Annotated in this window: 53 protein-coding genes (1 of these 53 only partly in view); 20 read left to right on the top strand and 33 right to left on the bottom strand. The window is 70.6% G+C overall.

The window, feature by feature from the left end; all coding sequences use genetic code 11:
• On the bottom strand, window positions 1-298 hold the start of the coding sequence (locus tag ACTMMA_RS08135) for a class II 3-deoxy-7-phosphoheptulonate synthase (RefSeq protein ID WP_441189619.1). 1067 nt of this gene lie to the left of the window's left edge; only the first 298 of its 1365 coding nucleotides appear in the window; it begins with the start codon at window positions 296-298; its stop codon lies beyond the left edge, outside the window.
• A 43-nt stretch (window positions 299-341) separates the two neighbouring features.
• Window positions 342-1301, bottom strand: coding sequence for a 1-acyl-sn-glycerol-3-phosphate acyltransferase (locus ACTMMA_RS08130; protein WP_441189618.1), 960 nt, complete (start codon window positions 1299-1301; stop codon window positions 342-344).
• 42 nt (window positions 1302-1343) lie between these two features.
• On the opposite strand from ACTMMA_RS08130, the gene ACTMMA_RS08125 reads away from it, so the two are divergent.
• Together ACTMMA_RS08125 and ACTMMA_RS08120 are read left to right on the top strand one after the other, a co-directional pair.
• The gene (locus tag ACTMMA_RS08125) at window positions 1344-2132 is read left to right on the top strand and encodes an alpha/beta hydrolase (RefSeq protein ID WP_441189617.1); all 789 of its coding nucleotides are present in this window, start codon (window positions 1344-1346) and stop codon (window positions 2130-2132) included.
• Window positions 2125-2544, top strand: a complete 420-nt coding sequence (locus tag ACTMMA_RS08120; RefSeq protein ID WP_441189616.1) for a hypothetical protein — start codon at window positions 2125-2127, stop codon at window positions 2542-2544. Before ACTMMA_RS08125 ends, ACTMMA_RS08120 begins: the two co-directional genes overlap by 8 nt.
• A gap of 198 nt (window positions 2545-2742) precedes the next feature.
• Here the strand turns inward: ACTMMA_RS08120 and ACTMMA_RS08115 are convergent, their stop codons facing one another.
• Window positions 2743-3453, bottom strand: coding sequence for an endonuclease/exonuclease/phosphatase family protein (locus ACTMMA_RS08115; protein ID WP_441189615.1), 711 nt, complete (start codon window positions 3451-3453; stop codon window positions 2743-2745).
• A 14-nt stretch (window positions 3454-3467) separates the two neighbouring features.
• Window positions 3468-4487: an ROK family protein gene (locus tag ACTMMA_RS08110; protein ID WP_441189614.1), complete on the bottom strand. Its 1020-nt coding sequence runs from the start codon at window positions 4485-4487 to the stop codon at window positions 3468-3470.
• A gap of 127 nt (window positions 4488-4614) precedes the next feature.
• Here ACTMMA_RS08110 and ACTMMA_RS08105 point away from each other — a divergent pair, with 127 nt between their 5' ends.
• Window positions 4615-6417, top strand: coding sequence for an AMP-dependent synthetase/ligase (locus ACTMMA_RS08105; RefSeq protein WP_441189613.1), 1803 nt, complete (start codon window positions 4615-4617; stop codon window positions 6415-6417).
• Between the two features lie 32 nt (window positions 6418-6449).
• Here the strand turns inward: ACTMMA_RS08105 and ACTMMA_RS08100 are convergent, their stop codons facing one another.
• Window positions 6450-6773, bottom strand: a complete 324-nt coding sequence (locus ACTMMA_RS08100) for a hypothetical protein (protein WP_441189612.1) — start codon at window positions 6771-6773, stop codon at window positions 6450-6452.
• Window positions 6774-6954: 181 nt separating this feature from the next.
• On the opposite strand from ACTMMA_RS08100, the gene ACTMMA_RS08095 reads away from it, so the two are divergent.
• Window positions 6955-8745 (top strand): DEDD exonuclease domain-containing protein, encoded by a 1791-nt coding sequence (locus ACTMMA_RS08095; RefSeq protein ID WP_441189611.1) that lies wholly within the window; start codon window positions 6955-6957, stop codon window positions 8743-8745.
• 109 nt (window positions 8746-8854) lie between these two features.
• Here ACTMMA_RS08095 and ACTMMA_RS08090 read toward each other — a convergent pair whose 3' ends face one another.
• From ACTMMA_RS08090 to ctaE, 6 genes are all read right to left on the bottom strand, one after another.
• Window positions 8855-9136, bottom strand: a complete 282-nt coding sequence (locus tag ACTMMA_RS08090) for an Lrp/AsnC family transcriptional regulator (RefSeq protein ID WP_441189610.1) — start codon at window positions 9134-9136, stop codon at window positions 8855-8857.
• Between the two features lie 48 nt (window positions 9137-9184).
• On the bottom strand, window positions 9185-9526 hold the full coding sequence (locus ACTMMA_RS08085) for a metallopeptidase family protein (RefSeq protein WP_441189668.1): 342 nt from the start codon (window positions 9524-9526) through the stop codon (window positions 9185-9187).
• Window positions 9527-9599: 73 nt separating this feature from the next.
• Window positions 9600-11408 carry a cytochrome bc1 complex cytochrome b subunit gene (qcrB, locus tag ACTMMA_RS08080; protein WP_441189609.1) on the bottom strand — a complete coding sequence of 603 codons (1809 nt, stop codon included), beginning with the start codon at window positions 11406-11408 and terminating at the stop codon, window positions 9600-9602.
• Complete coding sequence (gene qcrA / locus ACTMMA_RS08075; protein WP_441189608.1) at window positions 11405-12487, bottom strand: cytochrome bc1 complex Rieske iron-sulfur subunit; 1083 nt, start codon at window positions 12485-12487, stop codon at window positions 11405-11407. The genes qcrB and qcrA overlap by 4 nt, the downstream gene beginning before the upstream one ends.
• 1 nt (window position 12488) lies before the next feature.
• Complete coding sequence (gene qcrC, locus ACTMMA_RS08070) at window positions 12489-13292, bottom strand: cytochrome bc1 complex diheme cytochrome c subunit (RefSeq protein ID WP_441189607.1); 804 nt, start codon at window positions 13290-13292, stop codon at window positions 12489-12491.
• 68 nt (window positions 13293-13360) lie between these two features.
• Window positions 13361-13996 carry an aa3-type cytochrome oxidase subunit III gene (ctaE, locus tag ACTMMA_RS08065; RefSeq protein ID WP_441189606.1) on the bottom strand — a complete coding sequence of 212 codons (636 nt, stop codon included), beginning with the start codon at window positions 13994-13996 and terminating at the stop codon, window positions 13361-13363.
• A 141-nt stretch (window positions 13997-14137) separates the two neighbouring features.
• Here ctaE and ACTMMA_RS08060 point away from each other — a divergent pair, with 141 nt between their 5' ends.
• Both ACTMMA_RS08060 and trpD read left to right on the top strand, forming a co-directional pair.
• Window positions 14138-14605, top strand: coding sequence for a hypothetical protein (locus ACTMMA_RS08060; protein ID WP_441189605.1), 468 nt, complete (start codon window positions 14138-14140; stop codon window positions 14603-14605).
• Window positions 14602-15696 (top strand): anthranilate phosphoribosyltransferase, encoded by a 1095-nt coding sequence (trpD, locus tag ACTMMA_RS08055; protein WP_441189604.1) that lies wholly within the window; start codon window positions 14602-14604, stop codon window positions 15694-15696. The genes ACTMMA_RS08060 and trpD overlap by 4 nt, the downstream gene beginning before the upstream one ends.
• Window positions 15697-16205: 509 nt before the next feature.
• On the opposite strand, the gene ACTMMA_RS08050 is transcribed toward trpD, so the two are convergent.
• From ACTMMA_RS08050 to trpS, 7 genes are all read right to left on the bottom strand, one after another.
• A complete protein-coding gene (locus ACTMMA_RS08050) occupies window positions 16206-16607 on the bottom strand; it encodes a cytochrome c oxidase subunit 4 (RefSeq protein ID WP_441189603.1) in 402 nt (133 codons plus the stop codon).
• Between the two features lie 3 nt (window positions 16608-16610).
• Window positions 16611-18380, bottom strand: coding sequence for an aa3-type cytochrome oxidase subunit I (ctaD, locus tag ACTMMA_RS08045; RefSeq protein WP_441189601.1), 1770 nt, complete (start codon window positions 18378-18380; stop codon window positions 16611-16613).
• 14 nt (window positions 18381-18394) lie between these two features.
• Complete coding sequence (ctaC, locus tag ACTMMA_RS08040; protein ID WP_441189600.1) at window positions 18395-19282, bottom strand: aa3-type cytochrome oxidase subunit II; 888 nt, start codon at window positions 19280-19282, stop codon at window positions 18395-18397.
• Between the two features lie 119 nt (window positions 19283-19401).
• The gene (gene aat / locus ACTMMA_RS08035; RefSeq protein WP_441189599.1) at window positions 19402-20073 is read right to left on the bottom strand and encodes a leucyl/phenylalanyl-tRNA--protein transferase; all 672 of its coding nucleotides are present in this window, start codon (window positions 20071-20073) and stop codon (window positions 19402-19404) included.
• Window positions 20057-20407 carry a HesB/IscA family protein gene (locus ACTMMA_RS08030; RefSeq protein ID WP_441189598.1) on the bottom strand — a complete coding sequence of 117 codons (351 nt, stop codon included), beginning with the start codon at window positions 20405-20407 and terminating at the stop codon, window positions 20057-20059. Before ACTMMA_RS08030 ends, aat begins: the two co-directional genes overlap by 17 nt.
• A 90-nt stretch (window positions 20408-20497) precedes the next feature.
• Window positions 20498-21586: a glycerate kinase gene (locus ACTMMA_RS08025; protein WP_441189597.1), complete on the bottom strand. Its 1089-nt coding sequence runs from the start codon at window positions 21584-21586 to the stop codon at window positions 20498-20500.
• Window positions 21587-21588: 2 nt separating this feature from the next.
• Window positions 21589-22719, bottom strand: a complete 1131-nt coding sequence (trpS, locus tag ACTMMA_RS08020) for a tryptophan--tRNA ligase (protein ID WP_441189596.1) — start codon at window positions 22717-22719, stop codon at window positions 21589-21591.
• Between the two features lie 210 nt (window positions 22720-22929).
• Here trpS and ACTMMA_RS08015 point away from each other — a divergent pair, with 210 nt between their 5' ends.
• The gene (locus ACTMMA_RS08015) at window positions 22930-23748 is read left to right on the top strand and encodes a hypothetical protein (protein ID WP_441189595.1); all 819 of its coding nucleotides are present in this window, start codon (window positions 22930-22932) and stop codon (window positions 23746-23748) included.
• A 68-nt stretch (window positions 23749-23816) separates the two neighbouring features.
• Here the strand turns inward: ACTMMA_RS08015 and ACTMMA_RS08010 are convergent, their stop codons facing one another.
• Window positions 23817-24764, bottom strand: coding sequence for a glutathione S-transferase family protein (locus tag ACTMMA_RS08010; RefSeq protein ID WP_441189594.1), 948 nt, complete (start codon window positions 24762-24764; stop codon window positions 23817-23819).
• Between the two features lies 1 nt (window position 24765).
• Window positions 24766-26133: a dipeptidase gene (locus ACTMMA_RS08005; protein WP_441189593.1), complete on the bottom strand. Its 1368-nt coding sequence runs from the start codon at window positions 26131-26133 to the stop codon at window positions 24766-24768.
• Between the two features lie 50 nt (window positions 26134-26183).
• On the opposite strand from ACTMMA_RS08005, the gene ACTMMA_RS08000 reads away from it, so the two are divergent.
• The gene (locus tag ACTMMA_RS08000) at window positions 26184-26789 is read left to right on the top strand and encodes a DUF3043 domain-containing protein (protein WP_441189592.1); all 606 of its coding nucleotides are present in this window, start codon (window positions 26184-26186) and stop codon (window positions 26787-26789) included.
• A 73-nt stretch (window positions 26790-26862) separates the two neighbouring features.
• Here ACTMMA_RS08000 and ACTMMA_RS07995 read toward each other — a convergent pair whose 3' ends face one another.
• Window positions 26863-27078 (bottom strand): hypothetical protein, encoded by a 216-nt coding sequence (locus ACTMMA_RS07995; RefSeq protein WP_441189591.1) that lies wholly within the window; start codon window positions 27076-27078, stop codon window positions 26863-26865.
• A 138-nt stretch (window positions 27079-27216) separates the two neighbouring features.
• Here ACTMMA_RS07995 and ACTMMA_RS07990 point away from each other — a divergent pair, with 138 nt between their 5' ends.
• Complete coding sequence (locus tag ACTMMA_RS07990; protein ID WP_441189590.1) at window positions 27217-27798, top strand: DUF937 domain-containing protein; 582 nt, start codon at window positions 27217-27219, stop codon at window positions 27796-27798.
• A gap of 155 nt (window positions 27799-27953) precedes the next feature.
• Complete coding sequence (locus ACTMMA_RS07985) at window positions 27954-28475, top strand: P-loop NTPase family protein (RefSeq protein WP_441189589.1); 522 nt, start codon at window positions 27954-27956, stop codon at window positions 28473-28475.
• On the opposite strand, the gene gcvT is transcribed toward ACTMMA_RS07985, so the two are convergent.
• Window positions 28472-29575 (bottom strand): glycine cleavage system aminomethyltransferase GcvT, encoded by a 1104-nt coding sequence (gene gcvT, locus ACTMMA_RS07980; RefSeq protein ID WP_441189588.1) that lies wholly within the window; start codon window positions 29573-29575, stop codon window positions 28472-28474. The genes ACTMMA_RS07985 and gcvT overlap by 4 nt on opposite strands.
• A 121-nt stretch (window positions 29576-29696) precedes the next feature.
• On the opposite strand from gcvT, the gene ACTMMA_RS07975 reads away from it, so the two are divergent.
• Window positions 29697-31208 carry a leucyl aminopeptidase gene (locus tag ACTMMA_RS07975; protein ID WP_441189587.1) on the top strand — a complete coding sequence of 504 codons (1512 nt, stop codon included), beginning with the start codon at window positions 29697-29699 and terminating at the stop codon, window positions 31206-31208.
• A 103-nt stretch (window positions 31209-31311) separates the two neighbouring features.
• Here ACTMMA_RS07975 and ACTMMA_RS07970 read toward each other — a convergent pair whose 3' ends face one another.
• A complete protein-coding gene (locus tag ACTMMA_RS07970) occupies window positions 31312-31488 on the bottom strand; it encodes a DUF5302 domain-containing protein (RefSeq protein WP_441189586.1) in 177 nt (58 codons plus the stop codon).
• Between the two features lie 130 nt (window positions 31489-31618).
• On the opposite strand from ACTMMA_RS07970, the gene lpdA reads away from it, so the two are divergent.
• The 3 genes from lpdA to ACTMMA_RS07955 all read left to right on the top strand — a co-directional run bounded on the left by lpdA (window position 31619) and on the right by ACTMMA_RS07955 (window position 36073).
• On the top strand, window positions 31619-32998 hold the full coding sequence (gene lpdA, locus ACTMMA_RS07965) for a dihydrolipoyl dehydrogenase (protein WP_441189585.1): 1380 nt from the start codon (window positions 31619-31621) through the stop codon (window positions 32996-32998).
• Between the two features lie 61 nt (window positions 32999-33059).
• A complete protein-coding gene (sucB, locus tag ACTMMA_RS07960; protein WP_441189584.1) occupies window positions 33060-35132 on the top strand; it encodes a 2-oxoglutarate dehydrogenase, E2 component, dihydrolipoamide succinyltransferase in 2073 nt (690 codons plus the stop codon).
• Between the two features lie 5 nt (window positions 35133-35137).
• Window positions 35138-36073 carry a TIGR01777 family oxidoreductase gene (locus ACTMMA_RS07955; protein ID WP_441189583.1) on the top strand — a complete coding sequence of 312 codons (936 nt, stop codon included), beginning with the start codon at window positions 35138-35140 and terminating at the stop codon, window positions 36071-36073.
• A 57-nt stretch (window positions 36074-36130) separates the two neighbouring features.
• On the opposite strand, the gene ACTMMA_RS07950 is transcribed toward ACTMMA_RS07955, so the two are convergent.
• Complete coding sequence (locus ACTMMA_RS07950) at window positions 36131-37897, bottom strand: serine/threonine-protein kinase (RefSeq protein ID WP_441189582.1); 1767 nt, start codon at window positions 37895-37897, stop codon at window positions 36131-36133.
• An 86-nt stretch (window positions 37898-37983) separates the two neighbouring features.
• Between ACTMMA_RS07950 and lipB the strand changes: the two genes are divergently transcribed.
• The 5 genes from lipB (at window position 37984) to ACTMMA_RS07925 (ending at window position 42672) form a co-directional block, all read left to right on the top strand.
• Window positions 37984-38652 (top strand): lipoyl(octanoyl) transferase LipB, encoded by a 669-nt coding sequence (lipB, locus tag ACTMMA_RS07945; protein WP_441189581.1) that lies wholly within the window; start codon window positions 37984-37986, stop codon window positions 38650-38652.
• Window positions 38649-39701, top strand: a complete 1053-nt coding sequence (locus ACTMMA_RS07940) for an ABC transporter ATP-binding protein (protein WP_441189580.1) — start codon at window positions 38649-38651, stop codon at window positions 39699-39701. Before lipB ends, ACTMMA_RS07940 begins: the two co-directional genes overlap by 4 nt.
• Window positions 39701-40678: an ABC transporter permease subunit gene (locus tag ACTMMA_RS07935; RefSeq protein ID WP_441189579.1), complete on the top strand. Its 978-nt coding sequence runs from the start codon at window positions 39701-39703 to the stop codon at window positions 40676-40678. Before ACTMMA_RS07940 ends, ACTMMA_RS07935 begins: the two co-directional genes overlap by 1 nt.
• A 135-nt stretch (window positions 40679-40813) precedes the next feature.
• On the top strand, window positions 40814-41887 hold the full coding sequence (gene lipA / locus ACTMMA_RS07930; RefSeq protein WP_441189578.1) for a lipoyl synthase: 1074 nt from the start codon (window positions 40814-40816) through the stop codon (window positions 41885-41887).
• Window positions 41888-41892: 5 nt separating this feature from the next.
• Window positions 41893-42672: a DUF4191 domain-containing protein gene (locus ACTMMA_RS07925; RefSeq protein ID WP_441189577.1), complete on the top strand. Its 780-nt coding sequence runs from the start codon at window positions 41893-41895 to the stop codon at window positions 42670-42672.
• A gap of 3 nt (window positions 42673-42675) precedes the next feature.
• Here the strand turns inward: ACTMMA_RS07925 and ACTMMA_RS07920 are convergent, their stop codons facing one another.
• Both ACTMMA_RS07920 and ACTMMA_RS07915 read right to left on the bottom strand, forming a co-directional pair.
• Window positions 42676-44499 carry an LTA synthase family protein gene (locus ACTMMA_RS07920; protein WP_441189576.1) on the bottom strand — a complete coding sequence of 608 codons (1824 nt, stop codon included), beginning with the start codon at window positions 44497-44499 and terminating at the stop codon, window positions 42676-42678.
• A gap of 1 nt (window position 44500) precedes the next feature.
• Entirely contained in the window at window positions 44501-44926 is a 426-nt protein-coding gene (locus ACTMMA_RS07915) for an RDD family protein (RefSeq protein WP_441189575.1), read from the bottom strand.
• Between the two features lie 119 nt (window positions 44927-45045).
• Here ACTMMA_RS07915 and glnA point away from each other — a divergent pair, with 119 nt between their 5' ends.
• Complete coding sequence (gene glnA / locus ACTMMA_RS07910; protein WP_441189574.1) at window positions 45046-46470, top strand: type I glutamate--ammonia ligase; 1425 nt, start codon at window positions 45046-45048, stop codon at window positions 46468-46470.
• Between the two features lie 103 nt (window positions 46471-46573).
• Here glnA and ACTMMA_RS07905 read toward each other — a convergent pair whose 3' ends face one another.
• The 7 genes from ACTMMA_RS07905 to ACTMMA_RS07875 all read right to left on the bottom strand — a co-directional run bounded on the left by ACTMMA_RS07905 (window position 46574) and on the right by ACTMMA_RS07875 (window position 55232).
• Window positions 46574-46996 (bottom strand): arsenate-mycothiol transferase ArsC, encoded by a 423-nt coding sequence (locus tag ACTMMA_RS07905; RefSeq protein WP_441189573.1) that lies wholly within the window; start codon window positions 46994-46996, stop codon window positions 46574-46576.
• Window positions 46993-47433 (bottom strand): HIT family protein, encoded by a 441-nt coding sequence (locus tag ACTMMA_RS07900; RefSeq protein WP_441189572.1) that lies wholly within the window; start codon window positions 47431-47433, stop codon window positions 46993-46995. Before ACTMMA_RS07900 ends, ACTMMA_RS07905 begins: the two co-directional genes overlap by 4 nt.
• A gap of 13 nt (window positions 47434-47446) precedes the next feature.
• Window positions 47447-49576, bottom strand: coding sequence for a S9 family peptidase (locus ACTMMA_RS07895; RefSeq protein ID WP_441189571.1), 2130 nt, complete (start codon window positions 49574-49576; stop codon window positions 47447-47449).
• Between the two features lie 84 nt (window positions 49577-49660).
• The gene (dnaE, locus tag ACTMMA_RS07890) at window positions 49661-53224 is read right to left on the bottom strand and encodes a DNA polymerase III subunit alpha (RefSeq protein ID WP_441189570.1); all 3564 of its coding nucleotides are present in this window, start codon (window positions 53222-53224) and stop codon (window positions 49661-49663) included.
• 126 nt (window positions 53225-53350) lie between these two features.
• Window positions 53351-54259, bottom strand: coding sequence for an RluA family pseudouridine synthase (locus ACTMMA_RS07885; RefSeq protein ID WP_441189667.1), 909 nt, complete (start codon window positions 54257-54259; stop codon window positions 53351-53353).
• Between the two features lie 17 nt (window positions 54260-54276).
• Window positions 54277-54834, bottom strand: coding sequence for a signal peptidase II (gene lspA, locus ACTMMA_RS07880; RefSeq protein ID WP_441189569.1), 558 nt, complete (start codon window positions 54832-54834; stop codon window positions 54277-54279).
• Window positions 54807-55232 (bottom strand): TraR/DksA family transcriptional regulator, encoded by a 426-nt coding sequence (locus ACTMMA_RS07875; protein ID WP_441189568.1) that lies wholly within the window; start codon window positions 55230-55232, stop codon window positions 54807-54809. Before ACTMMA_RS07875 ends, lspA begins: the two co-directional genes overlap by 28 nt.
• Window positions 55233-55474 lie beyond the last annotated feature (242 nt).

Genomic DNA, 55474 nt, shown 5'->3' with positions numbered 1-55474 from the left:
CCGCCATCTGCAGGATCGTCTTGATGCGGTCACGGATGTTGGGGCCGGTGACGTCGGCGAGGGTCTCGGCGCAGTCGCCGCCCTGCAGGGCGAAGGCCTCGCCGCGGCTGACGGCGGCCATCCGCTCGCGCAGGAGGTCGCACTCGCCGGCGAAGACGAGGGGCGGATAGGAGGAGAGCACGGAGAGTACCTGGGCGAGCTCGGCAGGGTCGAGCCAGGTGGGCTGCTGGGCCGCCGGGAGGTCGGGCCAGTCGGTGAAGGACCCGGGGGCCCCGGGCAGGGTGGTGTCGGTGCTCACCCGGCCATCGTAGGAGACTCCGAGGGGTGCTCCTGACGCGGCGTCAGTCTGCGGTGCCCCCGGCGGGTCGCTCCGGCTCCTGGTCAGGCTGCGCGTCGGGCCGGGCACCCGGCTCGGGGGCGGGGTCCTCGTCGCGGCCCAGGCGCGCGGCGATGTTCTCCCGCGCGCGGTCGGTCGCGTCGACGATCCCGGCGCGGGCGCGGTCGGTGGCCTCGGAGATGCCCTCGCGCGCCTGGTCGAGGCCCTGCCGGGCCTGCTGGATGCCGGCCCGGGCCCGGGCGGCCAGGCGCTCCTTGACGGTCGCGGCGTACTCGTCGACGTACTCCTGGCCGGACAGCCGCTGCAGCTCGCGCATGACGTCGTCGGTGATCATCCGCAGCACGCGGCGGTCGTTCTCCTGACCGGCGTACTCCGGGTAGTGCATCGGCGCACCGATCTTGACGCCCACGCGCACGATGTTGGGGATGGTCTGCCCGGTCGGCTGCGCCTTGTCGGTGTCGATCATCGCGCACGGGATGATCGGGACGTTGGCCTCCAGGGCTAGCCGGGCCACGCCGGTCTTGCCGCGGTAGAGGCGGCCGTCGGGCGAGCGGGTGCCCTCGGGGTAGATGCCGAACAGCCCACCGCTCCTGAGCACCTCCAGCCCCTTGGCGAGCGCGTCCTGGGAGGCGCTGCCGCCGGAGCGGTCGATCGGGATCTGGCCCGTCGCCAGGAAGAACTGCTTGGTCAGCCAGCCCTTGACCCCGGGCTTGGTGAAGTACTCCTTCTTCGCCGGGAAGGTGATCCGGCGCTTGACCGCCAGCGGCAGGAAGACGGAGTCGGAGAAGCTGAGGTGGTTGCTGGCCAGGATGGCCCCGCCCTCCTCCGGGATGTGGTGCAGCCCCTCGGCCCAGGGACGGAAGACGAGGTTGACCGGCGGGCCCACGACGAAGTGCTTCAGGAACCAGTAGGTGGCCGCCTGGCGTCCGTCTTCGCGCGGGGTGGGTGCTGGGGACTGCGTCATCGGCCCGAACTCTACCCCCGTCGGGCGTGCGAGGATGGCAACGTGGCCATCCTTCCCGGCGCCGAGCCGTTCACCAGTCCCGGCACCGGCGACCGCGCCCGCACCGGCGTGCTCGTCGTGCACGGCCTCACCTCCACCCCGCAGACCGTCCGCCCGGTCTTCACGCACCTCGCCGACCTCGGGTATGCGGTGAGCGCTCCCCTTCTCCCGGGTCACGGCACCACGGTGGCCGACATGGGGCGCACCCGCTACGCCGACTGGTTCGGTGCCGTCGAGGCCGCCGCGGCGGACCTGCGCGGGCAGGTCGACCGGATGGTGGCCGTCGGGCTGTCCCTGGGTGGCGCGCTGGTCACCGAGCTGGCCGCCACCCGTCCCGGGCAGGTGGACGGGCTGGTGCTCATCAACCCGGCCTTCACCGCCACCGACCCTCGGCTGCGGGCGCTGCCGCTGATCAAGCACGTGCTGCCGACGCTGGCCGGGCTGGGCAACGACATCCGGCTGCAGGGTGGCGAGCAGGAGATCTGCTACGACCGGCTGCCGCTGAAGGCCTTCCACTCGTTCGTCTCGCGCTGGCCGCACCTGCAGGAGCTGGCCGGGCAGGTCCGGGTGCCGGTGCTGCTGCTGCGCTCGGCCCACGACAAGGTGGTGCCGGCGCTGTCCTCCGAGGTCTTCCTCGACCGGGTGGGCAGCAGCGACGTCCGCGAGGTCGTCCTCGAGCGGTCGGCGCACGTGGCCACGCTCGACCACGACGCGGCGGAGGTGCAGCGGCTCACCGCCGAGTTCGTGGCCCGCATCGCCGGCACGGACCATCACGGGCAGGCCGATGACTGATCCCGGACGCGAGCCCCACGACCCGCACGATCCCGACGACGTCGACCGTCGGTTTCGCGAGATCGTCGCCGGCCTCCAGCCGGAGCAGCGCCCCACACCCCATCTCGGGCCAGGCACGCCCGCAGGGATGGCCACCGACCACCGCTCCTACGAGCCGCCGGAGGACCCGGACGACGACCATTTCGTCCCGCCTCCCACGCCCCCGCTGCCGGCCGGCGACCTGCACTACTGGGCGATCGTGGTCGGTCTGGTGGCCGGCCCCCTGCTCGTGGTCCTGTCGGCGGTGATCCCGCTGCTCAACATCGCCTGGGCCGCGGTAGGCACGGCCATGACTGTCGCTGGGTTCGTGCTGCTCGTGCTCCGTCAGCCGCGGGACCGGCGTGGCGACGACGACTGGGGCGCACGGGTCTGACCGACCACCAGGGGGCCCGTGTTCATCGACCGCGAGGGTGCCCGTGTCCCCCTACGGGTTTGCTCGCTGGCAGCGAGCAAACCCGTAGGGCCGTCGAGGTCGTGAGGTCATGAGGCCCTTGGGGCTGGAGGGACTCCGCGGCAGCTCCGAGGGTGCGCCGGCGACGATCCAGGTCACCTGGGCGCCCGCAGCCACCGCTCAGTAGTGCAGGTCGACCCAGACCGGGAGGTGGTCGGTGGCCGCGACGAGGTCCAGCCCCTCCAGGATCGACGGGTCGCCGAGGGTGACCTGCTGGTGGCCACGACCGAAGATGGCATCGATGCGCACCCGCGGGGCCTTGGACGGGAAGGTGAAGCGGTCCTCACTCACCTCGACCAGCTGCTCCGCGAGCGCGCCCCAGGCGGTGCCGTCACTACCCTCGTTGAGGTCGCCACCGATGATCAAGGGCTCGTCGTCGACCACCAACGGGTCGTCGGCCAGCTGGGCCAGCACCTGCGTGATGTGCCGGACCCGCTGGTCACCCAGCAGGGACAGGTGCACCGAGACCACGGTCGCCCGCAGCCCGTCGGCCCGTCGGATCCTGGACACGGTGTAGTTGCGCGGGGTCTCCCGCAGACCCACCTTGAGGCGACGGTCGACATTGTCCTTGGCGTCCACCCGGATGCTGGTCAGCAAGGTGGTCTGCCCGAGCAGGGCCTGACGTCCCGACCACAGGAGCCCGCACTCGCGGGCGAAGGCGGTCATCGCGTAGCTCGACCCGGGCCACCGGGGCGCCTCCTGCACCAGCAGGACGTCAGGGTCGACGGCGCGGACGACGGCGGCGACGGTGTCCTTGTCGTCCTTGAGACCGCGGAGGTTGTAGCTCATGACGCGCAGCGGGGTGCGCTGACCGGTGGTGCTGGAGGGCATGCCCCCATCTTCTCTCACGGGCCCGCGTGCCTGGACGGGGTCTCGTGCAGGGCCAGCAAGGCCGCCCCGATCATCCCCGCCCGCGCCCCGAGACGGGCCACCCTCACCGGGGGCACCGGCCGGTGGCCGCGACCCGGCAGCTGGCCGGCCAGGGCCTCTGCCGCCGGGGCCAGGAGCAGGTCGCCCGCCTCGCTCAGCCCTCCCCCGACCACGATCGCTCCCGGGTCGAGGGCTGCGGTCAGGTCCGCCAGTCCCGTCCCGAGCCAGTCCCCCAGCTCGGCGAGCAGGGCGATGGAGGCCGGATCCCCGGCCCTGGCGGCCTGCGTCACCTGCTCGCCCTCCAGCGCGTCCGCGTCGCCGCGGCAGGCCTGCGTCAGCGCCTCCGCCTCCGGGCCGCCGAGCCTGACCAGGTCCGCCCCTGCGCGGCGGAGCACGGAGCCGGAGACGTACTGCTCCCAGCAGCCCTCGTTGCCACACTCGCAGGGCCGGCCGCCCGGGACGACCCGCATGTGACCGTACTCCCCCGCCAGCCCGCCGCTGCCCCGGTAGAGCCACCCGTCGATGAGGTGCGCCCCACCGATCCCGGTGCCGAGATTGACCACCAGCAGGTTGTGCTCCCCCTGCCCGGCACCGATCGAGTGCTCCGCCCAGGCCGCCGCATTGACGTCGTTGTCGACCAGCACCGGTCCTGCCAGACGTGCCTCGAGCCGCTCCTGCAGCGGCTCGTCGCGCCAGGAGAAGTGTGGGGCGAACACGACCCTGCCCGAGGCGGCATCGACGAAGCCTGCCGCCGCGACGCCGACGGCGACCGTGCCGCCGGGGGCGGCAACACCGCATACCTGATCGTCGTCCGCCGGCACCAGGATCGCGGTGACGGCCTCGACCACGGCATCCTCGACCAGCCTCGGTGCGGTGCCGCGCGGCGGGGTCGGGGACACGGTGTGCCGCAGCACCTCGCCGCGCTCGGTCACCAGTCCCACCTTGAGCCGGGTGCCGCCGATGTCGACGCCGACGGCCAGCCGCTCAGGTTCCATCCCCCGAGTATGACGGGGCTCCCGCGACGGGCGGGGGCAGGACCCGGGAGCGAGGCCCGGCGCCCGCGGCAGGGCGCGCGGGTATCGTGGGAGCGACCTGTGAACTCCCTTCCCCTGGAGCGCTCTCATGCCCGAACTGACCGTGCCCCCGCTCGTCCCGCCGACCAGCGAGGGGACGATCGCGGACTACCCCGCCGACTGGGCCCACCGCGAGCCGGAGAGGGTGATGGTCAGCGTGCAACGTGGGAGCACGTGGGAGGACGTGACCGCGGCCGAGTTCTACGGCCGCATCCGCGAGCTCGCCAAGGGCTTCGTCGCCGCCGGGATCCAGGCCGGCGACCGGGTGGCGATCATGTCCCGCACCCGCTACGAGTGGACGCTGGCCGACTTCGCGCTGTGGACCGTCGGTGCGGTGCCGGTGCCGGTCTACGAGACCAGCTCCTCGGGGCAGATCCGCTGGATCCTGTCCGACTCCGGCGCGGTCGCGATGGTGGTGGAGGACCAGCCGATGATGGCGCTGGTGTCCGCCGTGCGCGACTCCGCCCCGGCCCTGCGGGACGTGTGGCAGATCGACGCCGGCGGTCTGGACGACCTGGTCGCGGCGGGGGCGGAGGTCTCCGACGAGGACCTCGACGCATGCCGCGAGGGGCTCTCACGCGCCGACCTGGCCACGATCATCTACACCTCGGGCACCACCGGCGAGCCCAAGGGCTGCGAGCTGACGCACGACAACTTCATGTCCCTGTCGGAGAATGCCGCCGAGCGGCTGCACACCGTCATCAAGGCCCCCGGGTCCTCGACCCTGCTGTTCCTGCCGCTGGCGCACGTCTTCGCGCGGTTCATCCAGGTGGTCGTGGTGCAGGCCGGCGCCCGGATGGGGCACACCCCCGACCCCAAGACGGTCCTGGACGACCTGGCCGGCTTCCGGCCCAGCTTCCTGCTCTCGGTGCCGCGGGTGTTCGAGAAGATCTACAACTCCTCCGAGCAGAAGGCCGTCGCGGGCGGCAAGGGCAAGATCTTCACCTGGGCCGCGCGCGTGGCCGGTGACTACAGCCGGGCGCTCGGCGGCAAGGGCAAGCCTGGTCCCTTCCTCAAGGCGCAGCACGCGCTGGCGGACAAGCTGGTCTACAGCAAGCTGCGTGCAGCCATGGGCGGCAACGTGGCCTACGCCATCTCCGGCGGCGCGGCCCTGGGTGAGCGGCTGGGCCACTTCTACCGCGGCATCGGCCTGGTCGTGCTGGAGGGTTACGGGCTGACGGAGACGACCGCCCCGGCGACCGTCAACACCCCCGACATGATCCGGATCGGCACCGTCGGTCGCCCCTTGCCGGGCGTGTCGCTGCGGGTCGACGAGGACGGTGAGATCCTCCTGCGCGGGAGCAACCTGTTCCGCGGCTACTTCAACAATCCTGAGGCGACGGCCGAGGCCATGGAGGACGGCTGGTTCCGCACCGGCGACCTGGGTGAGCTCGACAAGGACGGCTTCCTGAAGATCACCGGGCGCAAGAAGGAGATCCTGGTCACCGCCGGCGGCAAGAACGTCTCGCCCGGCCCGTTGGAAGACCTCATCCGGGCCAACCCGCTCATCTCCCAGGTCATGGTCATCGGCGAGGGTCGCCCGTTCGTGGCCGCCCTGGTGACCCTCGACGCGGAGATGGTGCCCGTGTGGGCCGCCGCGCGCGGCATCGACGGCTTGACGATCGAGCAGGCTCCGACGCACGAGGCCGTGCGGGCCGAGGTCCAGTCCGCGATCGACGCCGCCAACGTGTCGGTCAGCCGCGCCGAGTCGATCCGGAGCTACACGATCCTGCCGGAGGACTTCACCGCCGACAACGGTCTGCTGACCCCGTCGATGAAGCTGAAGCGTCGCAACGTCACCGAGGCCCTCCAGGCCGAGATCGACGCGCTCTACAGCCGCCCCGCGTCCTAAAGTTCAGGTCAGCCTGCGGCGCAGCCCGCAGGTCAGCCTGCGGCGTAGCCCGCGGTCGGCACAAGCTCGGCGCGCAGGCGGTCTGCCTCCTCCGGGCAGACGAGCCCGGCACGGACGAATGCTCCGACCGCGGCGAGCTCGTCGCTGGTCAGCGCCACGGTGGTAGGCCGGGCGTCCGACTGTCCCTCCTGCTCGGTCTCGAGGGCGCCGGGCAGCTCCTGCTCGTCGGCCACCGGCACCTGGGCCGGGACCGTCGGGGTCCCCAGCCAGAGCCGACCGAGCACGGGCACGAAGCAGTCACCGCAGTGGCGGCCCCGGACGGGGCAGGTCTGGCAGTCAATGGTGGTCGTCGTCATGTCTCCACCTCCTTGTCCACGACGTTAGGGGCGACCACCGACAGACCTCCCCGCCCGCGCCCTCCTGCCGGCGATTCCGCCAGTCCTTCGGCCTCGACGCGGCAGGACGCCGTCGTCTGCCTTCACTCGCGGCCGGGATGTCTGCAGGGGTCTGTCGGTGGCCCCGTCTACCGTCGAGGTCATGCAGATGGTGCAGGAGACTTTCGACGACCTGGGCACCGCCCTGTCGGACGTCACCTTCGTCGTCGTCGACCTGGAGACCACGGGCGGGTCCCCCTCGGGCAGCCAGATCACCGAGTTCGGTGCCGTGAAGGTGCGTGGCGGCCAGGTGCTGGGCGAGTTCCAGACGCTGGTGCGTCCCAGCACCCCGATCCCGGCCTTCATCACGGTCCTGACCGGCATCAGCAACGCGATGGTCGCCGACGCTCCTGGCATCCGGACCGTGATGCCTCAGTTCCTGGAGTTCGCTGCCGGGTCGGTCCTGGTGGCGCACAACGCCGGCTTCGACGTGTCCTTCCTCAAGGCGGCTGCCGCCGAGACCGGCCAGGCCTGGCCCGGCTTCCCCGTGCTGGACACGGTGCGTCTGGCCCGCCAGCTGGTCCACAAGGACGAGGCGCCCAACCACAAGCTCTCGAGCCTGGCCCTGCTCTTCGGCGCCTCCACGGTGCCCGACCACCGGGCCCTGCACGACGCCCGCGCCACGGTCGACGTCCTGCACGGGCTGATCGAGAGGGTCGGCAACCTCGGCGTGCACACCCTCGAGGAGCTGCAGTCCTACAGCTCGCGGGTCAGCACCGCCCAGCGCCGCAAGCGCTTCCTGGCCGATGCCATGCCCTCGGCTCCCGGGGTCTACGTCTTCAAGGACCATCGCGGCGAGCCGCTCTACGTCGGGACGGCCAAGGACCTGCGTCGACGCACCCTCACCTACTTCACGGCCTCCGAGACACGTCGTCGGATGACCGAGATGGTGGGTCTGGCCGAGTCCATCACCCCGATCGTCTGCGCCAGCCCGCTGGAGGCCTCCGTGCGTGAGCTGCGGCTGATCGCCGAGCACAAGCCCCGCTACAACCGACGTTCGCGCTTCCCGGAGAAGTCGGTGTGGGTCAAGCTCACCGACGAGCCCTTCCCCCGCCTGTCCATCGTCCGCACGGTCCGCGAGGACGGTGCCCACTACGCCGGCCCGTTCGGCAGCCGTCGCACGGCCGAGGACGCCATCACCGCACTGCACGAGGTCATTCCCCTGCGTCAGTGCACACCGCGGCTGTCCGCACGGGCCGCCAGGGGCTCGGCGTGCGCGCTGCTGGAGATGGGCCGCTGCGGCGGGCCCTGCGTGGGCGCCCAGAGCGTCCAGGACTACTCCCACGTCGCCGAGCAGGCCGCGGAGGTCCTCAGCGGCAGCTCCCGACAGGTCATGGCTGCACTGCGCTCCCGGCTCGACCAGCTGGCCGGGCAGGAGCGCTACGAGGAGGCCGCCGCTCTACGGGACCGGATGATGGCGCTGGTGCGGGCCGCGGCACGGGCCCAGCGTCTACGGCCGTTGAGCGAGTCGGCGGAGCTCGTCGCGGCCCGGCGGAGGGACGGTGGCGGGTGGGAGGTCGTGTGCGTGCGCTACGGCCGCCTCGCCGGCACGACCATCACGCCCGCAGGAGCCGACCCGCTCCCCTACATCACGGCCCTGCGTGAGACGGCCGAGGTCGTGAGCTCACCATCGGGGGCGAAGGTGCCAGGTCCCGTCGCGCTGGCCGAGGAGACCGAGCTGGTCCTGAAGTGGCTGGAGCAGCCCGGCACCCGCCTGGTCGACTTGGACGGTCGCTGGACCTGCCCCGTGGGCGGCGCGGGCGCCAGCCGGGCCGAGCTCGAGCCGCAGGCCGCCAGCTGGGCGACCGTCGACCAGTTCGACAACGGCTCATGGTCGCTGTCCTCCCGACCACTGGAGCGTCCTGCAGGAGCGGTGCCGGCCGGGGCAGCCTGAGGGGCTGCTCGTCCGGGCCGGCGGCCAGTCAGTCAGCGGTCGGTCGACCGCTCAACCAGTGAAGGGGGCACCCCGTCAGCCGTCGGTCAACCGGTCACCCCGTCAGCCGTCAGTCGTCCAGGCCGAGTGCGAAGCCGGCCGCGAGATCCTCGTCGGTGTAGGTCCGGAAGGCGATGTGCGTGCTGGTCTCCAGGACGCCCTCGACCTTGTTGAGCTGGTCGGCGATCACGTCGTGGAAGTCCTCGTGCTTGGCGACCTTGACCCTGGCGATGAGGTCGACGTCACCGGTGACCGAGTAGACGTCCTTGACCCCCTCGATCTGGGCGATCGCCCGGGCTGCCTCGGGGATGCGGGACACCTCTGCCTTGATCAGGACGATCGCGGAAATCATGGAGCCCACTCTATCCGTCCCACCTCGGTCTGCGATCCGCTCAGCCACTCATCCCCAGCCGAGCTCGTGGAGGGTGTCGTCATCGATGCCGAAGTGGTGGGCGATCTCGTGCACGACCGTCACGGCGATCTCGTCGAGCAGCTCCTCCCGGTCCTGGCACATCCGCTGCAGCGGGCCGGAGAAGATCGTGATCCGGTCCGGCAGCGTCCCGCCCCAGGACTCCGCCCGCTCGGTCAAGGGGACACCGTCGTAGACCCCGAGCAGATCGGGGTCCTCTGCCGGCGGCTCCTCCTCGACGAGGAAGACGACATTCTCCAGCTGGTCCATGAGCGCCTCGGGCACCAGGTCCAACGCATCACCGACGGCCTCCTCGAACTCGGCGGGGGTCAGCCACGCGCCGGGCACCGACGACTGCGCCCCGCCCTCCGTGGGAGGAGCGGGGCGCTCGTCGTGGGGCTCACGCTCAGTGATGGCGCTCGTCCCCGTCGTGGTCGAAGCCCTCACCGACACCGGCGTTGACCGGCTGGGAGTGCTGCTCGATGGCGGCGGCCTCCTCCGGGGAGTCCAGCGCCTCGTGCTCACCATGGTGATGGGCCGCGGCCAGCTCCGCCGGCGTGACGCCGGAGATGCTGTCCTTGTAGTAGAAGCGGGACAGCGCGTTCCGCAGGCCGTTGAGCGCTCCCTTCGGACGACGGACACCGTGCTCGTCGGCGACCGCGCCCTCCAGCTCGCCCACGGGGCGGTAGGAGTCGTAGTCGACCAGCGGCCAGCGGGTGTACTCGTCCAGCGGCTCGTGGACCTCGAAGAAGCGGCCCTCGGGGGTGCGGACGATCCGCCCCGTCTCCGAACCGTGCAGCACGGTCTCGCGGTCGTGACGCTGCAGGGACATGCAGACCCGCTTGGTCACGAAGAACACGATGATCGGCAGCAGGAAGAAGCTGAACCGGAACAGGATGGTCAGGTCGTTGATCGACAGACCCAGCTTGATCGCCAGGATGTCGTTGATACAGGCCAGGGCCAGCACCAGGTACATCGAGATGGCCGCCAGGCCGATCGCGGTGCGGACCGGGGCGTTGCGCGGACGCTGCAGCAGGTGGTGCTCGCGCTTGTCACCGGTCACCCACGCCTCGATGAAGGGGTAGGCGCCCATGATCAGCCAGACCACCGGCAGCAGGATGATCGAGCCGATCGCGATGTTCAGGCTCCACACCGTGCCGAAGATGTTGAACTCCAGCCAACCCGGCAGCAGACGCAGGGCACCGTCGGAGAACCACATGTAGAAGTCGGGCTGCGAACCTGCCGTCACCTGGCTCGGGTCGTAGGGACCGAAGACCCAGACCGGGTTGATCTGGACCAGGGCCGAGATCAGGGCGGTCAGACCGAAGACGACGAAGAAGAAGCCTCCGGCCTTGGCCGCGTAGACCGGCATGACCGGGAAGCCCACGACGTTGTCGTTGGTGCGGCCGGGGCCGGGGTACTGGGTGTGCTTGTGCACGACGACCAGCAGCAGGTGGGCCACGAACAGGCCGACGATGATGGCCGGCAGCAGGAGCACGTGCGCGATGTAGAGGCGCGGGATGATCGCCTCGCCGGGGAACTCCCCGCCGAAGACGAAGTAGGTCAGCCAGGTGCCGATGACCGGCGCCGACATCATGAAGCCGTTCATGGCGCGGATACCGGTGCCCGAGAGCAGGTCGTCCGGAAGGGAGTAGCCGGCGAAGCCCTCGATGCAGGCCAGCAGCGAGAGCACGGTGCCGATGACCCAGTTGATCTCGCGCGGCTTGCGGAAGGCACCGGTGAAGAAGACGCGGGCCGCGTGCAGCGCGACGCCGACGATGAAGAACAGCGCCGACCAGTGGTGGAGCTGACGCATCAGCAGGCCACCCTTGACCTCGAAACTGATGTCCAGCGTGGAGGCGTAGGCCTCCGACATCGCCACACCCTTGAGCGGGACGTAGTCGCCCTCGTAGACGACATGGCCCATGCTCGGGACGAACCACAGGGTCAGGAAGGTGCCGGTGATGAGGGCGATGACCATGGAGTACATGGCGACCTCACCGAGCAGGAAGCTCCAGTGGTCGGGGAAGACCTTCTTGAGCATGAAGCGCAGGCCCTTGGCGGCGCCGGTGCGCTCGTCGGCCCAGCCCAGGCCCGGAGGCAGCTTGGGGTTGTCTGCGCCCTGGTAACCGTCGTGGGTCGCCGTGGCGGTCGCGGCGCCGGACTCGGCGCGCAGGTGGTCCGCCCCCTGGGGGACGCGGCTAGCGGTGCTCATGCGTCACCCTCCTTGACTCCCAGCATGCCGGGACGATCGCGCTCGAAGAAGCTGGTGCCGACCGGCTCGCGGAAGCTGTCGGCGGCCACGATGTAACCCTCGTCGTCGACGGTGATCGGCAGCTGCGGCAGCGGCCGCTTGGCCGGGCCGAAGATGACCTTGCAGTCGTCGGTCATGTCGAAGGTCGACTGGTGGCAGGGGCAGAGCAGGTGGTGGGTCTGCTGCTCGTAGAGCGCCACCGGGCAGCCGACGTGGGTGCAGACCTTGGAGTAGGCCACGATGCCCTCGTAGCCCCAGTCACGCTGCTTCTGGCTCTTGATCTTGGCCGGGTCGAGCTTGACCAGGATGATCTGGTCCTTGGCCTTGGAGGTCAGCAGCTCGGCCGGGGGCAGCTCGTGCGAGGCGGCACCCACGTAGCCGTCGGGCATGACGTGGAAGACCGAGCCCTGGGTGACGTCGGCAGCCTTGATCGGCGCCCCGGAGGGGTCGATCATCAGGCGCGTGCCCGCCTTCCAGTTGGTGGTGTACATCTCGCGGCCCGGCTTGGGCCCCAGGCCGGCGACGACCGGGACGACCAGCGGCAGGGCGAACAGACCCAGCGCACCCGCGGCCGAGCCCAGGATCGCCGTGCGGCGGTTGAGCTGGGAGGAACGGAAGCCGTGCGAGAGGGTGCGGGCGACGTCGTCACGGTCCTCCACCGGGGAGGCCTGCTCGTGACGCAGCTCGACGACCTCCTCGTCGGGCATGAGGGTCTTGGCCCAGTGGATGGCGCCCAGACCGATGCCGAGCAGCGACAGACCCATGGTCACACCGAGTGCGGCGTGGTAGAGGTTCAGCTCACCGATGCCGATGAGCGAACCCTTCAGCTTCGGGTCCATCGCGAAGTAGATGACCAGGAACGCGATCGAGGCCAGGGCCGAGAGCGTGAACAGCGCCACGACCTGGGTGGCGGCCCGGCGGGCGGCCTTCTCGTCCACGTCCGCGTGCCGCGGCTGGTGCGGCGGCAAACCCGGGTTGGCGAACCGGTCCCCGGCCGTCTCGGCCAGGCGGGCCGGCGCGTTGTTGTCGTGCGTCGCCACGTCAGGCAGCCTTTCGTCCGAGCCACACAGCGGCGGCGATCATGACACCGATACCCAGGGTCCAGACGAACAACGCATCACCGGCGGGCCCCATGCTGCCGATACCGGCACCACCGTGGGCGTTGCCGCCGTCCTCGGCGTACTTGAGGAAGGCGATGATGTTCTCCTTCTCCTGCGGAGTGAGGTTCTGGTCGTTGAAGACCGGCATCGACTGCGGGCCGGTGAGCATGGCCTCGTAGATGTGGACCGGCTCGACGTTCATCAGCGTGGGGGCGAACTTGCCCCGGGTCAGGGCGCCACCGGTTCCGGAGGCGTTGTGGCACATCGCGCAGTTGGTCCGGTATGCGGCACCGCCGGCGGCGATGTCGGCACCCTCCAGGTCGAGCCACTCCTCGTCCGGCACGGCGGGGCCGGGGCCGAGGGAGTCGACGTAGGCGGCGAGCTGGGTGATCTCCTCGGCCGTGAACTTGACGTTGGCCATGTTGCGGGACGCCTGCACGTCCGGCTCGGCCAGCGGCATACGACCGGTGGAGACCTGGAAGTCGACGGCGGCCGCGCCGACACCGACCATGGACGGCCCCACCTCGGGCACACCCTCGCCGTTGGCACCGTGGCAGGTGGCGCAGTTGCCCTGGAAGAGCTTCTTGCCTGCGGCGATGTCCTCGGCGGAGACGGTGGCGGCGGAAGTGCCGGGAGCGGCACTGGGCTGGAGGGCTGCGTAGGCCGTGCCGGTGAAGCACAGCCCCAGGAACAGCACCACGAGCAGCGCCAGCGGGCTGCGGCGGCGTGCGGCGAGGGAACTCACTCGTCGATCCTTCCGGGTGGTTTGGTCAGGGTGGTCGGACAGGTCATCTGCGGGACGGCCTGCGGTGCTCATTGCAGGATGTAGATGACGAAGAACAGGGCGATCCAGACGACGTCGACGAAGTGCCAGTAGTACGAGGTGACGACGGCACCGGCCGCCTGCGCGTGGGTGTAGCGGCGGGCGGTGAAGCTACGGGCGATGATCAGCAGGAACGCGATCAGACCACCGGTGACGTGGAGACCGTGGAAACCGGTGGTGATGAAGAAGGCGGAGCCGTAGGGGTCCGCGGTGGGGGTCAGGCCCTCCATGGTGAGCGTGGCGTACTCCCAGACCTGGCCGGCGATGAAGATCGAGCCGAAGATGTAGGTGAGGACGTACCACTCACGCATCCCCCAGCTGCCGACGTTGAGCAGCGACCCGGTCCGGTGCGGGATCCCCTGCTCCGCCTTCCAGACGCCGAACTGGCACCAGAGGGAGGAGATCACCAGGATCGAGGTGTTGATCAGGGCGAACCGCACGTCGAGGTACTCGGTGCGCTCGGCCCACAGGTCCGGGGAGACCGAGCGGATCGTGAAGTACATCGCGAACAGGCCCGCGAAGAACATGATCTCGCTGGAGAGCCAGACCATGGTGCCCACGGCCGTCATGTTGGGCCTGGTCGCCGGTCCGTGCGCGGTCGCGTGGAACCGTTCCGCGTCGGTCATCGTTGCATGAGGTGTCGTCGCCACCCGGTCATTATGGCCCATGACCGGGTGTGCCGTGCGCCCCCCTCTCGGCGTGCCTCCGCTCGGCTCTCTGGTCGGGCCTGACGAATGCGCCATCGAGAGTGGAATACCATCGGTCACATGAGCGCGACTTCCGTCCCCACCCAGGGCCCGACCAACAGCGGCGCCGAGGTCACCGGCACGGCCCACGAGGCCGAGGAGACCGGCCGCCGAGGCATCTCGGTGCTGCTCTACAGCAACGACCGCGCGGTGCGCGACCAGGTCCGCGTCGGCGTCGGCGACGACCCTGCGCCGGACGTGCACATCGGCCGCTGGATGGAGTGCGCGACCCCTGACGCGGTGCTCCTCGAGGTGGAGGCCGGTGGCTTCGACGTCATCGTCCTGGATGGTGAGGCCCAGCCCTACGGCGGGATGGGCGTGTGCCGCCAGCTCAAGAACGAGATCTTCGAGTGCCCGCCCGTGGTCGTCCTGACCGGACGGCCCGTGGACGGTTGGCTCGCGACCTGGTCCCAGGCCGACGCGGCCGTGCCCCGTCCGCTGGACCCGGCACGCCTGTCGACCATCATCGCCGACCTGGCGCGCCGGTGAACGCGGCGGCACAGGCCGCCACCGGCAACGACGCCGGCACCACCTGGCCCGACCTGCTGACCGCTCTGGTCGCAGGCCAGGACCTCACGATCGACCAGGCCTCCTGGGCGATGGACCGTGTCATGTCCGGCGAGGCCAGCCAGCCCCAGCTCGCGTCCTTCCTCACGGCGCTGCGCGCCAAGGGCGAGACCGTCCCGGAGATGACCGGGCTGTCGGACATGATGCTGCGGCACGCCAACCGCTTCACCGTGGACGGCCCCACGATCGACATCGTCGGCACCGGCGGCGACCGCGCCATGACCGTCAACATCTCCTCGATGTCGGCGATCGTGATGGCCGCGGCCGGCGCCGTCGTGGTCAAGCACGGCAACCGCGCCTCCTCCAGCCGTTCCGGGTCGGCGGACATGCTGGAGGCTCTCGGGATCCGGCTGGACCTGACGCCGGAGCAGGTCGCCGAGGTGGCCCGCGAGATCGGCATCACCTTCTGCTTCGCGCAGACCTTCCACCCCTCCATGCGCCACGCCGCCGTGGTCCGCAAGGACCTGGGCATCGCGACGGCCTTCAACTTCCTGGGGCCCCTGACCAACCCGTCCCTCCCCCGCTACTCCGTCGTCGGCTCGGCCGACACCCGGATGGCAGGGCTCATGGCAGGCGTCTTCGCGGCCCGAGGCACGCAGGCTGCTGTCTTCCGCGGCGAGGACGGCCTGGACGAGGTCACACCGGCCACCACGACCAGGTTCTGGTGGGTGGCTTCGGAAGGCTCGATCTCCGACTGGACCCTCGACCCACGGCGACTCGGCCTGGAGCTGCACCCCGTGGACGCTCTGCGGGGTGCCGACGCCGAGTTCAACGCCGAGGTGGCTCGTCAGCTCTTCGCCGGATCCACCGGCGCCGTGCGCGACGCGGTCCTGCTCAACGCGGGCACCGCCCTGGGTCTCCTGGAGGCCGGTGAGAACGACGGGCACCCTCGCAGCGAGGAGCAGCTCCACGAGGTGGTCCGGGCCGGCATGGACCGGGCCGCCGCGGTCATCGACGACGGTGGCGCCGCGCAGCTGGTGCAGCGTTGGGTCGAGGCGACCCGCGACCGCTGAGCCACCCGCAGCATCAAGACACCCTCCGCGCTGAGACACCGACACCTTCAGCGCTGAGACACCGACACCCTCCGCGCTGGAGCGCGAGCCGATTCGGGGCGGGGCGTCCAGACCGAGGTTCTAGTTCCTACGGGTTTGCTCGCTGTCAGCGAGCAAACCCGTAGGGGGCGAGGGGTGATGGAAGGGCCGGTGGCGGTCAGAATGGCCGAGGCCAGGATGGCCGGAGGGCGAAGGTGCGGCCTGACCCCGCCCGACCGGCTGTCGAGGGTGCCCAGGACGGACGTCCTGCGGTTCGTGTCCTGCGGTATTAGGGCTATAGCGCGAATAGTGCAGGACAAGGGCCGCAGACGGAGGTACGGCCGGGCCCGCGCTGCGACAGAGCGTGTCGCCAGTGGACAGCAAAGCGTGTCGCCGGTGTGGGCAGCAGAACGTGTCGCCGGTCAGGAGCAAACGCAAGAGCCCCCGACCGTGATGGTCGGGGGCTCTCGTCGTGTGCTGCGGGTCTAGCCTCAGACGGCGTGGTCGCCGTGGAAGTACTCCATGGTCCAGCCGATGATCGACCAGATCAGGAAGGGCGCGGCACAGACCGTGATCCACCAGCCGACGCCGATGCCCAGGACGACCAACGACGTGGACAGGCCCAGCCACAGCGGCCACCAGGAGTAGGGGGCGAAGTGGCCGTAGTCGCCGGCCTGGTCGGCGATCTCACCGTCGAGGTTGTCCTCGGGGCGGGCGTCGACGTTCTTGCCGGACAGCCAGAAGAACCACGCGACGAAGGCGCACATGATGGCGGTCAGCAGCAGGCCGACGATGCCGACCCACTCGCCCATCTCGGTGAAGTAGGCATAGATGCCCGCCATCAGCAGGAAGAACGGCACCAGGAAGAGGAAGAGCTTGGACTCCGTCTGCATGGCTCAGTGCTCCTTGCCGGTGTCGCCACCGCTGTAGGTCCCGGCCCGACCGGCAGGGTCGGTGTCGGGGCCGCCGAGCAGCTCCTCGGCGATGGACTTGTCGGGCTCGGGCGACTCCAGGGTGCCGACCTCTGGGTGGTAGAGGTCGAAGGTGGGACGCTCGGAGCGGATCCGCGGGATGGAGTCGAAGTTGTGCCGCGGCGGCGGGCAGGAGGTCGCCCACTCCAGCGAGTAGCCCCAGCCCCACGGGTCGTTGACGGTGACCTTCGGGGTCTGGAAGCTCTTCCAGACCGCGTAGAAGAAGGGCAGCATCGATGCGGCCAGCAGGAACGAGGAGACCGTGGAGACCTGGTTCATCCAGGTGAAGCCGTCCTCGGGCATGTAGTCCGCGTAGCGACGGGGCATACCCTGCACGCCCAGCCAGTGCTGGATGAGGAAGGTGCCGTGGAAGCCGATGAAGAGCATCCAGAAATGGATCTTGCCCAGCTTCTCGTCGAGCATGTGCCCGGTCAGCTTCGGCCACCAGAAGTAGTAGCCGGCGAACATCGCGAAGACCACGGTGCCGAAGATGACGTAGTGGAAGTGCGCGACCACGAAGTAGCTGTCGGTGACGTGGAAGTCCAGGGCCGGGCTGGCCAGGATGACACCGGTCAGACCACCGAAGAGGAAGCTCACCAGGAAGCCGACCGACCACAGCATGGGGGTGTCCATGACGATGGACCCTCGCCACATCGTGCCGATCCAGTTGAAGAACTTCACACCCGTCGGCACCGCGATGAGCATCGTCATGATGGTGAAGAACTCCAGCAGCACGGCACCGGTGGCGTACATGTGGTGCGCCCAGACCGAGATCGACAGCGCCGCGATCGCGACGGTGGCCATGACCAGGGTCTTGTAGCCGAACAGCGGCTTGCGGGAGAAGACCGGGATGATCTCGGAGATGATGCCGAAGAACGGCAGCGCGATGATGTAGACCTCGGGGTGGCCGAAGAACCAGAACAGGTGCTGCCACAGCAGGGCGCCACCGTGCTCGGGGTTGTAGATCTGCCAGCCGAAGATGCGGTCGACCGCCATCCCGAAGAAGGCCGCGGCCAGGACCGGGAAGACCATGAGGACCAGGATCGAGGTCACCAGGACGTTCCAGGTGAAGATCGGCATCCGGAACATGGTCATGCCGGGGGCGCGCATGCACACGATGGTGGTGATGAAGTTGACCGCACCGAAGATCGAGGCGAAACCGGTCAGCGCCAGGCCCAGCACCCACAGGTCACCGCCGGTGCCCGCGCTGTGCGCGGGGCCGGCCAGCGGCATGTAGGCGAACCAGCCGAAGGAGGCCGCACCCGAGGGGGTGAGGAAGCCGGCGACGGCGATGAGGCTGCCGATGAAGAAGAACCAGAAGGCCAGCATGTTCAGTCGCGGGAAGGCGACGTCGGGGGCACCGATCTGCAGCGGCACGAGCGCGTTGGCGAAGCCGGCGAACAGCGGCGTCGCGAACATCAGCAGCATGATCGTGCCGTGCATGGTGAACATCTGGTTGAACTGGTTCGGGTTCTGCACGACCTGCAGACCCGGGGTGAACAGCTCGGCGCGGATGACCAGCGCCATCAGGCCACCGGCGATGAACCAGGCCATCGTGGTGACGAAGTAGAGGTTGCCGATGACCTTGTGGTCGGTCGTGGTCAGGATGCGGACCGCGTTGCGGACCCAGGAGCTGCGCTCGTGGGGCGGCAGGACCGACGGTGCGTCGGTCGTGGGCCTGGTGGTGATAGCCATGTCTCTGTCGCTCCTCAGCGTCCGGACTCGATCGGCAGCTTGGACTTCTGGTCGTCCTGCAGCTCGTAACGGTCAAGCTCGGGGCCCAGCAGGCCCGTCTGGCCGGCCGCCTCGAGCGCGGCGATGTGCTCGTCGTACTCCGCCTGGCTGACGACCTCGACCTGGAAGAGCATCTCCGAGTGGTAGGCGCCGCACAGCTCCGCGCACTTGCCCTGGAAGACGCCCTCCTTGGTGGTGGTCACCTGGAAGACGTTGACCCGCCCGGGGATCATGTCCAGCTTCTGCATGAACTGCGGCACCCAGAAGGAGTGGATGACGTCGCGGGAGGTGAGGACGAACTCGACGCGGCTGTCGACCGGCAGCACCAGCGTGGGCAGCGTCTCGGGGACGCCCTCCTCGCCGTACTTGAGGTTGGCGGCCTGCACACCGGCGATGTGCACGTCCTCGTTGACGTAGTTGAAGTCCCAGCTCCACATCTTGCCGGCGACGTTCACGACGACGTCGGGGTTGTCGCGGATCTCCAGGATGTCGTTCTCGACCTGCACGGTCTTGCCGAAGATGGCGGCGACCATGAGGATCGGGATGATCGTGTAGAGGATCTCGAGCGGCACGTGGTAGCGGAACTGCGTGGGCAGCTCGTCGTTCTTCTTGCGGTAGGCGAAGACGCTCCACAGGATCAGGCCCCACACCAGGACGCCGACCGCGAGCGCCGCGATCCAGGTGGCGTTCCAGAAGTGCATGACCTCGACGGCACCCTCGGTGACCGGCTCGGGAAGGAAGCCGCGTCGGACGTCGCCGCAGCCGCTGAGCAGGAGGGTTGCCCCCGCTCCGGTGGCAGCGATGCCCCACCGCCTGCCGGCCTTCTTGGGCCGGATCTCCTCACGCGCTCGCACTACGGACACCTCGCACTTCTCGTCTTCCCGGGCAGGACCCGACACACCATACCGTCAGCACGCGGCCATTCTGACACGACCTCGCCGATGGGGGGAGGACCAAACCACCGGGGCCTGACCTGAGACCGCTACGACCTGTCGTGCAGGACCGCTCGGAGCAGCTCCAGGTAGTCGCGGCGGCGCACCTCGCGGACGCCGAGGGAGGCCAGGTGGTCGGTGCTCCACTGCACGTCGACCAGCCAGGGCCGACCGCGCTCCTCCAGGTGCCGGACGAGGCCCACGACGGCGGCCTTGGACGCGTCGGTGACGCGGTGGAACTTGGACTCCGCGGCGAAGAGGCCACCGATCTGCAGCCCGTAGAGCCCGCCCACCAGCTCACCTTCTCGCCACACCTCCACCGATCGTGCCCAGCCGAGGTCGTGGAGGGTCCGGTATGCGGCCACGATCTGCGGGGTGATCCACGCACCTCTTCTGCTCGGGTCGGCGCAACCGGCGACCACCTCATCGAAGGCCGTGTCGGTCGTGATCTGGAAAGACCGGAGGGATCGGCGCAGCGAACGGCTGACGTGCAGGTCGTCGGGCAGCAGCACGCCGCGGGGGTCCGGCGACCACCAGCCGATCGGGCCGGAGCCCCCCGGCCCGACCCCCATCGGGAAGATGCCAGCGCGGTAGGCGGCCAGGATGGTCCCGGGAGCAAGATCGGCGCCGACCCCCACGAGATCATCGTGGGGATCGGCGCCGTCCGTGGTCAGGTGCCAGCGCGTGGGCGCCGGCTCGACGGGCTCAGCTGAAGCTGTCACCGCAGGCGCACGAGGAGCCGGCGTTGGGGTTGTCGATGGTGAAGCCCTGCTTCTCGATCGTGTCGGCGAAGTCGATCGTCGCGCCGTCCAGGTAGGGAGAGCTCATCCGGTCGACGACCACGGCGACGCCGTCGAAGTCGCGCACGAGGTCACCGTCGAGGGTGCGCTCGTCGAAGTAGAGCTGGTAGATCAGGCCGGAGCAGCCACCGGGCTGCACGCCGATGCGCAGGCGCAGGTCGTCGCGACCCTCCTGGGCCAGGAGGCTGCGGACCTTCTCGGCGGCAACGTCGGTGAGCTCGACGCCGTGGGTGGCGGTGCTCTGGGTCTCGGTCATGCTCGGTCCTCTCCTCGAGGGGAAGTCGTCTGCGTAGAACAACTGATGGGGATTCAGGGTTGTTCCCGCCAGGGTGGCACGTCGGTCAGGTTACGCCACCGGCGGAGGGGTCCAGGTCCGGGCGACGCGGGCCGCCAGGTCGGGCAGCTCCTCCCCCGCTCTGGTGGCATAGCTGCCGCTGATCCCCAGCGACATGCCCTCCCGCCGACCGACCGCGACCTGCCGGGCAAGCACGATCGTCGGGGTGGCGGAGTCCAGCGCCGCACGGGCCGACTCGGCGACGACGCCGTCGTGCACGGTGTCGCCGTCGTAGGAGCCGGTCACGAGCACCAGCAGGGAGCCGGGCAGCCGCGGGCGGATGCCGAGCTCGTCGAGCAGGAAGCGCCCGGCCACGTCGGTGCGGGCTCCCAGGAGCTGGAGCGCGTAGCCCACCCCTCCCCCGGCCCCGGAGCCCGGCTCGCGCTCGGGGCGGCGGGCCAGACCGGTCAGCAGGTCCTTGGCCGGAGGCAGGACCTGGTTGACGCGGTCGGTGACGGCACCGGTCTCGGACTCCAGCCGTTGGCTGACCTCGGGCGCCACGCCGTGCCGCTCGGTGAGGGTGGCGCTGGCGCCGTGGAAGCCGAGCAGGGTGGACTGGTCGGGGGTCACCAGCACGAGGTGGGCGCCGGCCCACTCCTGGCGCACCCGAGCCAGCCCCGAGAGGTCGGTGCCGGCACCGAGGGCCTCGAGCAGCCCCATACCCGCGTCGTGGGGTGCGAGATCGCCCACCGAGACGACGATCCGGTCGGCGTCGCCCTCGCGGGCGAGGATGAGGAGTCGGGCGAGGCCGGCGCTGGAGAGGCCGGCGGGGTCCGCGAGCCGCTCGGCGGGCACGAGGTGGCGGCCGAGCGCCTGGGCGGCGTCGAGGTATGCGGTGCGCGTCCCTTCTCCGTATATATAGGAGAGCGCGGCGGGCACCTCGTCGCCGGTCGGTCCGGGGACGACGACGGGGTGGCTGGTGCCGCCCTTGGTCCTGCGGACGAGGTCGGCGAGGCCGGCTCCGCCGCGGTGCGAGCCGAAGGTCTCCAGGCTCACGTGGGGGGCGGTGCGTGCCCAGCCCTCGGCGGCGCTCGCCGCGACGTCCTCGGCGTGGTCGTCGCCGACCTGCTCGGCGACGACGACCACCCTGGGGCCGGTCATGCTCAGGCGTAGACCATCTGCATGGCCTCGCGCACCTCGGCGAGGGTCGCGTCGGCGACGGCGTTGGCGCGGGCGTTGCCGTCGGCGAGGATCTCGCGCAGGTGCGCGGCGTCGGCCTCGAGCTCGGCCCGGCGGGCGCGCATGGGGGCGAAGTATTCGTTGACGGACTCGGTGACCAGCTTCTTGAGCGTGCCGGAGCCGCCGTCGCCGATCTCCTCGGCGATCGCGCGCGGGTCGCGGCCCGTGGTCAGGGAGGCGAGCAGCAGCAGGTTGGAGACCTCGGGGCGACCGACGGGGTCGTAGGTGATGTGGCGGTCGGAGTCGGTGACGGCCTTCTTGAGGACCTTGGCCGTGTCGTCGGCGCTCATCCGCAGCTCGATGGTGTTGCCGCGGGACTTGGACATCTTGGTGCCGTCGGTGCCCAGGAGGTTGGGGACCTCGGACAGGAGTGCGTCGGGCGCGGGGAAGACCGGCGCGGACTTGTCGCCGGGGCGGCCGTAGCGGTCGTCGAAGCGGCGGGCCACGACGCGGGTCTGCTCGAGGTGGGGCAGTTGGTCCTTGCCGACCGGCACGACGTTGGCCTTGCAGAAGAGGATGTCGGCGGCCTGGTGGACCGGGTAGGTGAGCATCAGCCCGCTCATCGGCCGGCCGCCGGTCGCCTCCTGCTCCGCCTTGACCGTCGGGTTGCGACGCAACTCGCTGTCGGTGACGAGGGAGAGGAAGGGCAGCATGAGCTGGTTGAGCGCCGGCACCTGCGAGTGCGCGAAGACCGTCGTGCGCTGCGGGTCGATGCCGATGGACAGGTAGTCGGTGAGCAGCGAATACACCCGCTCGCGGATCGAGTCGACCTCGTCGCGGTCGGTGATGACCTGGTAGTCGGCGATGAGGACGAAGGTCTCGACGCCCTTGTCCTGCAGCGCCAGCCGGTTGCGCAGGCTGCCGAAGTAGTGGCCCAGGTGCAGGTGCCCCGTCGGCCGGTCGCCGGTCAGCATCCGGTAGCGCTCGGGGTGGGTCTCGAGGTCGGCCTCGATCTGCGCGCTGCGGGCGAGGCTGCGTGCCAGGGAGGCGTCGGAGGTGCTGTCGGCGAGGGCGTCGGAGCTGTCGTCCAGGGGCGCGTCGGAGATGGTGGTCACGTCACTGGATGCTACGGGACGGACACCGGTATGTTGCTCCCAGCTCCGCTCGCGAGAGGTTCCCCGGCGCGCGTTGCGCGTGGCGGTGTGGCCCATCTCTCAGCGCGACGCGCCGGTCAGGCCGCCTTCAGGCTTGACGTGTACGGAGCAACCGTTAGAGTGAGCCACAGCGTTCGCGCTCCATGTCACCGTGATCAAGGGGAGTTGTTGATGAGTACTCAGCAGACAGGCGGGCTGAAGCCGACGCGCCGCACGCTGGTGAAGGGGGCCGCTTGGAGCGTCCCGGTGGTGGCCATGGCTAACCCGGTCCTGGCGCAGGACGTTGTCTGCTCGCCCAACAGCGTGCACCCAGATTGCAACCCTGTTGACCCCGAGTTCATCGGCAACTGGTGCAAGCACTCTGGCAACCCGAAGTACTACCACAACACCATGAGCTGGACTAACACCAACCAAAACTGCCAGGTGACCGTCACTCTGGGACAGATGAACATCAACGGCGTCAAGAGGCAGGCCTACGCCAGCATCGGTGGACAGTCGAAGACGACTTTTACCTTGGCACCGAATCAAGAAGTCATCTTCCCCGTCGATGCCGGCCTGTATGGCAACAGCGCGAACGGCGCCGCCACGCTTTCCTACAGTTGGACAATCACCTGCCCCACGGGCGATCCCGTCACTGGTAGCGCAACGATCGAGGGAGGCACGCTTAATGACAGTAGCCTTCCCCCCTGCGGAACGGGTGCAGACCCTGGCGGCAACCCCGGTGACGAGCCCCCCCACGATGACGGATCTCCCTTCACGAGTGTCGACCCCGATGCGTCCAAGCAGGTCGAGAGCGACGACTCCGCCAAAGCGACGGAAGACTTGACGGTGAAGCACCAAGAGACCACACCAGACGAGGCACCGGCTGAGGTCATCGAGGACACCGCGCCGGTCGTCGAAGAGCAGCCCCTCCCCGTCGACCCCCAGCCGGCCCCGCCGGCCGAGGGTGACGCTGGCAGCACCGAGACTGACGCCACGAACCAGGGCTGATCCCACTCAGTACAACGAAAGGCCCCGGCCCCACATGGACCGGGGCCTTTCGCTTCCCCCGAAGAGTCTCAGGCGAGCGACTCCCGGCCGTGCGGCTCGTCCCACCCCGACACATCGGGCCCCTTGGGAACCACGCCGGTCGGGTTGATGTCCAGGTGCGTAGCGTAGTAGTGCGCCTTGATGTGCTCGAAGTTCACCGTCGAGCCGAAGTCGTGCGTCTGCCACAGGTCGCGGGCGTAGGCCCACAGGACCGGCATCTCGGTCAGCTTCTGCCGGTTGCACTTGAAGTGCCCGTGGTAGGCCGCGTCGAAACGCACCAGCGTCGGCCACAGCCGCACGTCGGCCAGCGTCAGTTGGTCACCGACGAGATAACGCCGGGTCGACAGGTGCTCCTCGAGCTCGTCCAGCCGCTTCCACAGCCGGTCGTACGCCGCGTCGTAGGCATCCTGCGTGCCCGCGAACCCGCACCGGTAGACGCCGTTGTTGACCTCGCTGTAGTTGAGGTCCGACATCTCCTCGATCTCGTCGCGCAGGTGCTCGGGCCACAGGTCGGGCGCGTCCTCGCGCTGGTGCTCGGTCCACTCGGTGACGAGGTCCTTGACGATCTGGTGGAAGTCGTTGGTCACCACCTGCCCGGTCGTGGTGTCCACGATCGCCGGCACCGTGACCCCGGACTCGGGATAGCCGTCGGGCCGCGCGTCGTAGGCGTCCTTGAGCTTGGGGACCCCCAGCACCGGGTCGACACCACCAGGGTCGAGGTCGAAGGTCCAGGAGTCCTCGTCGTGGACCGGACCGGCGACCGCCATCGAGATGACGTCCTCCAGCCCGAGCAGCTGACGGGTCAGGATCGTGCGGTGCGCCCACGGGCAGGCCCGGGAGACCGCCAGGCGGTAGCGCCCCGGCTCCACCGGGAAGCCGTCGCGCCCGTCCTTGGTGATCCGCTCGGGGATGTAGCGGGTCTTGCGCTCGTAGCTGCCCTCGGCGTTGACGTAGGTGCCCTGCTTTTTCTCTGACATGTCAACTATTCTCGCTCATCCGGCCGAGCCGGTCCAGCAGGAGCGCCTCGGCCAGGCACACCTTCTCGAACTCCCCCAGGTGCAGGCTCTCGTTGGCCGCGTGCGCACGGGTATCGGGGTCCTCGACGCCGGTCACCAGGATCGCCGCCTCGGGGAACTTCTCGGCGAACGCCGCCACGAACGGGATCGACCCGCCCACGCCGATGTCGACCGGCTCCACCCCGCCCCAGGCGTCGCGGAAGGCCGAGCGCGCCACGTCATACACCGGCCCCTCGGACGCCGCCTCGAAGCCGGCGCCGTCGTCGTCGTGGGTGACGGTCACCCTGCAGCCCCACGGCGCGTTGTCCTCGAGGTGCTTCTTCAAGGCCAGGTATGCGGTCTCCGGGCTCTCCGAGGGATGGATCCTCATCGAGAGCTTGGCGCGGCCCACCGGCGTGAGAAGGTTGGCGGCCTTGTCCACCGACGGGGCGTCGATGCCGATCACGGTCATCGACGGCTTGGTCCACATGCGGGACAGGAAGGAGCCGGTGCCGATCGGCGAGACGCCCTCGGTCAGGCCGGAGTCGGCGCGCAGGTCGTCCTCGGAGTAGTCCAGGTCGGTCGCCTCGGAGGTCTTCAGGCCGGGGACCGCGACGTCGCCGGCCTCGTCGTGCAGGGTGGCGAGCAGGCGGCACAGGGCAGTGAGGCCGTCCGGCACGGGGCCGCCGAACATCCCGCTGTGCACGCCGTGGTCGAGCGCGCGCACCTCCACGACGACCCGGACCAGGCCGCGCAGGGTGGTGGTCAGCGCCGGCACGCCGATCTTCCAGTTGTGGGAGTCGGCCAGCACGATCGCGTCGCAGGCCAGCCGGTCTCCGTGGCGCTCCAGGATGGTCGGCAGGCTGTCCGAGCCCACCTCCTCCTCGCCCTCGACGAAGACGGTGACCCCCACCGGCGGACGCCCGTCGTGGGCGCGCAGCGCCGCCACGTGCGCCATCACGCCGGCCTTGTCGTCGGCGACGCCGCGGCCGTAGAGCCGCTCCCCCACCTGGGTCGGCTCGAAGACCGGGGTGTCCCACTCGGCGTCGTCGCCGGGCGGCTGCACGTCGTGGTGGGCGTAGAGCAGGACGGTCGGCGCCCCCTCCGGCGCGGGCAGGTAGCCGATGACGGCGGGGCGGCCGCCCTCCCGGACGATCTCGGTCTCCAGGCCCTCGGCGCGGAGCAGGTCGGCCACGGCGACCGCGCTGTCCTCCACGTGCTGCTGGTCGAAGGAGTCGAGGCTGACCGACGGGATCCGGGTCAGGGCCTCCAGGTCGGAGCGGACGCCGGGCATGAGCTCAGCGACGCGTGCGGGCAGGTCGGTGGTGGCAGCGGCATCGTCGGTGTTCACCCGCACGACTCTAATCGGGGACGGCGAGCCGGCCGCATACACTGACAGATGTGCCCCTGTGGAAGAAGTCGGCCGAGCCGGCCGAGTTGAGCGCTGCCCATACCGCCGACGCGCGGTCCTCCGACGACCCCTCACGGCCCGCCGGGAAGGGACGTCCCACCCCCAAGCGACGCGACGCCGAGGCCGCGAACCGTCGCCCGCTGGTGGCCGCCGACAGCCACAAGACGCCCGAGGCGAAGGCCAAGGCCCGCGCCGACCGCCAGGCCGCTCGCGAGGCGATGCTGCGCGGCGAGGAGCGCTATCTCTCCCCCCGCGACCGCGGGCCCGAGCGCCGCTTCCTGCGCGACGCCGTGGACGTGCGGCGCAGCATCGGCGAGTTCCTGCTGCCGATCATGATCACCGTGCTGGCGCTCTCGCTGCTGCCCTGGGCCTGGGCGCGCACCGGTGGCTTCTTCGTCGCCTATGGCCTGATGATCTTCGCGATCATCGACAGCTGGATGCTGTGGCGGCGGGTCAAGGGCCACTTCGTGGAGGCCTTCGGGCACCTGCCCGGCAAGGGCTCTGCCTCGTATGTGGTGCTCCGCGCCTTCCAGATGCGCGGCTCGCGCATCCCCCGCCCCGCGGTCAAGCGCGGCGACGAGCTGCGCCGCCGCTGACCCGGGCGGCCGGCGCGCGGCTCGGCCGCCGGACGGACCAGGGAGTCAGTCCGCGGGGCTCAGTCCGCGCGGCTCAGTCCGCGGGGCTCAGGCTCATCGGGCCGTAGACATCGTCCTCGCCGTTGCGCAGGGTGACCGCCTGCACGCCGGCGTCGGCGAGCGTCGGCCACTCGTCGCTGAGCCACGCCTCGGCGTCGGCCTGGGTCGGGAAGGCCGTGGAGGCCAGGCCCAGGTCGGTCATCGGGGTGCCGTCGGAGGCCTGGAGGAGCCAGGTGAAACCGTCCGTCATGGTCCCACCGTAGAACGTTTTCTCGCCCGACGCCGGACCAATCCCGGTCCACGGCAGGCCGGATCGTCCCAGGTGGCCTAGGCTTCGGGATAGCAACGGCCCAATTCCGAGGGCCGGAACGAGGAGAGGTCCTGCACCATGATTGACCAACTGATGCGCTCGCTCCCGATCGACCAGCTCGCAGGGGCAGTTGGCTCGGACGAGGCGACCACCGGCCGCGCCGTCAAGGCCGCCCTCCCCGCCCTGCTGGGCGGGCTGGCCGCCAACAGCCAGAGCCGCGGCGGCGCCGAGTCGCTGATGAACGCGCTCAGCAAGCACCAGGACGGCCTAGCCGACAACTTCTCCCTGGACCGCGTCGACACCACCGACGGCGAGAAGATCCTGGGCCACGTCTTCGGCAACAACACCGACGGCGTCGTGAACCAGCTCGGCGGCCTGGGCGGCCCGCAGACCAGCGCCATCGTGCGCAAGCTGCTGCCGATCCTGGCCCCGCTCGTGCTGTCCTGGCTGGCCAAGCAGATGGGTGGCGCTGGCGTGCCCAAGGCCGACGCGACCGGCGGCACCGCTGCCCCGGCCGAGGGCGGCATGGACATGACCTCCATCCTCCAGGACGTCCTGGGCCAGGCCCTGGGCGGCGCCACGGGTGCGCGCCCGGCGCAGCAGCCCGGCGGCAACATCCTGGGTGACGTCCTCGGCGGCCTGCTGGGCGGCCGTCGCTGACGCCCCACCGACGACCACGCTGAGGCGGGTCGCGGACGCGCCCCCGGGTGCGGTCCGCGACCCGCCTCTCGTCGTTATGCTGGGTCCCGCCGGTCGGTGGTGGGGACGGCAGGCGACGTAGGACGACGGCACCAGCCACGAAGGAGCACCTGCCCATGACCTCGACCCTCGTGCTCGGCCAGTCCCCCAGGGGCCGCACACGGTATGCCGAGTCCCTGCTCGGCGCCCACCCCCAGGTGACGTTGGTCTCCACGCACGCCTCGGAGGCCGAGCACAGCCTGGTCGCCGGCGAGCTGCCGGACCACTGGTCGACGCTGCGCTCCATCGACCTCACCCGCGCCCTCCTGGGGGCGCGCAATCCCGTCCTCGTCGACGACCTCCCCGCCTGGGTGGGCCGGCTGCTCGACGAGCACGACCTGTGGCAGGACCCCGAGGCCGCGCGCGCCACCGTCGGCGGCCTGGCCGACGAGCTGTGCCTGGGCCTGTCCGCCCTCCCCTTCGAGACGGTGGCGATCAGCTACGAGCCCGTCGGGGACGGCAGCGAGCGCGGCACGCTGTGGGCCGAGCTGGTCGAGGAGGTCAACTACCGCGTCTCGGCGAGGAGCACCTTTGTCCACGAGGTGCGCGCCGGCCGGGTCCTGGACCTGACCGACGCGCCCCTGGCCCCCGAGCTCTAGGAGCTCGCGCCGCCCTGCACGAACGGCGGCTTCTTCACCTCGGCCTCGATCTGCCGGCCGCGCACGTCGATGGTGACCTTGTCACCCTCGACGACCGAGCGGTCCAGCAGCGCCAGCGCGATGCCTCGCTTGATGCTGGGCGAGAAGGTCCCGGAGGTCACCTCACCGACCTGGTTGCCGTCGGCGTCCAGCACCGCGCAGTGGGCGCGCGGGATGCCGCGACCGGTGACCAGCAGCCCGTTGGAGACCCGGGACTCCTTGGCCTCGCGCTGCGCCTCCAGCGCCTCCTTGCCCCAGAAGGTGTCCTTCTTCCAGCCCACGGCCCAGCCCGTGCGGGCCATGACCGGCGTGATCTCGGTCGACAGGTCGTTGCCGTGCAGCGGGTAGCCCATCTCGGTCCGGAGCGTGTCGCGCGAGCCGAGCCCGCACGGCATACCGTCGAAAGGCTCCATCGCCGCGACCAGCGCGTCCCACAGCGCCGAGGCGTCCTCGACCGCGCACACCAGCTCGTAGCCGCGCTCGCCGGTGTAACCGGTGCGGCACACCGTCAGCGGGTGGCCCTCCCACTGCGCGTCGACGAAGCTCATGTACTCGTGCCCGGTCGGCAGGCCCATCGACTCCAGGACCTCGTCGGACTTCGGCCCCTGGATCGCCAGGATGGCGTTCTGCCCGTGGACGTTGGTGATGGTGATGCCCTCGGGCGCGGCCTCCTTGAGGCGACGGACCACCTCGGCGTTGTTGGCCGCGTTGGGGATGAGCATGACGTCGTCGTCGCTGCGCAGATAGGCGATCAGGTCGTCGACGACGCCGCCGTCCTCGTCGCAGCACAGGGTGTACTGCGCCTTGCCCGGGGCGATGCGGTTGAGGTCGTTGGTGAAGCAGGTGTTCAGGAAGTCCTTGGCGCCGCTGCCGGTGACCAGCGCGTTGCCCAGGTGCGACACGTCGAAGAGGCCGACGCGCTCACGCACGGCCGTGTGCTCGGCGACGACACCGCCGCCGGGGTACTCGATCGGCATCGACCAGCCGCCGAAGTCGGCCATCTTGGCGCCGAGCGCCACGTGCTTGTCGTGCAGGGGGGACGTCTTCGTCTGCTCGCTCATGCCTCCTGAGCCTAATGGGTATGCGGTTCGCGTAGTCTCGTTGTGGCCCTCCCCGGATCTCCGGGCGCCTGCGGCCACCGACGACCGCTCAACGACGACCTGACGAAGGACACGTTCACCCATGGCTGATGCCCGCCGCACGACCCTGAGCCCCACCGACCAGGCTCCCGCCGCCCTCGAGGCCGACGCCCTGGTGGTGGCCGCCACGAAGACCGACGGCACGGTCGCCCTCGTCGAGGGGCACGGGCTCTCCGACGAGGCCGCCGACCACGTCCAGCAGTCCCTGGCCGCCTTCGGCGCCGAGGGCGGCGCCGAAGAGGTCACCCGCCTGACCGGGATCGACGGCGTCTCCGCCCCCCTGGTGCTCGTGGTCGGCCTGCCCGCCAAGGGCCCGGCCACCCGCGCCGAGAAGCTGCGCCGCGCGGCCGGTGCCGCCGCCCGCGCCCTGGCCGGCAAGGACAAGGCCGTCTTCGCCCTCGGCCAGTCCTCCGAGGATGAGGTCGCCGCCGTCGCCGAGGGCGCCGCGCTGGGGGCCTACACCTTCTCCGTGCACCACGGCGTCGGCAAGGCCGACAGCGCCAAGGCCGAGCTGGGCGAGGCCGTCGTGGCCGGTCTGGGTGCGGAGGCCGCCACGGCGGCGACCGCGGTCGTGGACGCGGTCCGCTACGCCCGCGACCTGGTCAACACCCCGCCCAACGTCCTCTACCCCGAGACCTTCGCCGACTCCGTCGTCGAACGCGCCGGCGACGCGGTCCAGGTCGAGGTCTGGGACCCGGCCCGTCTGGAGCAGGAAGGCTGCGGCGGCATCCTGGGCGTGGGCCAGGGCTCCGCCCGCGGGCCGCGCATGGTCATCATGAGCTACGCCCCCGAGGGTGCCGACAAGCACCTGGCCCTGGTGGGCAAGGGCATCACCTTCGACTCCGGCGGCCTGTGCATCAAGCCGGGCGCCTCGATGGTGACGATGAAGATGGACATGGGTGGGGCCGCCTCCGTCGCGGCCGCGACCCTGGCCATCGCCGAGCTCGGCCTGCCGGTGAAGGTCACCGCCTACCTGTGCATGGCCGAGAACATGACCGGCGACCTGGCCCAGCGCCCCGGTGACGTCGTCACCATGCGTGGTGGCCGCACCGTGGAGATCATCAACACCGACGCCGAGGGCCGCCTCGTCATGGCTGACGGCCTGGCGCTGGCCAGCGAGCAGTCCCCCGACGCCATCGTCGACGTCGCCACCCTCACCGGCGCGTGCATCATCGCCCTGGGCGACCGCACCGTCGGCGTCATGGGCAACGACGACGAGCTGCGCGACACCATCACCCGCCTCGCCAACGAGGTCGGGGACACCGCCTGGGCGCTGCCGATGCCCGAGGAGATCCGCCCGACCCTCGACACCCCCGTGGCCGACCTCAAGCACACCGGCGAGCGCTCGGCCGGCGCGATGGTGGCCGCGACCTTCCTGCAGGAGTTCGTCGGCAAGGCCGGCGAGGGCGAGGACGCCGACCAGATCCCGTGGACCCACCTGGACATCGCCGGCCCGGCCTTCAACGAGAAGACCCCGTGGGGCTACCAGCCCAAGGGTGCCTCGGGCCAGCCGGTGCGCACCCTGGTGGCGCTGGCGCGCTCGATGGCCGGCTGACCCGCGCGATGACGGGCTGATCACGCGCACCGCCCGAGCACGCACGAGGGGCCCCTTCCCGGGTGGGAAGGGGCCCCTCGCGTCCGTCGTGGACGAGTCGGCCTCAGCCGCTCTTGCGTCGGAACATCTGCTGGGCCCCAGAGGTCTTGGCGCCGCGCTTGCCGGCGACCTTGCCGTGCTCGGAGTGGTCCGAGACGTCGGTCCCTCCGTGGCCCTGCTTCTTGGCCAGCGCCTCACGGAACTTGGCCTTGACGTCGTCCGTGGCCGGAGTGTCGTTCACGGGCGCCTCCTCTCTGTCGGGGACATCGGACAGCCCCACTGTGACACGAGGCTGGGTGCCGTGCCACAGGTTTAGGGCCGGACCCGCCCCGGCAGGCGCGCCGCCCCCACGTGGTGGCAGGATTGCGGCCATGCCGACTGACAACTTCGACATCGTCATCCTGGGTGCCGGCAGCGGCGGTTACGCCTGCGCGCTGCGCGCGGCGCAGCTGGGCCTGACCGTGGCCCTCGTGGAGAAGGACGAGCTGGGCGGGACCTGCCTCCACCGTGGCTGCATACCGACCAAGGCCCTGCTCCACGCGGCCGAGGTCGCCGACACGGCCCGCGACGGCGCGGCGTTCGGCGTCAACTCCAGCGTCGAGTCGATCGACCTGTCTCGGGTGCACACCTACAAGGACGGCGTCGTGGGCCGGCTCTACAAGGGCCTGCAGGGTCTGGTCAAGGCCGCCGACAAGGTCACCTTCGTCGAGGGCGAGGGGCGGCTGTCCTCCCCCACCACCGTCACCGTCGGCGACCGGGAGCTGGTCGGCGAGCACGTGGTGCTGGCGACCGGCTCCTACGCCCGCACCCTGCCCGGCGTCGAGATCGGCGGCCGCGTGATGACCAGCGACCAGGCCCTCGGTCTGGAGGACGTCCCCGAGCGGGCCGTCATACTCGGCGGCGGCGTGATCGGCATCGAGTTCGCCTCCGTGCTGCGCTCCTTCGGCTCGGAGGTCACGGTCGTCGAGGCGCTGGACCGCCTCGTCGCCGGCGAGGATCCGGCGGTCAGCAAGACCCTCGAGCGCGCCTTCCGCAAGCGCAAGATCACCGCCAGGACCGGCTCGAAGGTCGCCTCCGTGAGCCAGGACGACAGCAGCGTGACGGTCACGCTCGAGTCCGGTGAGACCCTCGAGGCAGACCTCCTGCTCGTGGCGGTCGGACGTGGACCCAGCAGCGAAGGCCTCGGGTATGAGGAAGCTGGTGTCCCCCTCGACCGCGGCTTCGTGCAGGTGGACGAGCGCCTGCGCACCGGCGTCGGCAACGTGCGCGCCGTCGGCGACCTGGTCAAGGGTCCGCAGCTCGCGCACCGCGGCTTCGCGCACGGCATCTTCGTGGCCGAGGACATCGCCGGGCTCGACCCGACCCCGGTCGACGACACCCTCATCCCGCGGGTGACCTACTCCGACCCGGAGATCGCCTCCGTCGGCCTGTCGGAGGAGCAGGCCCGGGAGAAGTTCGGCGACGAGGTCTCCACCTACGAGTACAACCTCGGCGGCAACGGCAAGTCGCAGATCCTGGCCACCGCCGGGTTCGTCAAGCTGGTGCGCTCCGGCCCCGAGGGTCCCGTGGTCGGGGTCCACATGGTCGGCGCCCGGATGGGCGAGCAGATCGGTGAGGCCCAGCTCATCGTCGGCTGGGAGGCCCTGCCGGAGGACGTCGCCACCCTGATCCACGCGCACCCCACCCAGAACGAGGCGCTCGGGGAGGCGCACCTGGCCCTGGCCGGCAAGCCCCTCCACGCGCACTCCTGACCCACCAGACCATCCGCCCCACGTAGACTTGCAAGCCCCGGACGAGGAGAGAGTTCACAACATGTCGGAACGCGTAACGATGCCGGCCCTCGGTGAGTCCGTCACCGAAGGGACCGTGACCCGCTGGCTCAAGAACGTGGGTGACACGGTCGAGGTCGACGAGCCCCTGGTGGAGGTGTCCACCGACAAGGTCGACACCGAGATCCCCTCCCCCGTGGCCGGTGTGCTGCAGGAGATCCTCGCCGAGGAGGACGACACCGTCGAGGTCGGCGGTGAACTCTGCGTCATCGGCGACGGCGAGGGTGGCGGCTCCAGCGACGGCGGGTCCGACTCCGCCGAGGAGTCCAGCTCCGACGACAGCGACAGCGCCGGGTCCGGGGAGGACGAGGCCGACTCCGGCTCCGAGGAGTCCGCGGACGACTCGGCCGACGAGTCCGACGACGAGCAGGAGGAGACCTCCTCCGGGTCCTCGTCCGGGTCCGGCGGGTCGGGCGGTTCCGCCGGCGGTGGTGGCGGCGAGACCGTCACGATGCCGGCGCTCGGAGAGTCCGTGACCGAGGGCACCGTGACCCGGTGGCTGAAGGCCGAGGGCGATGAGGTCGCCGTCGACGAGCCGCTGGTCGAGGTGTCCACCGACAAGGTCGACACCGAGATCCCCTCCCCCGTCGCGGGCGTGCTCACCAAGATCATCGCCGGCGAGGACGAGACCGTCGAGGTCGGCGGCGACCTGTGCGTGATCGGTGGCGACGCCTCCGGTGGCGGTGACGGCGGCTCCGACGAGAGCGCCTCGGCTGACTCCGAGGAGAGCTCCTCCGAGGAGAGCTCCTCCGAGGGCGGCTCCGACGCCGACGCCAAGGGTGAGGACACGGCCGAGGACAGCTCCGACAAGCCGGCCAAGGCCGAGAACGCCGAGTCCGGCGACGACGACGACGCGGCCTCCGCCGACGAGGAGAGTCTGGCCGGCGAAGAGGCCGTGCAGGAGAAGGCGGCCGCCGAGTCCGAGGCCAAGGCCGACTCCGGCAAGCCGACCGGTGACGCGAAGGACGAGCCCGAGCCCGCCGTGGGCCTGGGCACCGGCTCCGCGTCCCGTGCCTCGACCTCGCACAAGGACGCCGACGGCGACGGCGTGCCCGACGCCCAGCAGCAGCGCGAGGCCGCCGGCCAGTCTGGTGGCGGTCAGGACGTCAGCGCCTACGTCACCCCGCTGGTGCGCAAGCTCGCGGCCCAGCACGGTGTCGACCTGAACAGCCTCAAGGGCACCGGTGTGGGTGGCCGTATCCGCAAGCAGGACGTCCTGGACGCGGCCAAGGCCAGCCAGGAGGCTGCCGAGGCTCCCGCCGAGCAGGCCGCCCCGGCCACCGGTGGCGACCAGGCCAAGGCCTCCCAGGCCCCGGCCTCCGCCAGCTCTGCCCCGGCCGAGTCCGAGGCCAAGCGCGGCACCACGGAGAAGATGAGCCGCCTGCGCAAGGTCATCGCCACCCGCATGGTGGAGTCCCTGCAGACCAGCGCCCAGCTGACGACCGTCATCGAGGTGGACGTCACCAAGGTCGCCCGTCTGCGCAACCGGGTCAAGAACGACTTCCTGGCGCGTGAGGGCACCAAGCTGTCCTTCATGCCGTTCTTCGCGATGGCCGCGATCGAGGCCCTCAAGGCCCACCCGATCGTCAACGCCAGCGTCGAGGAGGACTCGATCGTCTACCACGCCGCCGAGCACCTGGGCGTCGCGGTCGACACCCCCCGCGGCCTGCTCGTGCCGGTGATCAAGGACGCCGGTGACCTCAACATCGCCGGGCTCGCCCGCAAGATCGCCGACCTGGCCGAGCGCACCCGCGACAACAAGGTCACCCCGGACGAGCTGTCGGGCGGCACCTTCACGCTGACCAACACCGGTTCGCGCGGGGCGCTGTTCGACACCCCGATCATCAACCAGCCCAACGTGGCCATCCTCGGCACCGGCGCGGTCGTCAAGCGCCCGGTCGTGGTGACCGACGAGGAGGGCGGCGCGACCATCGCCATCCGCGACATGGTCTACCTGGCCATCAGCTACGACCACCGCGTCGTGGACGGCGCCGACGCGGCCCGCTTCCTGGGCACGATGAAGGAGCGTCTGGAGGACGGCAACTTCGAGGTCTGAGTGAGTTGACGGAGCCGGTCCCCTCGTCCACGGGCCGCACGGTCGCCATCACCGGCGCCAGCGGCCTGATCGGCTCCGCACTCACCGCAGCGCTGCTCGGGCGCGGCGACCAGGTGATCCACCTGGTTCGCCGCGCCCCGCGCGTTTCCGGGGCAGCCCTCCGCGAGGTGCGATGGGACCCCGGGTCCGATCTGGAGCCCGCCGCACTGGCCGGGGTCGACGCCGTCGTCCACCTGGCCGGTGCCGGCATCGGCGACAAGCGGTGGGACTCCGAGCGCAAGCAGGAGCTGATCAGCTCACGGCTGGACGGCACCGGCACCATCTCCCGCGCCGTCGCCGCCCGGCCGGACCCGCCCCGGCTGCTGTCCGCCTCGGCCGTCGGCTTCTACGGCGACCGTGGGGAAGAGGTCCTCACCGAGGTCAGCAGCGGGGGCGAGGGCTTCCTGGCCCAGCTCAGCCGTGACTGGGAGGCCGCCACCTGGCCGGCCCGACGGACGGAAGCCTCCGTGGCCATGCTGCGCACCGGCATCGTCCTGTCCCGGGAGGGTGGTGCGTTGGGCAGGCTGCTCCCGCTGCTGCGGCTCGGGCTCGCCGGGAAGCTGGGCAACGGACGGCAGTACTGGTCCTGGATCACCCTCCACGACCACGTGCGCGCGGTCCTCTTCCTGTCGGACCACCCCGAGATCACGGGCCCGGTCAACCTCACCGGTCCGGCCCCGGCCACCCAGTCCGAGGTCGTCAAGGCCCTGGCGTCGCAGGCGCGGCGGCCCTCGTTCGTCCCGGCGCCGACCCTCGCCCTCCGCCTGGTGCTCGGCGAGATGGCCGGCGAGATCCTGGGCAGCCAGCGGGTCCTGCCCACCAGGCTCACCGGCGCCGGATTCACCTTCGACCACTCGGACCTGGAGTCCGCCGCCCGCTGGGTGCTGGCCCCGACGGCCTGAGCCTCAACGATGGGGCAGCCTCAACGATCGAGGCAGCCTCAACGACCGGGGGCAGCTTCAGCCATCGGGGGCGCCGGGCAGGTCCCAGGACCACAGCCGCCACGAACCCCCGTCCTTGGCCAGCACGATGACCACCTCGTCGGTGCGCATCGGGCTGTGCGAGCGTCGGCCGTCCTGGTCGTAGGCCACCAGGGGTGCCCTGCTCACCACCGCCTCCACGGTCATCCGGTCCTGCTCCGCACCGCTGTCGACCACCGAGGCCCCTTCCACCCGGAAGGTGACATCGGGATAGGTCACGCCGGAGGCGACGACGTCGCCCAGGTCCCGGGCCTCGGCCACCAGCGCGGGTGAGCCCTGGGCCATCGCTGCGGTCAGACGCTCGGCGTCCGCCTGCTCCCACGCCTCTCCGCGGACGTCGACCAGAGCCTGCAGGAGCTCGACGACGTCCGCCTCCTCGGGGGACGAGGTTGTCGCCGAGGCGTCGGGTCCGGCCGTGGGGTCGGAGGTCGTCGCCGAGGCGTCGGGTCCGGCCGTGGGGGCCGACGTCGTCGCCGACGGGTCAGCGCCTGAAGGCTCCGGGACTGGCGCGGCGGGCGGGGCGGCCGCGACCTCTTGCGGCGCCGAGGGCGCGGAGGGCGCCGCAGATGCACCCCATGGCGTGGGCACCAGCCCGGAGCCCAGGCCGGCCAGCACCAGGGACAGCACCGCCGCCAGGCCGACGAGCGCCCCGACGAGGACTCCTCTCCCCGATCCGCCGCCACGGGGGCCGCCACGGGGGCCGCCACGGGGGCCGGAGCGGGAGTCCGGGCGGGCCCGGTGTGCGCCGGGCGGCTTCTCGCCCGGAGGTCGACGGTGCTCGGCCCGTCGTGGGGACGGGGCGCGACCGAGCCGCGAGCGCAGCCGGCCCCACGCCCCCACCGGTGCGGCGGGCTCATCCTCGGCGTCCTCCCTGGCCTGCTGGCGCAGCCGCTCGGTGAGGCCGTGCACCGGGTCGGTGTCGGGGGCCACCTCCACCGGCTCGGGCCGCGCGGCCCCGGCCAGCGCCGCGACGATCTCGTCCGCGTCCGGCCGGTCCTCCGGCGCGGCCGCGAGTGCCTGCTCCACGACCTGCACCATCGCCTCCGGCAGCTCGGGCGACCGCTCGGCCAACGGGGGTCGGGCGAAGGCGGGGCCCGGCGGCTCTCCCACGAGGCACAGCCAGGCCAGCGCCCCGACGGCGTAGACGTCAGCCTCCCGCCCCGGGGCGAAGCCCTCCAGCACCTCGGGGGCCACCATCCCCGACGCCGCGTCGGTCCCGTGCAGCTCGCCCCGACGGTCGCCGACGATCCGGCCGGCACCCAGGTCGGCGAGCAGGGGCATCCCGTCGTCCAGGAAGACGACATTGCCCACGGACAGGTCGCCGTGGACCACACCCTCGCCGTGCAGCTCGGCCAGCACCGAGCAGATCGGCGACAGGACCGTCACCACCTCCCCCGGCGAGAGCATCCGGCGCCTGGCCAGCAGCTGCCCCAGCGAGCCGCCGGAGGCCAGCTGCATCGCCAGGGCCACGCCCACGGTGCGACCGGTCGCCAGGTCCGGCACCGGCACCACGTCGTAGAGGTGCACCAGGTGGGTGTGCCGCAACCGCGCCAGCAGCCCGGCCTCGCGCAGCCCGGCCTCGACCTTCCCGGCGGCCGGGCGCACCACCTTCAACGCCACGCCGAGCCCGTCCACCTCCCGACGGGCGCGCCAGACCCGCGAGGTGGCACCCTCCCCCAGCGGCGCGAGCACCTCATACCCCGGAACCCTGGGCCGCGCCCCGGCGGCCAGCGGTCGATCCTGCATGATCACCTCTCCTCCCAGGTCCAACCGTGCCAGGACTCGCGGTCGGGTGGCTGCGATTGTCCACAGGGCGCGCGTACAGTGACCGCATGCGCTTCGAGCACCTGGGCTTCGACCCCGATCTCGTCAACTACCAGCAGGCGTGGGACCACCAGAAGCAGGTCCACGCCCGGGTGGTCGCCGGCGAGCTGCCCGACACCGTCCTGCTGCTCGAGCACGCCGCGGTCTACACCGCCGGCAAGCGCACCGAGCCGCACGAGCGGCCGCTGGACGGCACGCCCGTGATCGACGTGGACCGGGGCGGCAAGATCACCTGGCACGGCCCGGGGCAGCTGGTCGGCTACCCGATCGTGCACCTGCCCTCCCCCGTCGACGTCGTCTCCCACGTGCGCCGGCTCGAGGAGGTCATGATCCGCGTCTGCGCCGATCTGGGGCTGGACACGATGCGCGTGGAGGGCCGCTCCGGGGTCTGGGTGGCCGCCGACGAGCGTCGGCCCGAGCGCAAGATCGGCGCGATCGGCATCCGCGTCAGCCAGGACGTGACGATGCACGGCTTCTCGCTCAACTGCGACTGCGACCTGCGCTGGGCCGACGTGGTCATCCCCTGCGGCATCCCCGACGCGGGCGTCACCTCGCTCACGCTCGAGCTGGGCCGCCCGGTGACCGTCGCCGAGGTGCTCCCGCTGGCCATCTCCCACCTGGAGCAGGTGCTGGACGCCACGTCCGACGCCCGGCTCGAGGAAGCGCGCGCCGGATGAGCGTCGCGGTGGCGGCCGACGGGGGGTTGGCGATCGCCACGAGGGGGCTGCGCAAGACGTTCAGGGGTGTCCGGGGGCGGCGGGTGGCGGTGCACGGTCTCGACCTCGACGTGCCGGCCGGTGGCGTGCACGGCTTCCTCGGGCCCAACGGCTCGGGCAAGACCACCACGATCCGGATGCTGCTGGGGCTGACCCGCGCCGACTCCGGCACCATGCACATCTTCGGCACCCCCGTGCCGCAGCGGCTGCCCGACGTCGTCGGACGGGTCGGCGCCATCGTGGAGTCGCCCAAGTTCTTCCCCACCTTCAGCGCGCAGAAGAATCTCACCCTGCTGGCCGACGCCATCGGCACGCCCCGCACCCGGGTCGGCGAGGTCCTGGACGAGGTCGGCCTCGGCAACCGCAGCAAGGACCACTTCCGCGCCTACTCCCTGGGTATGAAGCAGCGTCTCGCCATCGCGGCCACGCTGCTGAAGTCCCCCGACCTGCTCATCTTCGACGAGCCCACCAACGGGCTGGACCCGGCGGGCATCTCCGAGATCAGGCGCACCATGCGCACGCTGGCCGACCAGGGGCGCACCGTCCTGGTGAGCAGCCACATCCTCTCCGAGGTCGAGCAGATCGCCGACACGGTCTCGATCATCGGCCGCGGACGGGTCCTGGCGCAGGGCTCGGTCGCCGGCCTCATCGGGGCCGGCGGCGAGACGGTCGAGGTCGGCGTGGCCCACCCCGGCGCCGCCGTCCGGATCCTGCGGGAGGCCGGCCTCGACGCCCGGTGGCAGCCGCACCGCAGCGGCCACGACGCGGCCGAGGCGCTTGAGGACCTCGACCGCGGCGCCTCCGGCAGGCTCGTCGTCACCGGCGCCCAGCCGGCGGAGATCACCCGGCTGCTGGGTCAGCAGGGGCTGTGGGTCGACCGGCTCATCCCGAGCCGACGCGGTCTGGAGCAGATCTTCCTCGAGCTCACCCAGGGCGAGGGGCTGCCGATGGCGACCTCCGACCGGCCTACCGCCGATCACCCCACCGTCGAGGGGGGTGGGCGCCCGTGATGCGGCTGATCAAGGTCGAGCTGGCCCGGCTCACCGCGCGCAGGCTCCTGATCCTGGGGATCCTGGCCGCCCTCGCCATCGGTGCGGTCACCGTCGCGGGAGTCTTCACCCAGGCCCGGCAGATCGACCAGGCCCGGGCCGGGCTGGACGAGCAGTACCAGCAGATGGTCGACGGCTTCGACGAGCAGATCGAGCAGTGCAAGCTCGACGAGAGGTACGAGTCCGAGCGCAGCGGTCATGAGGTCGACTTCGGGTGCGAGCAGATGCAGCTGCCCACGATCGAGGAGTTCTACGGGCAGATGCCCTCCCTCTTCGACCAGTTCACCCAGCTCTTCGGGGTGCTGGCCTACCCGCTGATGTTCGTCGCCCTGGCGATCGGCTCCACCGCGGTCGCGGCCGAGTTCGCCCACCGCACGATGGGCAGCTGGCTCACCTTCGAGCCGCGCCGCACCCCGGTCTACCTGTCCAAGCTGATCGCACCCGCGCTGGCGGCCATCCCGGTCGGGCTCGTCGGCCTGCTCACGGTGTTCGTCGGGGTGCCGGCCGTCTTCCGGTGGTTCAACATCGACGAGGGCCTCTCCGCGGACCAGTGGAGCGACCTGCTCTGGATGCTCGCGCGGATCCTCGGCCTCGTCGTCGCGGCCGGAGCTTTCGGCGCCGCGGCGGCCTTCGTGCTCAAGCACAGCGGCCTGGTCATCGGCCTCATGGTGGGCTATCTCGTGCTGGTCGAGGGGATGCTCTCGATGGTCTTCGGCTTCCTGACCCGCTACTCCCTCGGCCGCAACCTCTCCGCGGTGATCCACGACGGCACCCGCTGGGAGACCTGGCCGCAGAGCTGCGGCGGCCCGGGCATGGTCGAGTGCGTCCCCGTCGTGCACACCCTGACGCTCACCCACGGCGTCCTCGTCCTCACCGTGCTCCTGCTGGCCGTGGCCGTCCTCGGCTGGGTCCGGTTCACCCGCTCCGACATCGACTGACGGCACGCCCTGCGGGCCTTCTCCGGTATGCGGTGGCGCACCCGGGTGCACGCGTGCACCCCACCCGAGGAGCCGCATACCCGCCGCCGGGCTTAGGCTGGTCCGAGCCGTCCATCGTCTTGCAAGGGAGCACCAGTGACCGTCGCACCAGAGGGCCGTCGTCTGCTGCGGGTCGAGGCCCGCAACGCGGAGACCCCGATCGAGCGCAAGCCGTCATGGATCCGGACCACCGCCAAGATGGGCCCGGAGTATCGCGAGCTGCACTCCATGGTGAAGTCCGGCGGGCTGCACACCGTCTGCCAGGAGGCCGGCTGCCCCAACATCTTCGAGTGCTGGGAGGACCGCGAGGCAACCTTCCTCATCGGCGGCGACATCTGCACCCGCCGGTGCGACTTCTGCGACATCGCCACCGGCCGCCCCGGCCCGCTGGACATGGAGGAGCCGCGCAAGGTCGCCGAGTCGATCCGCACCATGGACCTGCGCTACGCGACGATCACCGGCGTGGCCCGCGACGACCAGAAGGACGGGGCGGCCTGGCTCTACGCTGAGGTCATCCGCAAGGTCCACGAGCTCAACCCGAGCACCGGCGTGGAGATCCTGCCGCCCGACTTCGGGGCAGTCCCCGAGCTGGTCCAGCAGGTCTTCGACGCCCGCCCGGAGGTCTTCGCCCACAACCTGGAGACCGTCCCGCGGATCTTCAAGAAGATCCGCCCCGCCTTCACCTACGACAAGTCGCTGCGGGTGCTGTCGATGGCCCGGGACGACGAGCTGGTGACCAAGTCCAACCTCATCCTGGGCATGGGCGAGGAGGACCACGAGATCGAGCAGGCGCTGCGCGACCTGCACGACGCCGGCTGCGACATCATCACGATCACGCAGTACCTCCGCCCCTCCCCGCTGCACCACCCCATCGACCGGTGGGTCAAGCCGCAGGAGTTCGTGCACTGGAGCAAGGTCGCCGAGGGCATCGGCTTCAAGGGCATCATGGCCGGGCCGCTGGTGCGCTCCTCCTACCGCGCCGGCAAGCTCTACGCGACCGCCATGAAGAAGCTGGGCCGGCCCGTGCCGGAGAACCTCTCCCACCTGGCCGCCCAGGCCGAGGCGGGCATCCCGGCCCGCCAGGAGGCCGCCTCGCTCATCGAGACGCCCCCGACGAGCGAGGGGCAGCGTGGCCGAGGCCAGGAAACCGCCGCCGCCCACGTATCCTGATCCTTATGTCCAGCAGCACCGGCACCACGCCCAAGAAGGGCCTCTTCGGCCGCACCAAGAAGGTCAAGGACCCCAACAACCCGGGGCGGATCGCCCAGATGCGTCAGGTCTTCGCCATGACGCGCAAGGCCGACCCGGCCTCCGTGTGGTGGATGCTGCTGGCCGCGCTGGCCGTCCTGCTGGTCGCCGTCGTCATCGGTCTGCTCTGGAACCAGCTGGTCTACATGCTCATCCTGGGCATCCCGCTGGCGATCCTGGCCGCGGTCATCGTCCTGGGCCGGCGCGCGGAGAAGGCCGCCTTCGCCCAGATCGAGAACACTCCCGGCGCCTCCACCGCCGCACTGGGCCAGCTGCGCCGCGGCTGGTTCTACGACCAGGAGCCGGTGGCCGCGGAGGCCGGCGGCACCATGCGGGGCATGCGCGACCTGCACAACGCCGCGATGGTCTTCCGCGCCGTCGGCAAGCCCGGCGTCGTCCTGCTGGCCGAGGGCCCGCGGGGGGCGGCCCAGCGCCTGCTCACCTCCGAGCGCCGCAAGGTCGCCCGTGTGGTCGGCGAGGAGGTCCCCGTGCACACCTACATGGTCGGTGCCGGCGAGGGTGACCTGCCGCTGCGCCAGGTCTCCCGCACCCTGCGCAAGCTGCCCCGGAAGATCAGCAACGACGAGGCGCTGGCCGTGCAGCAGCGGCTCAAGGCCATCGCCCGCACCCGCGCCCAGCAGGTGCCCGCGGGCATGGACCCCACCCGGGCTCCTCGCATGAGCCGCAAGGCCCTGCGCGGCCGCTGATCCTCAGCGCGGTTCCTCCGTCTCGGGCTCCCGCACGAACCAGGTGCTCGTCAACGCCAGGTCGGCGACCTCGTAGGCCGTCCGCAGCTGCTCCACCCCGTCGACTCCCTCGCTCAAGACACCCTCGGAGCTGATCCCCGAGCCGGACCCCTCCCGCAGCAGGTTGCGGCCCATCACCGCATCGGCATAGTCCGCCTCCGGGACCCCCAGGAGATAGGCGAGGGTCGGCATGATGTCGACCTGCCCGCCCGGTGTGTCGATCCGCTGCCCCGCTCCCCCACGCGCCGTCCCGCCCTGCCCCGCTCCCCCGCCGGTTGCCGCATCGGAGGCTGCGTCGGTGACGCCCGGCGCGTGCACCACGAACGGCAGCCGCTCGTGGTTATCGGGCACCGTGACCTTGCCGATGGCGTACTTGTGGATGCCCTCGTGATCACCCAGCACCACGATGGCCGACCGCCCCAGCAGGCCACGCTCCTCCAGCCCGGCGTAGAAGTCGGCCAGCGCGCTGTCGACGTAGCGCATCGACTGCAGGTAGTGCGCGCTCATGTCATCGGCCGACAGGTCCAGCTCCTGGAGGTCCTCGGGCAGCTCGAACGGCGTGTGCGAGGTCAGGCCGATGAGGTGCATGAGCACCGGGCCCTCACCCTTGCCCTGCTCCAGCAGCGCCTGGTCGAACATCGCGCTGTCGGCGATCCCCATCCCCACCTGCGGGGCGCTGGCGAAGTCCTCCTCGGAGACGTAGTCCTGCCAGCCCAGCCGGGGATAGACCCGGTCGCGGTTCCAGAAGGTCGCGCCGTCACCGTGCATCGCCAGGGTCCGGTAGCCCTGCCCAGCGACCAGCCCGGGCAGGGTCGTGTAGCCGTCGTTGTCCGGGAAGCGCAGGAAGGCCGATCCCCGCTCGAGCGGGTAGAGGCCGGTGGTGACCATCAGCTCGGCGTCGGAGGTGTTGCCGTCGCGCGTCTGCTGCACCACGTCGGTGAAGTGCAGGCTGTCCGCCAGGAGCGAGTTGAGGAAGGGCGTGACCTCCTGCCCCTCGACCTCCAGCCCCAGGACGAACTCCTCCATCGACTCCACCTGGACCACGTAGACGTCCCGCCCGGCCAGCGCCCCGAAGAGCTCGGCGTGCTCCGGCGCCGGCGCGTGGAAGGTGGCGTTGCGCTCGAACCATCGCTCGACCTGCGCCCGCTCCTCCGGCTCCAGCTCCCGGTTGGTGTCGACCAGTTCGCCATAGGCCTCGTAGACGTGGAAGCCCAGCGGGGAGAGCCAGGAGAGCCGGTCGTTCGGGTCCGAGGTGAGCGTCAGGACCTGCCCCACGAACAGCGCCGCGCAGGTCGCGGCGACGGCCACCGCGCGCCGCAGCCGCAGCCTCACCGGAGACACCGCACGCAGCTTCCTCCTGCGCCGCAGGGCGAGCAGCGCCACGACGACCACGTCGAGGAAGAAGAGCGGGTCGGTGGGCCGCAGGAGCGCCAGGACCGAGGATCCCAGCCCCTCGTAGGACGCCCCGGAGGTCAGCATGGTGATGCTCGGCAGCCGCCCGAACGCCCGGGCATAGACCAGGTCGGCCAGCAGGGTGGTGGAGATCACCGTCGCCGAGAGGAGGAGGTATGCGGTGCGGCGGCGGCCGTGCAGCAGGAGCCCGGGAGCGAGGGCCAGGGTGGCCAGGGGCAGGGCTGCCGGTGCGGCCACCAGTGCCGCCCAGCCGGGTCCCCGCACGGCGAGGACGAGCAGGGCGGCCTTGACCGCGAGGCCGGCCACGAGCAGCACGAGCTCACGGTCGGGGCGGCCCAGATCGATACGGCGTCTGCCCTCCCCGCCCCGGCTCATGTCAGCCGGCCCGGACGACGACGGTGCGTGCCGCCTTGTCGTGCAGGCCCCTCATGTCCGAGTCCATGATGATCGCCGGGATGGCCAGGCAGAGCAGCAGCGCACGCACCGCGGACCGAGCCGGCTGCGGGGGCTGGTCCGGCGTGCCGACGGTGACGACCCTGACGCCCACGAGCCGGTGCCCGATCGTCGTGCCGAGCGTGGTGACGAGCAGGAGGTTCTCCACGAAGAGGATGATGAGCGGCGCGAAGGCGGTCAGACCGCTCGCCCGGCCCCACTCCATACCGAAGAAGGTCATCGCGATCAGCTGGCAGATCGCCCAGTCGATGAGGATCGCCAGGAAGCGCCGCCCGAGCGGCGCGACGGCCCCGGGGCCGGCGGCGGGCAGGCCGATGGCCTGGCCCTGGTGCGTCTCGGGGATGGTCACCGCCCCAGCGTAATCCGTGCACTGTCGCGAAACATGATCGAAACACCCGGGTGACGGAGCGTTAACGCGCCCGGCGTACTGTCTAAGGCGCAACCGGCCACAGGCCCCATGGAGGAGATATGTTCAGCAACGCGGAGGAGGTCCTCGCCTTCATCAAGAAGGAGGACGTCAAGTTCATCGACATCAGGTTCTGCGACCTGCCTGGTGTCATGCAGCACTTCAACGTGCCCGCCGCCAGCTTCGACGAAGACGCGTTCCACACCGGCCAGATGTTCGACGGATCCTCGATCCGCGGCTTCAAGTCGATCCACGAGTCCGACATGAAGCTCATCCCGGACCCGCAGACGGCCTATCTCGACCCCTTCCGGGTGGAGAAGACGCTGATCATGAACTTCTCGATCGTCGACCCGTTCACCGACGAGCCCTACGAGCGCGACCCGCGCCAGATCGCCCGTCGGGCCGAGGAGTACCTCCGTTCGACCGGCATCGCCGACACCGCCTACTTCGGGGCGGAGGCCGAGTTCTACGTCTTCGACGACATCCGGTTCGGCACCGGTCCCTCCGGTGGGTACTACCACATCGACTCGATCGAGGCGGCGTGGAACACCGGGCGCGCCGAGGAGGGCGGCAACCGCGGCTACAAGCCCCGCTTCAAGGGTGGCTACTTCCCCGTGCCGCCGGTCGACCACTTCGCCGACATCCGCGACCGGATGGTCCTGGACCTGGCGGCCGTCGGCCTGGACGTCGAGCGTGCACACCACGAGGTCGGCACCGCCGGCCAGCAGGAGATCAACTACCGCTTCAACACCCTGCTGCACTCCGGCGACGACATGATGAAGTTCAAGTACGTCATCAAGAACAGCGCCTGGGCCGCCGGCAAGACCGCGACCTTCATGCCCAAGCCGCTCTTCGGCGACAACGGCTCCGGCATGCACACCCACCAGAGTCTGTGGAAGGACGGCGAGCCGCTCTTCTACGACGAGAACGGCTACGGCGGCCTGTCCGACATCGCCCGCTGGTACATCGGTGGCCTGCTGGCCCACGGCCCCTCGCTGCTGGCCTTCACCAACCCCTCGATGAACTCCTACCACCGCCTGGTGCCCGGCTTCGAGGCCCCGATCAACCTGGTCTACTCGGCCCGCAACCGCTCGGCCTGCGTCCGTATCCCGATCACCGGGTCGAGCCCGAAGGCCAAGCGCATCGAGTACCGCGTGCCCGACCCCTCGGCCAACCCCTACCTGGCCTTCGCGGCCCAGCTGATGGCCGGTCTGGACGGCATCCGCAACCGCATCGAGCCGCCGGAGCCGGTGGACAAGGATCTCTACGAGCTGCCCCCGGAGGAGCTGGACGACATCGCCCAGCTGCCGACCTCGCTGCCGGCCGTGCTGGACGCGCTCGAGGAGGACCACGCCTACCTGACCGAGGGCGACGTCTTCACCGAGGACCTGCTCGGCGCGTGGGTCGACTACAAGCGCAAGAACGAGGTCGACCCGATCCGTCTGCGTCCGCACCCGCACGAGTTCGAGATGTACTTCGACATCTGATGCAGCGACGTCCGAGGCAGCGTCGTCTGACGAGGCACGTCGGCTGATGTCATGAGAGTGCGTGGCCACCGGGAGCAGTCCTGGTGGCCACGCACCCTCTCGCTCAGCCCAGGCCGAGCTCGGCGGCCAGCTGCTGCACCCGCGCGCGGATGTCGTCGCGGACCAGGCGCATCCGCTCCTGCCCGTGGACGCCGCGTGCGCTGGGCTCGTCGGTGACCCAGCGCTCGATCTCGGCGCGCTGCCCGTCGACCGGCTCGAGCTGGGCGTTCTCCCCCAGAACGACCACGCGGTCGGCGCGGCGGAGCAGCTCGGGGTCGACGCCCTTGGGCGTGCCGCCGGACATGTCGGCACCGATCTCGGCCAGCGCGGCCTCGGACTCGTGGTTGATGTCCGTGCCGGGACGCGTTCCGGCGGAGTGGATCTCGACCTCGTCACCGACGACCTGGCGCAGCAGCGCCTCGGCCATCTGCGACTTCCCGGCGTTGGACTGGCACACGAAGACGACGGTGGGGCGCGACTCGTTCATGCCTCGAGCGTAGCGAGCGCCTCCCGCAGCCGGGCAGCGTAGGTCTCGGCCTCGCCGTCGGCATACTTCACGCGCGGCCAGAAGAAGCCCCGAAGCCCGTCGCCCTTGGTGCGGGGCACCACGTGGACGTGCAGGTGGGCCACCGACTGGCTGACGGTGTTGTTCATCGCCACGAACGAGCCCTGGGCGCCGAGCGCCTCCTTGACCGCGGAGGCGACCGAGCGGGCGGCAGTGAAGAGCGGCTGCACCAGCTCGTCGGGCAGGTCGGTCAGGGTGACCACGTGCCGACGCGGGACGACCAGCACATGGCCTTTGAACACGGGCCGGGTGTCGAGGAAGGCGAGGACGTCGGGGAGGTCGAGCACCACATACCCCTGCTCCTCGCCGGAGGCGATCCGGCAGAAGGTGCAGGTGTCCGCAGAGCCCCCGCGCGCCATGTCGCGGCCCGCGTCAGCCGACCGGCTCGGTGGCGCCGAGCTGGTCGACCATGAAGGCGATCTCGAAGGCCGTCTCGCGCCAGGCGTCGTAGCGACCGGTCTTGCCGCCGTGGCCGGCGACCATCTCGGTCTTGAGCAGGATCGGACGCTCCACCGGGTCGCTGGTGACCGTCTCGCGCAGGCGCGCCACCCACTTGGCGGGCTCGACGTAGAACACGCGGGTGTCGTTCAGGCCCGTGGTCGCCAGGATCGCCGGGTAGTCGACCGCCCGGATGTTCTCGTAGGGGGTGTAGCCGCGCATGAGCTGGTAGATCTCGGCCGACTCGACCGGGTTGCCCCACTCCTCCCACTCCCCGACCGTCAGCGGCAGGGTCGGGTCGAGGATGGTGGTCAGCGCGTCGACGAAGGCCACGCCTGCGTGCACGACCCGGAAGCGCTCCGGCGCCAGGTTGAGGACCGCGCCCATGAGCAGGCCGCCGGCCGAGCGGCCCTCGGCGGCGAGCCGGTCGGGGGCGACCCAGCCGGAGGAGACGAGCTCCTCGGCGCAGGCCACGAAGTCGGTGAAGGTGTTGCGCTTGTGCTCCATCCGGCCCTGCTCGTACCAGCCGCGACCCATCTCGCCACCGCCGCGGACGTGGGCGATGGCGTAGACGACGCCACGGTCCAGGTAGGACAGGCGCGACACGGAGAAGTAGGGGTCGATGGAGATCTCGTAGGAGCCGTAGCCGTAGAGCAGGCCCGGGTTGGTGCCGTCCGGGGTCGCTCCCTTGCGGGCCACGAGCGAGATCGGGATGCGCGTGCCGTCCTCGGCGGTGGCCCAGAGCCGGTGCTGCTGGTAGTCGTCGGGGTCGAAGCCGCCCAGCACGGGAGCGCGCTTGAGCAGCGCGAGCTCGCCGCTGGCCAGGTCCAGCTCGTAGATGCTGCTGGGAGTGACGAGGGACTCGATGACCACGAGCAGGGTCTCGGTGTCGTAGGTCGGGTTGCTGCCGGTCTCGATCGAGTAGACCTCCTCCTGCACCGGGACCTGGTAGCCGCGCCCGACCGGGCGGCCGGCTGCCGACAGGGGCAGGATCTGGACCTGGGTCAGCCCGTCGCGGCGCAGCGCCACGGCCAGGTGGCCGGAGAAGGCGTCGACGCCGCCGACCCGCACGCCGTCCTCCCCGTCCAGGACGGTCACCCAGTCCTGCGCGCTGGTGGAGGTCAGCGGCGCGACGGCGAGTTCGAAGTCGCGGTGGTTGCGGTTGTGGACGATCCACAGGTTGTCGCCGGCGGGCTCGACGTCATACTCCACGCCCTCCTCGCGGGGCGCCACGACGCGGAACTCACCGGTCGGGTCCTCGGCGGACAGGAGGCGGAACTCGGAGGTGTTCTTGCTGCCCAGGCCGATGACGATGTGCCGGTCGTCGCGGGAGGTGCCCACGCCCATCCAGAAGCGCTCGTCGTCCTCCTGGAAGACCAGCACGTCCTCCTCGGCGGGCGAGCCGACCACGTGCCGCCAGACCTGGTAGGGCCGCCAGGCCTCGTCGACGCGGGTGTAGAAGACGGTCGAGGCGTCGGCCGACCAGGCCAGCCCGTAGCCGATCCCGGTGACGGCGTCGTCGATGATCTCGCCGGTGCTCAGGTCCTTGATCTTGAGGTCGAAGCGCTCGTCGCCGCTGTTGTCGACCGCGTAGGCCAGCCGCTCCCCCATCGCGCTGACGTCGTAGACGCCCAGGGAGAAGAACTCCTGACCCTGCGCCTCGGCGTTGCCGTCCAGCAGGATCTGCTCGCCCTCGGGGACCACGCCCGGGTCCAGGACGGGCCGGTCGGGAGCGTCGCCGACCGCGATCCGGGCGTGCACCGCATACTGCTCGCCCTCGATCGTGCGGGTGTAGTGCCACCAGTCGCGGTGGCGCACCGGCACCGACAGGTCGGTCTCCTGGGTGCGGCCCTTGATCTCCTCGAAGATGCGACCGCGCAGCCCGTCCAGGTGGGCGGTCATCGCCTCGGTGTAGGCGTTCTCGGCCTCCAGGTGGGCGATCACCTCGGGGTTGGTCTTCTCGCGGAGCCACTCGAAGGAGTCGGTCACGTCCTCCCCGTGGTGGGTGCGGACGATGTCGCGGTGGTCGGCGACGGGCGGTGCGGGACGGTCGGCGGAGGTCACCTTTCCAACGCTACCTGCCCGGCCCCGGTATGCGGCATCCGCCCAGGCGCGTTCTGCCCCGCTGCCAGGGCTCCCGCCACCCCCTCAGCTCGAGATGCAGTGCGGGCCCAGGAGCGCCTTGAGGTCGCCGTAGAGCTCTGGGGAGGCGGTCACCCGCAGGGTCTCGTCGAGGCGCATCCGGACCTTGCGACCGGGCTGGTCGAGCTCGACGTGGACCTCGGTGCTGCCGGGGTGGTTGGCCAGCACCGTCTTGAGCTTGTGGGCCAGGCCGTCGGTGGCCCGCGACAGCGGCATGGCCAGCACGACGGGGCCACGGGGGCCGGCCTTGATGTCGGGCAGCATGAGCTCGTTGGCCAGCAGCTCGGCGCCGTCGTCGCCCTTCTTGAGCCGTCCCTTGATGACCGCGACCGTGTCCTCGGCCAGCATCGTGGAGATGGTCATGTAGGTCTTGGGCCAGAAGACGACGTCGATGGAGCCGGCCATGTCCTGGACGCTGAGCCGGGCGTAGGGGTCGCCGTTCTTGGTCCGCTTGAGCTGGACGTTGGTCATCAGCCCGGCCACCGAGACGAAGTCTCCGTCCTTGACGCCGTCCTCGCCGATCAGCTCCAGGATCGAGGCGCTGGCGTGCTGGGCCAGGATGTGCTCGATGCCGTTGAGGGGGTGGTCGGAGACGTAGAGGCCGAGCATCTCTCGCTCGAAGGCCAGCCGCGCGGTCTTCTCCCACTCGATCTGCGGGACCGGTGGCAGCGTGACGATCTGCACGCCCGCGTCGTCCCCGCCGTCGTCGCCGAAGCCGAACCCGGCGAAGAGGCTGTCCTGCCCGATCGCCTCCTGCTTCTTCTCGTCGACCAGGGCGTCGACATAGCGCTCGTGCACGCTGACCAGGCCCTGGCGAGGGTGGTTCAGCCCGTCGAAGGCACCGCTCTTGATGAGGGACTCGATGGTGCGCTTGTTGCAGACCACGGCCGGGGACTTGCGCAGGAAGTCCTCGAAGGTGGTGAAGGCGCCCTTGTCCTCGCGCGCCCGCACGATGCCGTCCACGACGTTGCGGCCGACGTTGCGGATGGCCGCCAGGCCGAAGCGGATGTCGTCGCCGACGGCGGCGAAGGTGGCGATCGACTCGTTGACGTCCGGCGGGAGCACGGAGATCCCGAGGCGGCGGCACTCGGCCAGGTAGAGGGCGGTCTTGTCCTTGTCGTCGCCCACGCTGGTGAGCAGGGCCGCCATGTATTCAGCCGGGTAGTTGGCCTTCAGGTAGCCGGTCCAGTAGGAGATCAGCCCGTAGGCGGCGGTGTGCGCCTTGTTGAAGGCGTAGTCGGAGAAGGGCACCAGGACGCCCCATAGCGCCGCCACCGACTCCTCGGTGTAACCGTTGGCCTTCATCCCGTCGGAGAAGGGGACGTACTCGGCGTCGAGCACCTCCTTCTTCTTCTTGCCCATCGCCCGGCGGAGCAGGTCGGCGTTGCCCAGGGTGTAGCCCGCCAGCTTCTGGGCGATCTCCATCACCTGCTCCTGGTAGATCACCAAACCGTGCGTCACTCCGAGGATCGGCTCGAGGGCAGCCTCCATCTCAGGCTGCAGCTTGCCCTTCAGCTGCGGGTCCAGCGGGGTGATCTCCTGCTTGCCGTTCTTGCGCAGCGCGAAGTTGGTGTGCGCGTTGACCCCCATGGGGCCGGGGCGGTAGAGCGCGAGCGCCGCGGAGATGTCCTCGAAGTTGTCCGGCTGCATGAGGCGCAGGAGCTGCCGCATACCGTTGCCGTCCAGCTGGAAGACGCCCAGGGTGTCGCCGCGGGAGAGGAGCTGGTAGGTCTTCTCGTCGGACATGTCCTTGGACAGCGCGTCCAGGTCGATGTCCTCGCCGCGGTTGGCCTTGATGTTGGCGATCGCGTCGTCGAGGACGGTGAGGTTGCGCAGCCCCAGGAAGTCCATCTTGACCAGACCCAGCGACTCGCAGCTGGGGTAGTCGAACTGGGTGATGATCTGGCCGTCCTGCTCGCGGCGCATGATCGGGATGACGTCGATCAGCGGCTCGCTGGACATGATCACGCCGGCGGCGTGCACGCCCCACTGCCGCTTCAGGCCCTCCAGCCCCCGGGCGGTCTCGAAGACCTCGGCGGCGTGCGGGTCCTCGGCCAGGACCTCGCGGAACTCCTGGGCCTCGTGGTAGCGCTTGTCTTCGGGATCCTGGACACCGGCCAGCGAGATGCCCTTGCCCATGACGTCCGGCGGCATCGCCTTGGTCAGCTTCTCCCCCATCGCGAAGGGATAGCCCATCACCCGGGAGGCGTCCTTGAGCGCCTGCTTGGCCTTGATCGTGCCGTAGGTGACGATCATCGCCACCCGGTCGTCGCCATACTTCTCGGTGACGTAGCGGATCACCTCGCCGCGGCGCCGGTCGTCGAAGTCGACGTCGAAGTCGGGCATCGACTGGCGCTCGGGGTTGAGGAAGCGCTCGAAGATCAGACCGTGCGGGATCGGGTCCAGGTCGGTGATGCCCATCGCGTAGGCGCACATCGAGCCGGCACCGGAGCCACGGCCCGGGCCGACCCGGATCCCGTTGTTCTTGGCCCAGTTGATGAAGTCGGCGACCACGAGGAAGTAGCCCGGGTAGCCCTTGCCGACGATGACCTCAGTCTCGTACTCGGCCTGCTTGCGCGCGTAGTCCGGGACCCCCTCGGGGAAGCGGCGCTGCAGCCCGGCCTCCACCTCCTTGATGAACCAGGAGGTCTCGTCCTCCCCCTCGGGCACCGGGAAGCGCGGCATGTAGCGCCCTTCGCCCTCGGTGAAGGAGACCTCGCACCGCTCGGCCACGAGCAGGGTGTTGTCGCAGGCCTCGGGCAGCTCGCGCCAGACGTGGCGCATCTCCTCGGCGGTCTTGAGGTAGTAGCCGTCGCCGTCGAACTTGAAGCGGTTGGGGTCGCTGAGCTGGGAGCCGGTCGAGACGCACAGCAGGGCGCCGTGGGCGTCCGCGTCGGCCTGGCGGGTGTAGTGCAGGTCGTTGGTGGCCAGCAGGGGCAGCGAGAGCTCCTTGGCCAGCTTGAGCAGGTCCTGGCGCACGACCCGCTCGATGTCGATGCCGTGGTCCATCAGCTCGAGGTAGTAGTTGTCCTCGCCGAAGATGTCGCGCATGTCGGAGGCGTACTGGATCGCCTCGTCCCACTGCCCCATCCGCAGCCGGGTCTGGATCTCCCCGGACGGGCAGCCGGTGGTGGCGATCATCCCCTGCCCGTAGGTCTCCAGCAGCTCGCGGTCCATGCGCGGCTTGAAGTAGTAGCCCTCCAGCGAGGCCAGCGAGGCCAGCCGGAAGAGGTTGTGCATGCCGTTGTTGTTGCGGGCCAGCAGCGTCATGTGGGTGTAGGCGCCGCTGCCGCTGACGTCGTCGCGGCCGCCGTCGCCGTACTTGACCCGGATCTTCTCGCTGCGGTGGGTGCCGGGAGTGACGTAGGCCTCCAGCCCGATGATCGGCTTGACCCCGTGCTTGTTGCCGGCCTTCCAGAACTCGTAGGCGCCGAAGATGAACCCGTGGTCGGTGGTCGCCAGCGCCGGCATGCCCTGCTCGGCGGCGGCCGCCATGAGCTCGTCGATCCGGGCTGCACCGTCGAGCATGGAGTACTCGGTGTGGTTGTGCAGGTGGACGAAGTTCTCCATGGCCTACTTCCGGGGCAGGGGGTGGGCGGGCGACGGCATGATCCTAGTTCGACCCACCGACACGGTATGCGGCCTCCCTCACCCTGGGAGATCCTCCCAGGTCAGGTCAGGTCAGGTCAGGTCACGTCAGGCGCGGACGCGCTCGAGCGCCTCGACGAGGTCGGCGGGATAGGCCGACTCGAACTCGACCCGCTCCCCGCTGCCGGGGTGGTCGAAGCCCAGCCGGACGGCGTGCAGCCACTGCCGTTCGAGCCCCAGGCGCCTGGCCAGCACCGGGTCGGCGCCGTAGGTGAGGTCGCCGCACAGCGGGTGGCGCAGCGCCGAGAAGTGGACGCGGATCTGGTGCGTGCGGCCGGTCTCGAGCTCGATCTCGAGCAGGCTCGCGGCCCGGTGCGCCTCGAGGAGCTGGTAGTGGGTCACGCTCTCCCGGCCGTCACGGCGGACGGCGAAGCGGTAGTCGTGGCCGGTGTGCCGCCCGATCGGGGCGTCGATGGTGCCCTCGTGCGGGTCGGGCAGGCCCTGGACCAGGGCGTGGTAGGTCTTGTCGACGACGCGGTCGCGGAAGGCCTGCTTGAGCACGGTGTAGGCCCGCTCGGACTTGGCCACCACCATCAGGCCGCTGGTGCCGACGTCCAGGCGCTGCACGATCCCCTGCCGCTCCGGCGCCCCGGAGGTGGAGATGCGGTAGCCCACGCCGGCCAGTCCCCCGACCACCGTCGGACCCGACCACCCGACGCTCGGGTGGGCGGCGACGTAGGCCGGCTTGTCGACCACGACGATCTCGGTGTCGTCGTAGACGATGCGCATGCCCTCCACGGGCTCGGCCACGACCTCGAGACCGGGCGGGGGCCCGACCGGGGGCAGCTCGACGTCGACGAGGGTGCCGCCGATCAACCGGTCGCTCTTGCCCAGCGGCTTCCCGTCGGCCTGGACGTGCCCCGAGGCCGCGAGGTCGGCGACCTTGGACCGCGACAGCCCGAGCAACCGCGCCAGCGCCGCGTCGACCCGCTCCCCGTCCAGGTCCGGGGGCACCATGAAGGTCCGGCTGCCGCTCACGGACGCTCCTGCCCCTGCGCCGCTCCCCTGGTCCCGTCCGGGTTCACCCCGCGCAGCGCGAGCAGGACGATGAGGACCGCCCCGCTCGTCACCCCGATGTCCGCGACGTTGAAGATCGGGAAGTTGGGCAGGCGGATGAAGTCGACCACGTGACCGAGGCCGGGCGCGGGATCGCGGAAGTAGCGGTCCACCAGGTTGCCGACCGCTCCCCCCAGCAAGAGCCCGAAAGCGATCGCCCAGGGCAGGCTGCGCACCTTCACCGCCTGCCAGATGATGATCAGCGAGACCACGGTCGCCAGCGCCGTGAGGATCCCGGTGCTGCTGGTGCCCAGGGAGAACGCGGCGCCGGAGTTGTAGGTGAGGTGCCAGCGGAGCAGATCGCCGATGACCTGGACCGGTCTGCCGTCGGCCAGCGCCCGCTCGGCCCAGATCTTGGTGGCCTGGTCGGCCAGCAGCCAGGCCAGGGCCAGCCCCAGCGCCAGGCCGGTGCGGCGCCTGGCCTGCGGCGGCGCGGGGTGATCGGTGGTCAGCGGCGTTCCTGCTTCTGCTTGCATGTCAGGCATAGCGTCGCACGGGGGAAGGCCTGGAGCCGCATCTTGCCGATCGGCGTCCCGCAGGACTCGCAGTCCCCGTAGCTCCCCTGGTCGATCCGCTCCAGCGCGTGCTTGGTCTGCAGGAGCAGCGCCTTGGCGTTGGCGGTCATCGACAGCTCGTGCTCCCGCTCCCAGGTGGCTGCGCCGGCGTCGGCCTGGTCGTCCCCCGCCCCGTCGCCGAAGCTGCGCATGAGCTCCACCAGGTCCTGCTCGGCCTCGTCGACCTCTGCGGAGAGGCGCGTCTCGTCGGCCTCCAGCTCGGCGCGGACCTCGGCCAGCTCCTCGGCCGTCCAGGCCTCCTCCCCCTCGCGCACGCTCAGAGCGGCGTGCGCGCCGGAGTCCTTCTTGGTCTTTGCCACGGGGTGCCCTTCTGGTTGGTGCACGTCACCGCGGCCGGAACGATCGCGGTGGGTTCGGTGCGGGCAGGATAGAGCAGGTCAGGGGCGATGACAATGCAGGGCGCCTCGGTGCGGCCCGGCGTGTCGGCGTCCGGCGCACGGCAGACCCACGACAACCCACGACGCCCCCCACGCACCGCGACGCCCCGGCCGTTGTGTCCAGGGCGGCTCGGTTTTTCAACCTATGGGTTCTATCTACTTTC

Source organism: Ornithinimicrobium panacihumi, from assembly GCF_052073805.1.
In the GTDB taxonomy this organism is placed as follows: Bacteria; Actinomycetota; Actinomycetes; order Actinomycetales; family Dermatophilaceae; genus Ornithinicoccus; species Ornithinicoccus panacihumi.
Note: the sequence above shows the minus strand (reverse complement) of the source record. Positions and strands in the feature narration are given on the sequence as shown.

Bases quoted from the DNA above. Each gene is read 5' to 3' on its own strand.
- ACTMMA_RS08130 (WP_441189618.1), bottom strand. From the start codon at position 1,301: ATGACGCAGTCCCCAGCACCCACCCCGCGCGAAGACGGACGCCAGGCG.
- ACTMMA_RS08120 (WP_441189616.1), top strand. From the start codon at position 2,125: ATGACTGATCCCGGACGCGAGCCCCACGACCCGCACGATCCCGACGAC.
- ACTMMA_RS08115 (WP_441189615.1), bottom strand. From the start codon at position 3,453: ATGCCCTCCAGCACCACCGGTCAGCGCACCCCGCTGCGCGTCATGAGC.
- ACTMMA_RS08110 (WP_441189614.1), bottom strand. From the start codon at position 4,487: ATGGAACCTGAGCGGCTGGCCGTCGGCGTCGACATCGGCGGCACCCGG.
- ACTMMA_RS08105 (WP_441189613.1), top strand. From the start codon at position 4,615: ATGCCCGAACTGACCGTGCCCCCGCTCGTCCCGCCGACCAGCGAGGGG.
- ACTMMA_RS08100 (WP_441189612.1), bottom strand. From the start codon at position 6,773: ATGACGACGACCACCATTGACTGCCAGACCTGCCCCGTCCGGGGCCGC.
- ACTMMA_RS08095 (WP_441189611.1), top strand. From the start codon at position 6,955: ATGCAGATGGTGCAGGAGACTTTCGACGACCTGGGCACCGCCCTGTCG.
- ACTMMA_RS08090 (WP_441189610.1), bottom strand. From the start codon at position 9,136: ATGATTTCCGCGATCGTCCTGATCAAGGCAGAGGTGTCCCGCATCCCC.
- qcrB (WP_441189609.1), bottom strand. From the start codon at position 11,408: ATGAGCACCGCTAGCCGCGTCCCCCAGGGGGCGGACCACCTGCGCGCC.
- ctaE (WP_441189606.1), bottom strand. From the start codon at position 13,996: ATGACCGACGCGGAACGGTTCCACGCGACCGCGCACGGACCGGCGACC.
- ACTMMA_RS08060 (WP_441189605.1), top strand. From the start codon at position 14,138: ATGAGCGCGACTTCCGTCCCCACCCAGGGCCCGACCAACAGCGGCGCC.
- ACTMMA_RS08050 (WP_441189603.1), bottom strand. From the start codon at position 16,607: ATGCAGACGGAGTCCAAGCTCTTCCTCTTCCTGGTGCCGTTCTTCCTG.
- ctaD (WP_441189601.1), bottom strand. From the start codon at position 18,380: ATGGCTATCACCACCAGGCCCACGACCGACGCACCGTCGGTCCTGCCG.
- ACTMMA_RS08030 (WP_441189598.1), bottom strand. From the start codon at position 20,407: ATGACCGAGACCCAGAGCACCGCCACCCACGGCGTCGAGCTCACCGAC.
- ACTMMA_RS08025 (WP_441189597.1), bottom strand. From the start codon at position 21,586: ATGACCGGCCCCAGGGTGGTCGTCGTCGCCGAGCAGGTCGGCGACGAC.
- ACTMMA_RS08015 (WP_441189595.1), top strand. From the start codon at position 22,930: ATGAGTACTCAGCAGACAGGCGGGCTGAAGCCGACGCGCCGCACGCTG.
- ACTMMA_RS08010 (WP_441189594.1), bottom strand. From the start codon at position 24,764: ATGTCAGAGAAAAAGCAGGGCACCTACGTCAACGCCGAGGGCAGCTAC.
- ACTMMA_RS07995 (WP_441189591.1), bottom strand. From the start codon at position 27,078: ATGACGGACGGTTTCACCTGGCTCCTCCAGGCCTCCGACGGCACCCCG.
- ACTMMA_RS07990 (WP_441189590.1), top strand. From the start codon at position 27,217: ATGATTGACCAACTGATGCGCTCGCTCCCGATCGACCAGCTCGCAGGG.
- ACTMMA_RS07985 (WP_441189589.1), top strand. From the start codon at position 27,954: ATGACCTCGACCCTCGTGCTCGGCCAGTCCCCCAGGGGCCGCACACGG.
- gcvT (WP_441189588.1), bottom strand. From the start codon at position 29,575: ATGAGCGAGCAGACGAAGACGTCCCCCCTGCACGACAAGCACGTGGCG.
- ACTMMA_RS07975 (WP_441189587.1), top strand. From the start codon at position 29,697: ATGGCTGATGCCCGCCGCACGACCCTGAGCCCCACCGACCAGGCTCCC.
- lpdA (WP_441189585.1), top strand. From the start codon at position 31,619: ATGCCGACTGACAACTTCGACATCGTCATCCTGGGTGCCGGCAGCGGC.
- sucB (WP_441189584.1), top strand. From the start codon at position 33,060: ATGTCGGAACGCGTAACGATGCCGGCCCTCGGTGAGTCCGTCACCGAA.
- ACTMMA_RS07950 (WP_441189582.1), bottom strand. From the start codon at position 37,897: ATGCAGGATCGACCGCTGGCCGCCGGGGCGCGGCCCAGGGTTCCGGGG.
- lipB (WP_441189581.1), top strand. From the start codon at position 37,984: ATGCGCTTCGAGCACCTGGGCTTCGACCCCGATCTCGTCAACTACCAG.
- ACTMMA_RS07940 (WP_441189580.1), top strand. From the start codon at position 38,649: ATGAGCGTCGCGGTGGCGGCCGACGGGGGGTTGGCGATCGCCACGAGG.
- ACTMMA_RS07935 (WP_441189579.1), top strand. From the start codon at position 39,701: ATGCGGCTGATCAAGGTCGAGCTGGCCCGGCTCACCGCGCGCAGGCTC.
- ACTMMA_RS07925 (WP_441189577.1), top strand. From the start codon at position 41,893: ATGTCCAGCAGCACCGGCACCACGCCCAAGAAGGGCCTCTTCGGCCGC.
- ACTMMA_RS07920 (WP_441189576.1), bottom strand. From the start codon at position 44,499: ATGAGCCGGGGCGGGGAGGGCAGACGCCGTATCGATCTGGGCCGCCCC.
- glnA (WP_441189574.1), top strand. From the start codon at position 45,046: ATGTTCAGCAACGCGGAGGAGGTCCTCGCCTTCATCAAGAAGGAGGAC.
- ACTMMA_RS07905 (WP_441189573.1), bottom strand. From the start codon at position 46,996: ATGAACGAGTCGCGCCCCACCGTCGTCTTCGTGTGCCAGTCCAACGCC.
- ACTMMA_RS07900 (WP_441189572.1), bottom strand. From the start codon at position 47,433: ATGGCGCGCGGGGGCTCTGCGGACACCTGCACCTTCTGCCGGATCGCC.
- dnaE (WP_441189570.1), bottom strand. From the start codon at position 53,224: ATGGAGAACTTCGTCCACCTGCACAACCACACCGAGTACTCCATGCTC.
- ACTMMA_RS07885 (WP_441189667.1), bottom strand. From the start codon at position 54,259: ATGGTGCCCCCGGACCTGGACGGGGAGCGGGTCGACGCGGCGCTGGCG.
- lspA (WP_441189569.1), bottom strand. From the start codon at position 54,834: ATGCAAGCAGAAGCAGGAACGCCGCTGACCACCGATCACCCCGCGCCG.